Below are 57,671 nucleotides of genomic sequence, written 5' to 3' on the forward strand. Positions count from 1 at the left end.
AGCTGTATCGAGATATTGATAACAAATACATAGGTGGTGTTTGCTCAGGAATAGGTCATTATATTGGATTAGAAGCCATTTGGGTACGACTCATTTTTATTCTAGTGGCATTTTCTACCGGATTTGGATTCCTAGCTTACATCCTTTTTTGGATTCTAGTGCCAGAAGCAAATAGTACTGCTAAAAAATTAGCAATGACTGGTGAAGCGGTGAATATTAGCTCTATTGAGAAAAAAATCAAAGAAGGTTTTGACGGTGTCGCAGAAAAAGTAAAAAATGTAGATTACGAAGGGGTTGGAAATAAAGTTAAATCAAGTTCAAAAAGTTTTTTTGATAGCCTTGGCGACTTAATTTTATTTTTCTTTAAGGTGATTGGAAAATTAATTGGAATTATACTCCTTATAACTGGTGCCTCTACACTGATTGGTCTTTTTGTAGGATTATTTTCTGTTGGTATAGCAGATATTATAAGTATTCCAGGAGTAGATTTTGTAGATGTATTTAATACTTCAGGCTTACCAATATGGCTGATCTCATTGATTACATTTTTCGCCGTAGGAATTCCATTTTTCTTTCTCTTTTACCTAGGATTAAAAATATTGGTAAGCAACCTTAAATCCATTGGTAATATTGCTAAATTTTCATTATTAGGATTGTGGATTATCTCTGTAATATCACTAGTAACCGCAGGGGTAAAACAAGCGTCTGAATATGCCTTTGAAGATGCCGTAATTGTAAAGGAGCAACTATTTGTTTCACCACAGGATACAGTAACCATTAAAATGAATATTGAAGACTATTATGACGAGAGGTATTTTAGAAACTCAGACTTTGATGTGGTTAAAGACGAAAATGGTTTGGAGAAAATAATATCGGATCAGGTTAGTTTTACCCTTAGAAAATCTAAAGATTCACTTCCACTAATTCGCATTCGCAAAGAAGCCAATGGTAGTAGTTTTCAAAAAGCCAGAGAAAGAGCCGGGGCTATTACATATTCTTATGTTACCGATGCCAATACCCTTTTCTTGAACAGCGCTTTTGTAACAGATAAAGATCAGAAGTTTAGAGATCAAGAAGTTAATGTACAAGTATACCTGCCAACGGGAACCATTATTAAAATAGACAATTCAGCATACAATTATATAAGGCGAACTATTAAGAATGATCAGAACTATTCCAGAGATAATGTGGTAGGGCACACTTGGAAAATGGGAGAAACTGGAGAACTGGAATGTTTAGACTGTTTAAAATCAATTAAAGAAGATGATGCACCTGTTGATGAAGATACCCAAGAAGATTCATCACAAGACTCCACAGTTGCAAAAGACAGTTTAGTAACAATTAATAAAAATATATAAGTATCAAAACAAATCAATCAAAACCAAAGATCATGACAACACTATCAAAAATTATTATTACCATTTTAGTCTCCATATTTCTAACATCCTGTCAATGGGATATCAATTTTGGAGAAGGCAAGAAAGGAAACGGAAATGTAGTTTCAGAAACTAGAGATATTACGGAAGATTTTAATGTAATAAATGCTGCTGAAGGCTTAGATGTTTACATTACCCAAGGGAAAGATTTTTCCATTGAAGTAGAAGCAGATAATAATATCATAGAGTATATTAACACAGATATTAGCGGCGGAACGCTTCATATTGATACAGAAGAACGTATTGGTAGAGCAAAATCAAAAAAGGTTTATGTTACCCTGCCAGAAATTATTGAAATTAGCGCCAGTAGTGGCTCTGATGTATATGGACAGGGCGTTATTGAGTCTTCCAAACTGGCTTTAAGTAGCAGTAGTGGGGCAGATATCCGGTTGGAAGTAAATACAGAAAATCTTATTTGTGACGCAAGTAGTGGTGCAGATATTGATATTAGTGGAAGAACTATCAACCTACGTGCAAATGCAAGTAGCGGTGCCGATATAGATGGTAGAGAATTAACCGCAGAGAATTGTAATGCAGATGCAAGCAGCGGAGCAGACATTTCCATAAATGCTACCAAAGAACTAACTGCCTCTGCAAGTAGTGGTGGTGATGTGCGCTACTCAGGAAATCCAGAAATTGTAAATAAAAGCAAATCTTCTGCGGGAAGTGTCTCGAAAAATTAAGTAAACCAATGTTTTAAGAATCAATCCAACCAAATAAACCAACCTTAAAAGCTATTGCAGATGCAGTAGCTTTTTTTCTTATTAAATCGTAATATATGAAGATATATTCCGGCTTATAGCAATATAAGAAAGAATCAATTCAGTAATTATTTTTGAAAAGGCACTATTAAAATCTAATTGAATATAGGAACCAACACTTTTATTCCGATGAAAATTCTTATAAATTTGTAAGTGTAACGGAAAGCTTTATGTGTTATCTAATATCGCTAACTGTATCATTCCATTTTCTAATGCAATAATTTTAACCATGAGAAAATTAACAATGCTGTTTTTAGTATTCATAATTTCAAATCTTATAAATAGTCAAATTACTTTAGAGAATCACTTTAAAGCGGTAAATTTATATAATCAAGGAGGTGTTGAATTTCAAAATGAAAATTACAAAGAAGCAATAGTTAAATTAAAAAAAGTAATTCTACTAGATCCTACGTATAGAAGTTCCTATATTTTATTAAATCATGTTTTATATAGGTTAGGAGAGGTAGAAGCTCAAAAAACTAATCTTACTAACGCAAAAGCTATCTTTTTAGAAGATGACGAATTGCATTATTAGTTGGGAAAAGTATATCAAAAAGAGAAAAAACTTGATTTAGCAATTGAAGAATTATCAGAAGCAATTAGATTTGGTAAAATTAATGGAGAAGATTACCCTATAGTTTATGACTATCACTCAAATCGTGGCGCATGTTATTTAAAAAAGAATATGTATAGTCAAGCATTAGAAGATTTTAATTATGCTCTAAAATTAAATGACTCTAATGCAAATATTTACGCAAACAAAGGGGTTGCATTATATAAATTAAAAAAGGTTAAAGCTGCCTGTGAAAGTTGGCAAAGAGCCTTGGAACTTGGACAAAAAAGCGTTCAGAATTATATAGATAATAAGTGTAGACCGAAATGACAATTTATATGCCAGAAACTACTTAAAACCTCTTTTGTACAATGGTAATAGCATTAAAAGAATTCAATCTAAAACTTGCACATACTTTCAGTATTTCGCGGGAATCTCATGACAGCCAATCTTCTTTAGTAGTTAGTCTGCATCATCAAGGTGAGGTTGGTTATGGAGAGGCCACTTCCAATCCATATTACCAGATTACCACGAAAACTATGATTGATGAAATCACGAAAGTTCGTGAAAAAGTTGAACAGCTCACACTTACTGCTCCAGAAGATTTTTATACCCAACTAGAAAAACTACAGCTTTCTAATTTTTCCCTTTGCGCATTAGATCTGGCTGCTAATGATCTATACGGAAAATTAAAGCAAAAACCATTGTATAGGCTTTGGGGAACAACAACAGAACGTTACCCAATCACTAATTACACCATTGGAATTGCTGCTATTGAAAAAATGGTGGAAAAGATGAAAGAGAAACCATGGCCCATTTATAAAATAAAATTAGGAACTGATCATGATGTAGAAATTGTTAGTGAACTTAGAAAACATACGGACGCCATTTTTAGAATTGATGCAAATTGTGCTTGGTCTGCAACAGAAACTATTGAGAACGCGCTAAAGCTTAAAGAATTGGGCGTAGAATTTTTAGAACAACCCTTAAAAGCAGAAGATTGGGAAGGAATGCGAGTAGTTAAAGAGCATTGTGTATTACCTGTAATAGCAGATGAAAGTTGTATACTGGAAGCGGATGTTGATCAATGTGCAGTATATTTTGACGGTGTAAATATAAAGCTAGTGAAATGCGGCGGATTAACACCTGCTAGACGAATGATAGCAAACGCAAAAAAACACGGATTGAAGGTAATGGTTGGATGCATGACAGAATCTACTGTGGGCATTTCTGCGATTGCACAATTGCTACCTCAGCTTGATTATGTAGATATGGATGGCGCTATGCTATTAAAAGAAGATATTGCTTCTGGAGTTGTGATTGAGAAAGATGGTAAGATCTTATTTCCGGAAGAAGGAGGAAGCGGAATCCATTTATTAAAATGAAGTATTCAGTAGATGCATTTCCCGGAAGAACCTTTTTTTCAAATGGAAAAGAGTATTTATATTTTGGAGGGACCGGGTATTTAGGTCTCCAAACGGATTTGGCATTTCAAGACTTATACCTCCAAAATATTCGTAAATACGGCACTGGATACTCCGCTTCACGAGCCTCCAATGTTAGATTTAGTGTATATGAAGAAGCAGAAAGCCATATGGCAAAGTTATTTGGCTGTCAAGCATGTTTTACGGTCTCTTCAGGATTTCTGGCGAGTCAATTGGTAGCAGACTATTTTGTAAAACAAAAATATGCTCTTTTTTATGCACCTGAGACACATGTTGCCTTACAAACAGCAGGATTTCAAAACGAGTCCAACTACGCCGCTTTACAAAAAAAAATACACCAGTTTCTTAATAAAAACCCCGAAGCAATTATTGTTGTTTTATTAGATACAGTACAGTTTTTTGGACAAAACTATCCGTATTTTGAATGGCTTAAAAAACTTCCTTTGGAGCGCATTATTCTCGTAGCGGATGATTCTCATGGTTTTGGCATTTTAGGAACTTCAGGAAAGGGCTCTTACGGAATTTTAGAGACTTTACAGTCAAAAGAACTCATTGTTTGTGGTTCTCTAGGTAAAGGCTACGGTATTCAGGCAGGAGCCATAATAGGGAATAGTCATCGTATAAAGTCTTTAAAGAATACTGCTATGTTTGCTGCTTCCAGTCCGGCGGTACCTGCTGCCATGGCTACCTATTTAGAAGCAACATCAATTTATCAATTAAAGCTACAGAAATTAAGACAAAACTGCGAACTTTTCAGGAAGCTTTTGCAGCAGCCGCATCGATTTTTTTCTATGCCTGACCATCCTGCTTTTACTTTTAAAGATGACGGACTCACCGCTTATTTAGAAGATCAATTTATTATCATCACTAATTTTCCCTACCCTAATGATTCTGGTGATAAGATAAATCGCATCGTATTATCTGCACATCATACCGCAGATGATATAAAAAAGCTTTGTGAGCTTATCAATTCTTTTAACTATACAAATAACTAAAGTATTCAGAAATATTCTTTGGTAAGTGAACATGTAAAAATCAACCACTGTTTACGAGCAAATCAAACGTGTTTAACAAAAATCGTATTTTTGTGAGAGTCAAAAAACAACCAATGAAAAAAGTAGTGGTTTTATCCGGAGCAGGAATAAGTGCAGAAAGCGGGATTAGTACATTTCGCGATGCAGACGGACTTTGGGAGGGGCATGATGTTATGGAAGTAGCCTCACCACAAGGATGGAATAACAATCCATTATTGGTGTTAAATTTCTATAACGAACGGAGAAAACAACTGAAAGAAGTGAGTCCTAATAAAGCGCATTTAGCGATTGCAGAATTAGAAAACCATTTTCAGGTGAGTATTGTTACCCAGAATGTAGATGATTTACATGAAAGGGCAGGAAGTAGTATGGTAGTCCATTTGCATGGAGAACTTTTAAAGGCCCGCAGTACTTTTGATGAAAATCTGGTATATGATTGGCATCGCGATATCAAAATAGGTGATTTTTGTGAACTACAGCATCAGTTAAGACCCCATATAGTATGGTTTGGAGAAATGGTTCCCTTAATTGAGCATGCGGCGTCTTTAGTAGAGCAAGCAGATTATATTATGGTAGTAGGCACTTCCATGCAAGTGTATCCTGCTGCAAGTTTGGTTCATTACAGAAAAGCTAGTGTTCCTGTTTACTTTGTAGACCCAAAGCCATCCATCACCGAAAATGAAATGAGTAATCTTACCATTATTCCTGAAAAAGCTACTACAGGTATTACAAAGGCTATTTCTCTCCTAACTGATAAATAAAACGAAGATCTTTTGCCCAACTATTGAGTTCTGCAACCTGTTCTTTAGACAAATTTGCTTCTGCATGCATCCATGTGTAAGCAGACTCAGGCATATGCCCTTCTTCTACTTCCTCTATTAACTCTTCTAGTTTATGTGCCTTCTTTTTTACAGAGTAATTTCCCCATTCTGAAAAGTTAAGATGCTTCTTGCCATCTTTAACATGTTCGGCTATTAAAAAAGAAATAGGTGCTACTTCACTATACCAAGGGTATTTTGTATTGTTAGAATGACAATCATAACATGCAGATCGCAAAGTAGTCTCTATTTTGGGAGAAGGACTTGTCATAGCTATAAAATCTGTAGCAGGAATAGTCTCTGATAGATTCTTTTCAGGTCGCAAAAACTGAATTACAATTAAAGCGATTAATAATAAAATCAATATTTTTTTAATTATTTTCATGGTCTAGGATTTGAAAGCTCTAAAATAATAAAAAAGCATGACAGCAAATCTTTTTTTTGAAGAACTAAAAACATTAAAAGCATATCGAGAAACCCGTAAAAGACTTTCCAATCAGGTTTTAAAAGACCCTTCCCTACTTCCAGAACTTTTACGCATCTGTTTTCTTTTTGATGATCCGGTATCTTCTAGAGCCTGCTGGGTTTTAGAATTTGTATGCCAAGAGAAACTAGAACTTCTCATTCCGTATTTAAACAATTTCACAGCGCAACTTAGAAATTTCCGTTTGGATTCTTCCAAGAGACCGATAGCCAAGGTATGTCAACTTCTTATTTTGGCATATTTTGGTAAAAAACCTTCCGTTTTCAAACAAGAACTCACAGAATTGTATTTAGAACGTATTACAGAAGCTACTTTTGACTGGTTAATTAATGATGAAAAAGTAGCCGCTAAAGCATATTCCATTTATACTTTATTTGAACTGGGTAAAAAATATTCCTGGATCTATCCAGAATTGCAATTAGTACTTAGAAAAGATATTCCTGAACAATCTGCTGGCTATAAAGCGGCTGCAAAGAAAATACTTTCAAGACTCCCAAAAGAATAGGAACTACTATATTATATAAAGTTAAAAAAGTATCTTTGAGGCTTTCAAAAAATCAGAAAATATGCAACTTTCGGCACTTAACGCCATTTCTCCTATTGATGGTAGATATCGTACTAAAACTGAAGCTCTAGCAAACTTTTTTTCAGAAGAAGCTTTAATAAAATACAGAGTAAAAGTAGAGATTGAATACTTTATTATGCTTTGTCAACTTCCATTACCTCAACTTGAATCTTTTGATCTTTCTATAATTGATAGTCTTAGAGGTATCTATAAAAACTTTACTTCTCAAGACGCTCAGGCTATAAAAGATATAGAAAAAGTTACCAATCATGATGTAAAGGCGGTTGAATACTTTATCAAAGAAAAATTTGATCTGCTGGAAATTCAAAAGTTTAAAGAGTTTATTCATTTTGGTTTAACGTCTCAAGACATCAATAATACTTCCATACCGCTCTCTATAAAAGAGGCTTTACAAGAAGTGTATACACCTGCTTTGGCAGCCTTGCTAGATAAACTTAAGGGACTAGCAGAAGAATGGGAAGAAATCCCTATGCTTGCAAGAACGCATGGGCAACCCGCCTCTCCTACCCGATTAGGAAAAGAGATACGTGTTTTTGTCAAACGTTTGGAAGAGCAAATAAAAGGATTACAACAAATTCCTTTTGCTGCTAAATTTGGCGGTGCAACCGGAAACTTTAATGCACATAAAGTAGCCTACCCTAATATAGACTGGGGGAAATTCGGGAAAGAATTTGTAGAAGATAAATTAGGTCTTTACCATTCATTTCCCACCACACAAATAGAACACTATGATCATGCTGCCGCACTGTTTGATGGCATGAAACGTATCAATACAATTCTTATTGATCTTAACAGAGATATTTGGACCTATATTTCTATGGATTATTTTAAGCAACAAATAAAAGCAGGTGAGGTGGGCTCATCGGCCATGCCACATAAGGTAAATCCTATTGATTTTGAGAACTCAGAAGGTAATCTAGGCATTGCGAATGCTATTTTCGAGCATCTTTCCGCTAAATTACCCATCTCTAGGTTGCAACGTGATTTAACAGATAGCACAGTTCTTAGAAACGTTGGGGTTCCTTTTGGTCATACCATTATAGCGTTTGCATCAACCCTTAAGGGACTCTCTAAGTTATTGCTTAATAAAGATCGTTTTGAAAAAGACCTTGAAGATAACTGGGCGGTGGTAGCAGAAGCCATTCAGACTATTTTGCGAAGAGAAGGATATCCAAATCCGTATGAAGCGTTAAAAGGCTTAACTAGAACCAATGAGAAGATCACACAAAATTCAATAGCTGTGTTTATTGATACTTTAGAAGTGAACACAGCTATTAAAGAAGAATTAAAAGCAATCTCTCCTTCAAATTATACAGGTATTTAAATTAGAGTAACGCTATTTAAAACAAAAAAATCCTGCAAGAAGCAGGATTTTTTTATTATCAATTTTTTAGGATTAAATATCTTTAAGGAAACCTTCAAGTCCTCCCAAAGCTTTAGATTCAAAATCAGATTTTTTAACAACCTCCATCAACTTTACTATTTTCTCTGGTTTCATATCATCACCAAGAAGTCTTACCAATCCAAACCCAAATTCTTTTTTAGTTCCGAAAAGAATTACCTCATCTATTGAAGTGTCATCGCCAATATATTTAACGGTTACTTTAATATCTCGCGAGTTAAATTTCATTAACTCCTTATAGGTATCATCTTTAAGAATTTCTAAAACCCGCTTTTTTTCTACAGCATACTCCGGATCATTTTCACCTTTCATTTTGTAGGCTAGAATATTCATCTTACGAATAGATTTATAAGCCTCTTTCTCCTCTTGATCTAACTCTATCTCTTCAACGTTAAGCAAACTAACCGGAATATCAACAGCAATAAAGTTGTTGTTTTCTTTGTTCTCCACATAATATTGTTGAAGGCTTTCGGAGTTTTTACAGGCACCTAAACAAAGCGTTATTATTGTAATGAGTACTAGTAGTTTTGATTTTTTCATGACGGTATTGATTTATTTGATTGATGAATTTATAAAACCACCTGATTCTAAATAGATCCAGGTGGAATATTATGATAATTATAAGTTAGATTTTATTTTTCTTATCTACTTTTTCCAGTTCAGAAGGAAGATTCATTTTTTTAGTAAGCGTACTAATCTTATTTAAATCAATATCTCCTGTTAAAGAGAGTAAAACGGTTTCAAATTTTCTCCCATTAGCTTCCACATCTTTAAGTCCGGTTACAAACATTAACAACTCGCTCACATGGTCTTCATCACGCCCTTGCTTGATATAAAATTTAACATTTACATCTTTATCTTTTACCCTCATTAATTCTTGTAATGAAGCCTTTTTAAGATACTTTTCTACGGCTGATTTCATATCTTCTCCTACTCCTTTATCTTCTGTAATAAATACTTTAAGATCATTCAAAGATTTTACCATTTCCATAAACTCTTGTGCTTCTGGATCATCTGATTCAATTCTAGAGAATAATTTAAACATATTCTGATTTACCACAACCGTGCTCACTTCATCCATATCTTCAAAACGATCAAATGTAGACTGGCTAAAACCAATTAGGGGAAGGGCTATTAATGCAATTAATAAAACTATTTTTTTCATGACTTCTTTTTTTACTTATTAATTAAAATTTTGTTTTTTGTGTTATTAAATTCGGTGAGGTATTCCATTTTCTCGGTACCTCTGTCGAGATTTTGAGCAATGAGTTCAAATGCTTTTTGAGTTTCTTCATAAGCCAACTCTATTTCACGTTGTTCTTGAATTTCATTACCAAAATAAATACCAAAACTAATCACTGCAACTGCTGCCACCGAAATCCACTTATATAAGTTGCTTTTTCGCATAGGGTTTAATGGAACGGGTCTGGTATACTGTTCTTCTTTGGCATTTGAAAAATAGGTGAACATACTTCTATACTCTTCTAGGTGAGGTGCTACCTCTTTTCCTGAAAAATACGTCTGTAGCATCTTCTCTTCAGCAACCGTTGTGGTAGCCTCAAAGTATTTTTCTAATAATTTTTCTATGTTAACTGATTCCATAGTTGTGTTTTTTTACTAATTCTTCTCTAACCATTTTTCGTGCTCTTGATAAAGCTACTCGTACCGCAGTATTATTCATATCCAACATTTTGGCAATCTCATCATATTCATACTGCTCTACATCTCTCAATTGTAACACCATTTTCTGTTGCTGCGGTAGTTTTTCCATAATTCTATGCATCCATGAAACACTATCTCTAGCTTCCAATTCCTTTTGCAAAGAAGTTCTTTCGTCTTGATAATTACTGTGAACTAGCTTAAGGTTAGAAGCCTGTTTTGATTTCAATCTGTCAAGACAATAATTCTTGGTCATGGTCATGGTAAATGCTTCTACATTTCTGTATTTCTCCATTCCTCCTTTGTTAGACCATAATTTTAACAAGACTTCTTGTGTGGCATCTTCCGCTTCTTCAACAGAAACCAGCAACCGCTTTGCTAGACGAAAAACTTTGTCTTTAAAAGGCATTACTAATTGTAAAAATTCTGTCTGTCTCATTTTGGTTTGGTTGGTTACAACACTTTTTTACGGTGTTATACTAGGAAGACGAGCTATCTTTCATTTTGTTACAAAAAATTTTAATTTCACAATATAGTCCCTATTTTAGTGTTTTAATAGCAATGATGAAATATAATACAGTTATGAAAAAGTTTATTTATTTACTTGCCGGACTTACATTTATATTGAGTGGATGCAGTAGCAATGATGACGATGCTCCGAATCCTATAAGTTTTAATGTTGAAACCGAACTCGCAGCAGAAAATTTTATCTGGAGTGCCATGAACTACTGGTATTTCTGGCAGGAAGAGGTACCGGACTTAGCAAATAATCGGTTTAACAATGCACAACAATATGCGGAGTTTATTTCGGGTTTCTCTTCTCCAAATGACTTATTTTACAACTTATGCAATAGACATTCCAATATCGTAGGTAACAATAATCCTATAGATCGATTTAGTTTTGTATCAGATGATTATAATAGGCTATTAAATTCTCAACAAGGAAATTTTAAATCTAATGGAGTTGAATTTGGATTGGTACGGTTCTCCAATAATAATAATATTTACGGCTATGTACGTTATATCATTCCTGGTTCGGACGCTGTTACTAAAAATATTCAACGAGGCGATATTTTTACCGGGGTAGATGGACAAACTTTGAATCTTAATAATTACGTTGATCTATTGTTTGGAGACAATGACTCCTACACTTTAAATATGGCCGACATTGAAAATAATGTAATAACCCCTAACGGACAAGAAGTAACTTTAACAAAAACAGAACTTACTGAAAATCCGGTTTTAATTTCCAAAACTCTCGATGTAGGCGGAACCAAAGTAGGCTATGTGATGTATAATGCATTTACCGGAAACTTTGACGATCAATTGAATGAAGCCTTTGGACAATTAAAAAGCGAAGGAGTTACGGAGTTGGTTTTGGACCTTCGTTATAACGGAGGAGGCTCAGTTGCTTCTGCGGTGGCATTATCCAGTATGATCACTGGACAATTTACTGGAGATCTATTCTCAAAACAAACCTGGAATCCACGTATCACTGCAACATTCACTGATAGTCAGTTAGAAGATCGATTTGTAAGTTCCACTAGAAACGGACAATCCATAAACAGTCTTAATTTGACTAAGGTTTATATTATTGGTCTTGGGAGCACGGCCTCAGCTAGTGAATTGGTTATTAATGGCTTAGATCCTTACATAAATGTGGTTCATGTGGGTGCGACCACAAGAGGAAAAAATGAATTTTCATTGACTTTGTTAGATAAACCAAATGCGGACTTCCCTTTCTTTAGTGAAGAACCTGTAGGATTAAATCCTAACCATACGTATGCAATTCAACCACTGGTTGGTCGGAACGAAAATTCGATAGGAAATTCTGATTATACGTCAGGCTTGGTTCCTGATATCAACTTAGATGAAGATTTAGCGAATTTAGGAACACTGGGCGATGAAAATGAACCTTTATTGGCCAGAGCGTTGCAAGAAATTGGCGCCGTGGGAAGAGGTATGGTCACAGAACCTCAAATACCAATTAAAGAAGTCACTAATTCCAAGATGTTTTTACCAACTCGTGACAATATGTATGTAGAATTGGATTAAGCTAAAAGAAACCGTTATCTAAGCCACATTTTAAAGAATGTGGCTTTTTTAATTCTTACATTTAAACTATAAGAATTAACTTTCTTTTGTAATTTTACCCCCAACCTAAACATATAAATATGAAAGCACTTTTTACTCTATTATTATGCCTGTTACTTTGCTCTCCTCTTTTTTCACAGATTTCCTGCGATGACTACGATTTACTTCTCGAAGAAAAAGTTCCATCAGGTAATTGTTATCAGCGCTTAACGTTTACTGTAAAAACTTCGAGTCAATTAAATGGAATTGAACCAGAACCGAGCGATTGGGATTCAATTTGCTCCCCTACAAACACAACAGATTACACATATTATAAATATAAATTACAGATCATATCCACTACTAACGGCTCGATTGTGTCAGAAAAGTATGTAGTACCTCAAGACTATAATTTCTATAGAAACAACCATTATTTTTACATTGTAAATTATGATGATTATCAAAACTCGTTTGGACAGCTTTATGGGAAATTGACGATTGAAAGGTACTATTTTTTACCTCAGATTCACAACGGATTCTGGCAATGCCCTAATGGGGCTCATATGCTGCAAACCGAATGCGAAACCTCCAGAGTCAACGGCTGCCCACCACCCCAACCTAACTTACGCTTAAAGGCGCTAACTGTAAATAATAACGGACAAAACTATAATCTAACTTCCGGGCAGGTACCTAATATTTATTTTGGAGAAAACGCTACTTTTGAGGCTATCTTAGAAAACAATGGTAACGCAGATGCCTCTTCTTCTCCTTTTGCTTTATATGCTTCTGCTTACAGATATGCATTTAATCAAAATCTGGATGTATATCAGTTTGCCTCAGGTGATGGGGGTTCCATTCCTGCCGGAAGTACCAAAAAAGTCACTTTATATCATACCTTTTATGAATATGTAGGAGCTTTACAACTGTCTAATAGTTCTGTATATCGTATTTACTCATATATGGATCACGTGAACCGCATACCAGAATCTAATGAAAGTTTAAGTGATAATGTTCGTGAATTTGCATGGAGATATATTAAAACCGGAAGTACTACCGATCCTGAAGATGAAGAACCTTGTATTCTCTGCCCTACAGATGATACTGGAAGGGTTTCAAATGCTATTACCGCTCCTTATAAAATTGAAACCTATAATTTTTCAGGAATCTTTATAAATTCAGCACTTGTCAAAACAGAAGCCGAAGCAAGAAATCTAATTAAGAGTCTTCCAAAAGGACTATACATTATTAAAACCCCTTTTGGAGATCGGAAAATTTCAAAAGATTAATAAAAAAGCCGCATTTAGCGGCTTTTTTTAGTTTATAGATTAAGTGAAAAACCTAGTCTTATATTTCTTCCTCGGGTAGAGAAACCTATTACCTCAAGATAATCTTCATTGAAAATATTAGCTACATTGGCAAATACTTTCATTTTATCATTCAGTATTTGATGACTGAAATATAAATCTAATAATGAAAAGGAATCTAACTCCAGATTTTCAAAGGTGCTAAAATCTGTATCTGTTCTGCTTCCGGTGTGTTGAAAGTTTAAAGAAGCAAATGATCTTTTTGATAATTCATATCCTACCAATAAATTAGCCTTGTGTTTTGGTATTCTAAGTGCTACTCGGTTTTCTCTTTCTGTAAAAGTATAGTTGGCACTAATTCTTAAATTCTCCAAAGGTTTGGTTGCTACTTCAACTTCTACTCCTTTTACTTTAAACTCATCGGTTACGTTTCGGTATTCGCCCTCAAACGTATCAAAATTGGTTACCACATAATCTATAAAATTCTCTTCTTTTCTATTGAAATAAATAGCATTTATTCTAAAATTAGACGCTCTATATTCAAGTCCGCCCTCTAAAGTGGTGTTTTCTTCCGGTTCCAAATCGGGATTAGGACCAAAAGTTCCAAATAGTTGAAACAAAGAAGGCGCTATATAAGAAGTGCTGTAAGAACCTAATACCTTAAGATAATCTTCATTGAATTTTATCACATAAGACGGATTGAAGTTATAGGTTACATTGGTTCCATATTCACTATGATTATTTAACCTTGCCCCTGCATTCATATTGAGTCCAAATTTAGAAACCCATACTAAATTAGCATAAGGATCTACAATAGAAAAATTGGTGTTGCCATCAAATTCGGTCTCATTCTTAATATAATTAACCCCAATAATTGTATATAAAGAAGAATGGAAGGTATACTTGTTAAAAGCATCTACAATATAACTTTTTGCTTCAAATGTGGAAGGAAAATCAGAAATGATGTCACGATCCACTGTATTAATGGCCGAATTCACAGTAATGCTGCCTTTACCATATTCATAATTTAGTGTACTCCCTACTCTAAACTGTTCTGTTTCAGACTCATTTGCTGCATCTTCAATTGGAAAAGAATTATCAAAATCTGCATTAAATTTATCGTGATTTCCATATAGACTTACTTTTAGCTTAGGATTGAATTGATACCCCAAACGTACTGCAGAACCTATTCTTGAAAATGGATCACGTTCATTATTCTCTGTCACTACCGCAGATAAGCCATCGGTATAACTTTGTGCAAAAGATGCATTATAAGTAAACTTGTTTAAAGTTCCGTTTACACTTACTGAATTTGAAAAGTCTGCTGCATTGTAATCTTTCTCATCTTGAGATTGATTGGTACCAATAGACGAATTAATCGTAGCCTGAATTGATTTCTTCCCCGCACTTTTGGTTTTAATGTTAATAACAGCGGCTGCAGCCCCATTTCCATACAATGTACTGGCAGCTCCTTTAATTACTTCTACCGATTCAATTTGATCTAGGGAAACTAATCTAAGATCATAATCATTGGCAATCTGAGAGGGGTCCCAAAGTTGTACTCCATCTATAAGAATAAGAACTTGTCTATTATTCCCGCCTCTTACAAAATAACTTAAGGGTTGACCCGCATTACTGCGACTACCGTTGATCTCAAATCCACTTTTTGAATTAATTAATTCTGCCAGACTTTTTCCTTGATTTTGCTGGAGTTCTTCTTGCGTAATTTTAATGACCGTTTTACCTGAGTTTTCACGTTTTAATTTAAATCTTGAATCTGAGACTACTACCTCATCAAGTTCTTCAGGTTTTTGATCTTCTTCTTGCACTTTTTGTGCAAAAATTGAGGTGCATACCAAAGTTAATGCACACAAAGAAATACTTCTTTTGTTCATTTTTTTAATTCCGTTAAAGGGAAAAAAAGTATGTAGCGTACCCATACCTAAACTTTTATCCCGAAAGTTTGACATTCGTTATAGAAAAAGGCAGGTCTCCTGGCTCACGTCTTGCTATATACCTTCCCATTTTTACACAAACGCAAAAACAGTGGTAATAAGAATTTATAACAAGCATCCATAAAAAATGGACTCAGTTTACAGTTGCGGGAACAGCTCAGGATTTACTATTAGAAAATATCTTACAATTCACCTGATTCCCTTTTAATCTGTTTCTTAAAAAGAAACAAAACCAAATTCTACGGGTAAAATTAAACATTTCAATGTTACAACCATCAAAAACTTTAAATAATCTTATTTTTGAAAATGAATTGCCATTATGAAAAAATATAGTCTACTTTTATTAGCGTTGTTTAGTCTTACTTTAAGTTGTATTGAAAAACCTAAAAAGACTAAAAAACAGCAGGCTGAATCTAATATTCAATCATCAGAAATAAACACTATTACCCATGCAAAAGGGTTTCAAATAAGGAAAGAAGGAGATCTTACAGTACTTACGGTATCTTCCCCATGGCCAGAAAGTAATCAAACGTTTACATATGCCCTCATTGACAAAAGTAAATTAGCTTTTATAACACTGGATGCAAATGCTTATGATGCCATAATAGGGGTGCCTATAGAAAAAATCGTGGTCACATCTACTACCCACATTCCTATTTTGGAGGCGTTAGGTGTTGAAAACACCTTAGTAGGTTTTCCAGACAGTCATTATATTTCTTCTAAAAAAACAAGAGCTTTAATTGATAATGGTCTAGTAAAAGAGTTGGGTAAAAATGAAGCTCTGAATACAGAAGTATTGATTGATTTAGAACCCGAATTGGTGGTTGGCTTTTCCATTAACAACAATAACAAAGCGTATGAAACCATTCAAAAATCAAGAATACCAGTGGTTTATAATGGAGATTGGATTGAACATTCGCCGCTTGGAAAAGCAGAATGGATGAAGTTTTTTGCAGCTTTCTTTCAAAAGGAACATTTGGCAGATTCTTTATTCTCAGTAATAGAAAAAGAATATCTAAAAGCAAAAGACATAGCGAGTGCTTTTAAAAACAAACCTACCGTACTTTCGGGGGCTATGTATAAGGATATTTGGTATCTTCCTTCTGGCGATAGCTGGGCTGCAAAATTCATTGAAGATGCAAATGCCCAATATTTATGGAACGATTCTAAGGGAACTGGAAGTCTTTCTTTAAACTTTGAAAGTGTTCTTGATAAAGGTCAGACGGCAAATTTCTGGATTGGACCCGGACAATTTATATCGTACGATCAAATGAGATCAACAAATGATCATTATACCAGATTTGATGCTTTTAAAACAAAAAAGGTGTATACTTACAGCAGTGTAAAAGGAGAAACTGGTGGCTTACTTTATTATGAACTTGCACCCAATAGACCCGATCTGGTGCTAAAAGACTTAATTTCTATCTTCCATCCAGAGGCCTTACCTGATTACAAACCCTCTTTTTTTAAACCATTGCAATAATTGAAACCCATAGCTACATACAAAATCACTTTTCTAGTGTTAGTACTACTTTTAGTATGTTGCTTCTTTGTCAATATTAGTTTGGGTTCTGTAAAAATCCCAATAGACGAGATTATATCAATGTTGGTAGGGAATATACCAGAAAAATCTTCCTGGAGTTATATTCTGTTTCAATATAGATTGCCTAAATCAATAACCGCTATACTAACTGGTGCAGCACTGTCTCTTAGCGGATTGTTAATGCAAACACTTTTTAGAAACCCTCTTGCCGGTCCTTTTGTTTTAGGTATCAGTTCAGGAGCAAGTTTGGGTGTCGCACTATTAATCTTTGGAACTGCATTTATGGGAAGTGCTTTTGGAATCATGGCTACCGGAACCGTTTCTATTGCTATTGCAGCAAGTCTTGGGGCATTTTTAGTGCTACTGGCAGTAATGATGGTCGCTACCCGCATAAGAGACACTATGGCAATTCTAATTATAGGTTTAATGTTTGGCAGTATTACATCTGCAGTGGTGAGCGTTCTTTCATTTTTTGGTGATATGGAACGTTTACAACAATACATATTCTGGTCTTTTGGGAGCTTAGGAAATTTGTCTTGGTATCAAATTTCACTCTTCACTCTTTTAGTGGTTTTAGGTTCAAGTATTAGTATTTTAGCACTTAAGTCTTTAAACTCATTACTGCTGGGTGAAAACTATGCCCGTAGCTTAGGGGTCAATATAAAACGTTCTAGATATACTATTATAATTGCTACCAGTTTGCTTGCAGGAAGCGTTACTGCTTTTGCAGGTCCTATAGCGTTTATTGGTTTAGCAGTACCGCATTTAACCAGACAGCTTATCAATACACCAGATCATAGAATACTAATGCCTGGAGTCATTCTTTTAGGAGCCGTAATTATGTTGGTATGTGATACCATAGCACAACTTCCTGCAAGTGAATATACGCTTCCTATCAATGCAATTACCTCACTGATTGGTGCTCCGGTTGTAATTTGGCTATTAGTGAAAAGAAAACGACTCATTTTTTAAATCCTAATTATTAAAACAGAAAATACATATAAGGTTCTAGAGGTTCAAAACTTACAAATTGGATATCAAAAAAAAAGCAATCAGATTGTTGTTGCTAACAACATCACGTTTAATGTGGAAAAAGCAAAATTGGTAGCCATAGTTGGTGCAAATGGAGTAGGAAAATCTACTTTGTTGAGATCTATTGCAGGAGTACAAAATACGCTAGGTGGTGAGGTGAAGTTGAATCATAAAAATTTAAAAAATTATAATGCTCTTGAACTTGCTGCAGAATTGAGTATTGTTCTTACAGAGCAACTACCTTCTATAAATTTAATGGTTAGTGAGGTTGTAGCGCTTGGCAGGCAGCCTTATACCAATTGGATTGGGACTCTTAGTCCTGAAGATTATCAACGCGTAGAAGATGCTATGAAACGAGTACATATTTTTTCACTGAGAAACAAAAAGTGTTATGAACTTAGTGATGGGCAGTTACAAAAAGTTATGATAGCAAGGGCTCTGGCTCAAGAAACCTCTCTGATTATTTTAGATGAACCTACTACTCACCTCGATATTTATCACAAAGCCTATATTCTTAAGTTGCTTAAGAATATTACCCGAGAAACGGGAAAGACTATCTTGTTTTCTACTCATGAAATTGAATTGGCTATTCAGCTATGCGATGAAATGCTGGTAATGTCTAATGATAAAATTTCTTTTGGTGAACCATGTGAGCTTATTCAACAAGGAGTCTTTGATTCGCTTTTCCCAAAAGACCTCATCTGGTTTGAACCTGAAACAGGAACATTTAGAATAAAAAAGTAAAAGCTATCAGGTAATCTGGTTGGAAACATTCTAACCAAATTAGTTTCTAATATCAATTGCCGCTGTGATTCCAAAAACACTCAAGCTTTTAGTAACATCATTAATTCCTATTTTGCTATTGTGAAATACGTTTGATACCCATTCCGTAAATTCAATTTCGGAACTCTCAGTTTCAATCTGACGAAAGCTTATATTTTGATAATTTTGAGTTTTCATAATTACATATTTTAAAAAGTTTACATGATTTGTAGTAGTGTTAATTTCTTACTGCAGCTGCAGCTGCAGCTCCATAAACACCTAAATTTTTATTGAATTTTATCATTTCAATTTTGATACTATTGAAAGTCCTTTTCATATACGTTTGCCATTGGCTATTTTCTGTTTTTGCAACTTTTGAGTTTTGCGTTTTCATAATTAAAAGATTTTGGATTCATTGTTTTACTAATAGTAGACTTACTTGTTAAATACCCCTAAAAAGAATTCAATCTTTATTTTTACTATACTGTTAATTTCTAATGGCAGATGCAGCAGCAGCTCCATACACACTTAAATTTTTATTGAAATTTACTATTGCCCTTTTTACATTGCTATAAGTCTTTGTTCCAAAAAACAAGAAGCTTCTATGAGCAGTATTATTCTCGGTTTGTGTCGCAGTCATCGTTTGATTGTTTTGAGTTTTCATAATAATTAAGATTTGGATTCATTGTTTTTATAATAGTAAGCTGTCGTAGGAAATACCCCCAAAAGAAATTAATTTTTGTTGGTATTTATATTAATTTCTAATCGCAGATGCGGCAGCAGCACCATAAATGCTCAAATTTTTATTGAATCTTACCATTGTACATTTTACGTTTCTAAACGTCTCTGTAATTAGTAATTTGAAGCTTCTATGAGTAGCATCATTCTCTTCTTTTCTAGCGATTGAGTTTGTAGTGTTCTGAGTTTTCATAATTTTAAGATTTAGTTTATTCGTTTTATAATAGTAGATTTCCATAGGAAATACCCCCAAAAGAAATTTCTTAAAAACATAAAAACAGGATAGTCTTGCTATATATTAAGTGCGTACTTTTTATTAGTAGCTGATAAGTATTCCAACAGGATTTGTTCAAAAAATAGAAGGCATTAAGTATCTTTGTCTAAGTCAGATAAAATTATATAAACTCAATACTGATAATGGCTATATTATTTTGAAGACCTATATTTCATCAGTGAATTTATACGATTCATCAAGTAGTACTTAATTTAAGTTATAAATCTAAAAAGGAATGCGCTTATTCTTATCTAATAATTAGCTGAAATAGAATGCAAGAATCATTAATATTTATTATCATTTCCCTCTGTATACTTGTTGTTGGCACTTTTCTAGGTATCTATATCCAAAAACTTAAAACCAAATCTATTAAGGCTGGTTTGGAAGAACGTGAAAGGCAACTCAAAAATTCTTTAGAGGATCTAAGAGGGCAAATGGATATACTCACCGATGAAAAAGAGGAAATTCGCAAAGAAAAAGATACTCTTGCGCTTCAAATGACTCGAAAAGCAGCCGAGTTTGATCATTTATTAGTTCGTAATAAAGAACAAAAAGAAGAGGTAAATCAATTACAAGAAAAGTTTACCAAAGAGTTTGAAAATCTTGCAAATAAAATTCTGGAAGAGAAATCAAGCAAATTTACAGAGCAGAATAAAGAGAACATTAAAAATATCCTGAATCCATTACAAGAAAAAATACAACTTTTTGAAAAAAAAGTAGAAGCTACGCATAAAGAAAGTATTGATTATCACGCTGCACTTAGGCAACAAATTTTGGGACTCAAAGATCTTAATGAACAGATGAGTAAAGAAACCCTAAATCTCACAAAAGCGCTAAAGGGTGATAGTAAAATGCAAGGAAACTGGGGAGAATTGGTTTTAGAAAGAGTACTGGAAAAATCTGGATTAGAAAAAGATCGAGAATATGAAGTGCAACAAAGTTTTAAGCGAGAAGATGGTTCTAGGGTACTACCCGATGTAATTATTAATCTTCCAGATGGCAAAAAAATGATTATTGATGCTAAGGTCTCACTCACCTCTTATGAGCGTTTTGTTAATACAGAAGAGGAAGAACAACAAATGCATTTAAAAGCGCACATAAATTCTATTAAAAAACATGTAGATCAACTCTCAGCAAAAAAATATGAAGATTTATATGAAATGGAGAGTCCAGATTTTGTATTGATGTTTATTCCAATTGAACCTGCGTTTGCCATTGCAATAAACCATGATAACTCTTTATACAACAAAGCCTTTGAACAAAATATTGTTATTGTAACACCTTCCACCCTTTTGGCTACCTTGCGTACCATAGATAGTATGTGGAATAATGAGAAACAACAGCGTAATGCTATTGAAATTGCCAGACAGGCAGGTGCACTTTATGATAAATTTACTGGATTTATTGATGATCTCACCAAAGTGGGGCAAAAAATGGATTCAGCAAAAATGGAATATAAAGGTGCTATGAATAAATTATTTGAAGGCAGAGGTAATATCATAGGATCTATAGAAAAATTAAAAAAAATGGGGGCAAAAGCTAAAAAAACATTACCTGAACCCATTTTAAAACGTGCTATTGAAGAAGATGAAGACATCTAAACCAAAAATATATAAAAAAGTAGAAGATTCACAAGTTACCATCTCTGTGTTGATGCTTCCGTCTCATTCCAATTTTAGTGGAAAAATTCACGGGGGTTATATTCTTTCACTAATGGATCAAATAGCCTTTGCCTGTGCCTCAAAATATTCTGGGGTTTATTGTGTAACCGCATCGGTAGATACCGTTGATTTTTTGAATCCGATAGAAATTGGAGAACTTGTAACCATGAAAGCTTCCATTAATTTTATAGGAAATAGTTCTATGGTAGTAGGAATCAGAGTAGAGTCTGAAAACATTCAAAATGGTACCGTAAAACATTGCAATTCTTCCTATTTTACCATGGTGGCCAAAAATGATCTTGGTGAAAATGTAAAAGTACCTGGTCTTATCATAGAAACAGAAGAACAGATAAAACGATTTCTTAAGTCTATTAAACGTGCTGATGAAAAAAGAAATCGGAAAAAAGCATTTGGTTATCCTAAAACAATATCAGAAGCATCCCTAAAAACACTAGAACAATACAACATAAAATTAGCACTTAAAAGTTAGTTTACTGTTTTACAAATTGCCCAAAAACAATTTCATCAGGTGAGTGTATTTTAATAAGGTAAGTTCCTGCTTTAAAATCAGAAACATTGATCACTCTAGTGCCTTCCAGTTGCTGATCAAATAAGACAATTCCCGTAGCATCTTCTATACGAACCATGATTTTTTCCTGATTCACATTGCGTTTAATATGTATAAAATCATCTACAAGAGTTGGGTAAATATCTGAGCTATCCAGTTCTCTAATTGGAAGATTATTTAAGAGCTCTTTCTTTTTTTCATTTTTCGCATAAGCCGCTATTTCTTGGGCACTTATCGGTAGAAAACTTAAGATCAGTAAAGTAAATAGTATTTTTCTTATCATTTTTATTTTAAAGTTACCGTGTTCTTTCCAAAAACCACGTTAATAAAAAACTAAAAAAGCGACCCTAGAGCCGCTTTTATGATTTTATTAATAAATGTATTTATTTGCTCAAATACATTTTACGTCTTGAATACAAGTTATAGAAGTCGTCATCCTTAAGATTTTCTATAAATAGGATACTTTCTCCGGTACTCTTCATTTCAGGTCCTAATTTTTTATCTACATTAGGAAACTTATTAAATGAAAATACAGGTTGTTTTATGGCAAAACCATCTAATTCCGGTTTAAAATCAAAGTCTGATACTTTCTTCTCACCTAACATCACCTTGGTTGCATAATTCACATAAGGTTCTTTATAAGCCTTAGCTATAAAAGGAACCGTTCTTGAAGCTCTTGGATTTGCTTCAATAACATATACCATATTATCTTTTACGGCATATTGAATATTAATAAGCCCAACCGTATTTAATGCCAAAGCTATTTTACGAGTATGGTCTTTAATCTGTTGCATCACTAACTCTCCTAAGGTAAATGGAGGGAGTAATGCATTAGAATCACCAGAATGAATACCACAGGGCTCAATATGTTCCATAATTCCTATGATATAGACATCTTTACCATCACAAATAGCATCTGCTTCTGCTTCTATTGCTCCATCTAAATAATGATCTAGTAATAATTTATTATTTGGTATTTGTCTTAACAGCCCAACTACATGATCTTCCAGTTCTTTTTTGTTAATTACAATTTTCATCCCTTGTCCACCCAATACATAAGAAGGTCTCACTAACAATGGAAAATCTAAGGTATCTGAAAGTGCCAAAGCCTCCTCTGCTGTTTCTGCTACACCAAATTCTGGATATGGAATATTATTTTCTTTCAGCAGTGTAGAAAAACTTCCTCTATCTTCTGCTAGATCTAGCGATTCAAAACTAGTTCCTATAATCTTTATTCCATATTTATCCAGCTTCTCTGCTAGTTTAAGAGCCGTTTGCCCTCCTAATTGTACTATGACACCTTCTGGCTTCTCATGTTGAATAATATCGTAGATATGTTCCCAAAAAATAGGCTCAAAGTATAATTTATCTGCGGTATCAAAATCCGTTGAAACTGTTTCCGGGTTGCAATTAATCATGATAGTCTCGTATCCACACTCCGCAGCTGCCAGCACTCCGTGAACACAGCAGTAATCAAACTCTATACCCTGCCCTATTCGATTTGGACCTGAGCCCAAAACAATAATTTTCTTGCGGTCAGACCGGGTACTTTCATTGTGTACATAAGTAATGCCATCAGGAGTTTCTATTTCGCTCTCAAAGGTAGAATAATAGTAAGGTGTAACCGCCTTAAATTCAGCAGCACATGTATCTACTAATTTGTAGACTCTTTTAACTCCTAAATCTTCTCTTCTTTTGTAAACCTGACTTTCCCAACAGCCTAACATATGAGCAATTTGACGATCTGCAAAGCCTTTTTGTTTAGCTTCTAACAAAATGTCTTTAGGAAGACTTTCTATGGTAAAACTGGAAATTTCCTTTTCTAGCAGGTATAATTCTTCGTATTGCTTTAAAAACCACATGTCAATCTTGGTAATCTCATGAATTCGACTCAGGGTAATTCCCATTTGAATAGCATCATAAATTACAAAGACCCTATCCCAGCTTGCATGTGTGAGTTTATCAATAATTACATCATAACTTTTAATGCCTTTACCATCCGCTCCTAGTCCGTTTCTTTTAATTTCTAACGACTGTGTTGCTTTATGCAAAGCTTCCTGAAAGGAACGTCCTATTCCCATAACTTCTCCCACCGATTTCATTTGAAGTCCGAGAATACGATCTGATCCTTCAAATTTGTCAAAGTTCCATCTAGGTATTTTAACAATTACATAGTCTAAGGTTGGTTCAAATAATGCAGAGGTTGATTTCGTAATTTGATTATCCAACTCATCAAGTGAATATCCAATAGCTAATTTAGCTGCTATCTTGGCAATTGGATACCCAGAAGCTTTAGATGCTAATGCTGAAGATCTAGAAACCCTTGGGTTGATTTCAATGGCAATTATATCTTCATTTTCATCTGGACTTACTGCAAACTGAACATTACATCCACCTGCAAAATCGCCTATGCTTCGCATCATTTTAATAGCCATATCTCTCATGCGCTGATATGCAGTGTCAGACAAAGTCATAGCTGGTGCAACAGTAATTGAATCTCCTGTATGGATTCCCATAGGATCCATATTCTCAATAGTACAAATAATGACCACATTATCATTTTTGTCTCTCAACAACTCAAGCTCATATTCTTTCCAACCTACTAAGGCCTTATCAATTAATACTTCATGAATTGGTGATGCCTCCAGACCTCTTGTTAGAAGCGTTCCAAATTGATCTTCTGTATGTACAAAGGAAGCTCCGGTTCCACCTAGGGTGAAAGAAGGTCTTATTACGAGTGGGAAACCAAATTCTTGAGCAATTTCTTTCCCCTTTAGAAAAGAAGTAGCAATTTTAGCAGGCGCTACAGGAATATCTATTGTTTTAAGCAATTTTTTAAACTGCTCCCTATCTTCTGTAATTTGAATCGCAGCAATATCAACTCCAATAATTTCAATATCAAAATCACTCCAAATACCCTTTTCATCTGCTTCAATACAAAGGTTTAGTGCAGTTTGTCCTCCCATAGTAGGTAGAACGGCATCAATCTCAGGATGCTTCTTAAGGATTTCTATAATAGACTTGGTATTCAAAGGCTTCAAATAAATATGATCTGCCATTGAAGGGTCTGTCATAATAGTTGCAGGATTGCTATTTATTAAAACCGTTTTAATTCCGTCTTCTCGTAAAGAGCGCAGTGCCTGCGAACCAGCATAATCAAATTCACAAGCTTGTCCAATAATAATGGGTCCAGAACCTATAATTAAAATAGTATTGAGATCTTTTCTTTTTGGCATTGTTAAAATAAAATTTACGAAATAGGTTATTACAGATTAAAAAAAAGGTGTTACTTTAAAAAGTAACACCTTGATATTTTTGATCACTAAAAATAGTCATTATTTTTTATGTCTAAGCTCAGAAGATACAGATAACTTCTTTCTTCCTTTTGATCTTCTTCTTGCAAGCACTTTTCTACCATTGGCAGAAGCCATACGTTCTCTAAAACCGTGCTTATTTTTTCTCTTTCTCTTTGATGGTTGAAATGTTCTTTTCATTATTCAGTAACTTAAACGCTGTTATCGATATTTATTTGCACGAGTTTCCTTCACAAAAGTGCGGCGCAAATATACGAAGAGTTTTTACTCTTACAAATGCAAAAGTAAAAATATTTTCATTTGTTTTTCCTACCTTTGCACTCCGAAATAGATATTCCATTTATGAAACCGTTTAGAGCAGCACTATTTGTCCTTGCATGTTTATCATGTTTAATGGTTACAGGTCAAGTTACGCTGAGGTATACGCTACAATCTGGGAATACATTTAAGATTAAACAAGAATCAAACCAAACTGTTGTTCAAAAGATAGATGATGTTGACAATATTGTTTCCAATAGCATACAAGCTATCATGAAATTTGAAGTGGTAAAAGAGCTTGCAAATGCCTATGAATTGCAAATTACTTTTACTGATATTAAAATGCAAATAACTTCTAATATTACAGGTGAGATTTTGGATATGGATGTGACAAAAACAGAAAATAATTCTCAAAATAGAATTTTTAAAAGTCTGCTTAATTATCCTATTACCGCAATTTTAGAAACAAATGGAGATATTTCAGAGATTAAGGGATGTGAAAATCTTATTAATGAAATGATTCATCAATCCAATATTAGTGATGCCTTTACTCGCGACTTAATGAGAACTTCTCTTGAAAATGATTTTGGACCTAATGCTATGTCTCAGAGTTATAAACAAATGACTTACTTCTATCCTAATAAAAAGGTGCTTATTAACGACAGTTGGCATACTAAAAATAAAGGTTCATTAGAGACAGATAATACTTGGAAATTAATAGAATTAAGCGATAAAAAAGCTATCCTGGCTGCTAATGGCATTGTTAATATGAATGTAAACAAATCCGGAATGATCATGCAGTTAATAGGGAAACAAAAATCTCGATTAATTGCAAATATGTATACTGGATTTCTTCAGGAACTCACTATTGAAGGAGTTGCCAAAGGCAATTCAGAAATCGAAATGGAAGAAGGTGTTATGGCTATTCCAACAGTAGTAACTTCAACAATTAAATATAATATTATCAATTAATATGTTTCATAAGAATTTTAAACTTGTAATCGCAGCAATTATTATAGGCTTAGCCATATGGCAATTTATTGAGGGATATATTGGAAACGGTATTTCTCTAGTACTCCTTGCTGGTATTTTTGTATTTTTATACTTCCGGAATGAAATGATTTTAATGGCATTTTTGAGAATGAGAAAACAAGATTTTGACGGCACTCAAAAATGGTTAAACCGAATAAAAAATCCAGAACAGGCACTTATTACCAAACAACAAGGGTATTATAATTATTTGCATGGCATCATGGCGTCCCAAACCAATCTCACGAAAGCAGAGAAATACTTCAAAAAAGCATTAAAACTTGGACTTTCTATGGATTATGACTTAGCTATGGCCAAATTGAGCCTTGCTGGTATCGCCATGCAGAAAAGAAGAAAAAGAGAGGCTACTACCCTACTTCAAGAAGCCAAAAAACTAGACAAACAAAATATGTTGACTGATCAGATCAAGATGATGCAGCAACAAATGAAGAAAATCTAGTATCAAAGTAAGGGTGCCCAAAGGCGGCAAAAGGATTCTTTTAATCGCTGTGATATTTTACGATTTAGCCAGACTTCTTTATTTAAAAGTACGCAATCTTTAAGATCGTTTTCAAAAATTTCAATGGCTTGTTTAGTGATATCTATATCATAAATAAGTGCATTGATTTCAAAATTAATATTAAAACTTCTGTTATCCATATTAGAAGTTCCTATGGTAGTAAAGACATCGTCTACCGTTATCATTTTAGCATGAATAAAGCCTTTGGTATAAAGGTAAATTTTTGCATCTGCTTCCAAAAGTCTTTCTAGATAAGAATGAGTAGCATATTTAGCGGCCCAAGAGTCTGATTTTTTTGGAATTATTAGCCTAACCTCTACTCCACTTTTAGAAGCCGCAACCAATGCCGTTATGATTTGTTCATTAGGAATAAAATATGGCGTACATACATTAATGGTCTTGTCTGCCGAGTTTATAGCCGAAAACATAGCTTCCATTATACTAGCCCAGTCTGTATCCGGTCCGCTCGCTGCTATTTGTACAGCCGTTTTTTCTTTTATGTTGGTTTTTGGAAAGTAAGAATCCTTAATTTTAAAATCTTCTTCTGTCACAAAATCCCAATTGAGCATGAAATACAATTGAAGCGATCCTACAGCTTCTCCTTCTATTCTAAGATGCGTATCTCTCCAAAATATATCTGAATTTCTATTTACATAGCGGTCTGAAACATTAATTCCTCCAACATAACCAATACTACCATCTATAATAACCATCTTACGATGATTTCGATAATTCATTTTACTAGTAAACCTTGGGAAATAAACAGGCATAAAGGGATAGAAGAAAACACCATTTTCTTTTAACTTCTTTTTGGTTTTAGCGGAAATACTACTCCCTACAGAATCATAATTAATTCGAACTTCTAATCCTTCTGATGACTTTTTACAAAGCAATGCTATCAACTCATTACCAAGATTATCATCCTTAAGAATGTAATATTCTAAATGTATAGTTTCTCTAGCAGATTCTATATCTTCAAAAAGTCTTTTAAACTTTGCTTCACCATTAATTAAGATTTCTACTTTATTCTTAATGGTTACAGGAGCTTCTTCATTGGTTTTTAATAACTGAACCAGCTTAATCTTGTCGCCCATTTGCAAATCGTCAAAATGAGTTAATCTTTTTTCACTCAATTCAAGACTCCGCTTCCATTCTCTTATATTTTGCTGATTTAAAACATTCTTACGCTTAAATATTTTACTCTTACGATATTCCTGACCAAATAGATAATAAAAAATAAGTCCTACATAAGGCAATACTATTAATGCAAGTAAGTATGAAAGTGTTTTAGTTGGGCTCAAATTACCTAATAACAAAGTAATTACCGCAATAATTACAATGATGTAATTAAGCAATATTGAAAGCTCCCATAAATGGTTGCTTACGAATTCCATAATTACTTACCTATTCCGGTTTGATAGTAGCCAGCTTTTGGCAATTCTATAGTATACTTTTTTCGGGAAGAATTATTTAAAAAAGCCTCTCTTAACCACGGATTGTGGATCTTTAAAATTTTATAATTAATGTTATGTTTTTTGGAAAACTCCGCAAAATCGGAAACCGCAGTATCAACTTCTATTTCATATGTTGGAATTCTTTTATAATAATCATTCGCCGTCAATTTAAATCCATATTGCTCAGGATCCGACAAAATTTCTTTGATAGCTAGGATTCTAAAAACATATCTTCCAGTCTCCTCTCCTAGAAGTAAATCATAGTAGTCATTTACTTTTTGCCTTTCTTGTTGATTCATCACTCCTCCCCGTCCTGCATTATAGGCAGCCGCAGCTAAAGTCCAAGTACCAAATCGTTTTTTTGCTTTTAATAAATATATACAAGCTGCTACTGTAGCTTTTTTAAGATGATACCTTTCATCTACATTAGAATTCACTTCCAACCCATATTCTTTTGCAGTGGCTTTCATAATTTGCCAAAAGCCAGTGGCTCCCGCTGGAGAAACCACGTTTTGCAGACCACTTTCTGCTACTGCCAAATATTTAAAATCATCTGGCACTCCATATTCTTTTAAAATAGGTTCTATAACCGGAAAGAACTTTTCCGATCTTTTGATAAGCAATAAAGCATTAGATTGCCAGTAGGTGTTTACTAATAACTCTTTGTCTAAGCGTTCTCTTATGTCTGGCTCATTTATAGGCACTTTTTCATTTGCAAAACTTATTTCAGTAGGTATTTCTAAAGCCCTCACTCCATAAGTCTCTTTTGGGTCATTTTCTTTAGGGGCAATAACAGACTTAGCTGATTTATCATCATTTGACTGTACTGCATTAATTAAGATAGAAGCAATAAAAACAGCTCCCAATATCATAAGGACATTCTTAATATAGCGCATAGTGATTTAATTTTCGTTAAAGATACTAAAATAACTACAAGGCTCCCTTTAATATTAACTTAGGTAAATGTTGGTTAAACCAGCGATACCGATTAATAATCATTATATGTGTGCCTCCTTCTACTTCTATGTGATTTGAAATATTTACAATAGGGAAAACAGCATCTTTATTGCCATGAATATGAATAACATCTGGATTAGGATAATCTTGTTTCCAATTAATTATTTGATCCAGAGACCAATCAATATACGACTTATCTCTTATGGATAAAAATTTTTCATAAAGCTCAAGACGTTTGGTTACTACTTCTCCAAACGCATATTTAGATAATAATTCCACATTATTAACCAAGCCGGTAGGTAATAGTTTATGTACCTTAGTGTATCTGGCAAAAATAATTCGTTTAGGGAGTTCATTTCTACTCTTTACACTAGAAATTATAATAAGTCTTTTAACTTTTATATGCTGGCTCATTTCCTGAACCAACATCCCTCCAAAAGAAACTCCTATAAGCACAGGGTTTTCATGCTTGATCTCCTGAGTCATTCGAGATGCATACTCCGCAATGGTTTCTCCCTTAAAAGGCACTTTCCAATGTAAGAGGTGGGTAACAAATCTAGACTCTGGTAATTGAATATTTTCAAAAATGGAAGGATTCGCCGCCATTCCTGGCATCAAGTAAACATGAATTATATCTTGTGGCATATGTGAGTTTAACAATTGTAAAAGAGATAGTTACCTTTTTTTTTGTATATTTGCACCATTAAAATTATGAAAATCTTCTACAATCTTTTTACTTATCTATTAAATTATTATAAAAAAACCATTTCTACAGGGTTTGAATAAGGCTTGTATCATTGGTTTTCAACAACATACGATTTTAACTTTTAATTTTTCAATTTATCAAAGCTTATGACGACAAAGGAATTAGAGATTCAGGATAACGCTTTCTTAAGGCAATTTGAAACCCAAATAGAGGGCAAGCTCGCCAAAATTGAATATTCTTCTCAAGAGAGAAAGATATTTTTAACAAAATTAATTATTCCTGAAGATATTAAAGATCAGGATTTCAAAGAAGACTTCATAAGAGCCGTATTACATCGTATTGAAGAATCCAACTTGAGAGTTGTTCCTACGAGTCCGCAAATTGCAGGTTTTCTTAGAAAAAACAAAGAATTTAAAGATTTATTACCGGTGGGTATAAGAATCTGATTTAAAAACCTCTCCTTTGAGAGGTTTTTTTATGAACTCATAACAACTCCCTGAGATACAAAATCAAACCTCAATATCCCGTCTTCATCAATTTTAATAAGCTTTACTTTTGTTAACGTATTTACCAACGCTGGATTCCATGGAGTTTTTACTTTTACATAGTTTTCAGTAAAGCCATACATATAACCCTGTTTATTTTCAGATTCAAAAAGAACAGTCCGCTCTGTATTTAATTGACTTTCATAAAAAGCTCTTCGTTTCTTTACAGAAAGTCCTCTAAGCATTTTACTCCTTTTTGCTCTTACATTTTTAGAAACAACCCCTTCCATTTCTGCTGCCAGTGTATGATCTCGCTCTGAATAAGTAAAAACATGTAAATAAGAAATATCTAATTCATTTAAGAAATGATACGTTTCAAGAAAATGCGCATCTGTTTCACCTGGAAAACCAACAATTACATCCACACCAATACACGCATGTGGCATCACTTTTTTTATTCTTGATACTCTATCAACATATAATTCACGTTGATACCTTCTTCGCATGGCTTTAAGCATTTCATTACTACCACTCTGTAAAGGAATGTGAAAATGAGGAACAAAACATTTGCTTTTTGCTACAAAATCTATAGTCTCATTTTTTAAAAGATTAGGTTCAATACTTGAAATACGAAGGCGTTCAATACCGTTCACCGCATCTAATGCAGTTACCAACTGGTAAAACGTGTGTTCGTGTTTTTTATTACCATATTCACCTTTTCCATAATCTCCTATATTAACACCAGTAAGTACAATTTCTTTAATACCCTTAGCAGAAATTTCCTGTGCATTTTTCAATACATTTTGCAACGTATCACTTCTAGAGATACCCCGGGCTAGTGGAATCGTGCAGTAAGAACATTTATAATCACAGCCATCCTGTACTTTTAAAAATGCACGTGTTCTATCTCCAATTGAATAACTGCCTACATAAAAATCGGCTTCAATGATTTCACAGGAATGTACCTCCCCAAAATTGTTTTTAGAAAGATCATTTATATAATCTATAATCTTAAACTTTTCAGTAGCACCTAACACAAGATCTACTCCATCTACCGCTGCCAGCTCTTCGGGTTTTAACTGGGCATAACAACCTACTGCGGCTACAAAAGCTTCTTGATTATTCTTTAGTGCTTTCTTAACTATTTGTTTAAACTGCTTATCTGCATTCTCAGTAACCGAACATGTATTAATAACATACATATCTGCTTTTTCGGTAAATGGCACTTTTTCAAAACCTTTATCTTCGAAACTTCTTGCTATAGTTGAAGTCTCAGAGAAGTTAAGCTTACATCCTAAAGTGTAAAATGCTACTTTTTTTCTAATATCCATAGTCTTTTGCCTTGCGTATCTGGTATTAAACAATTACCAGATTCTCAAATAAATAGCCTTTTAAAAAGGCTTGCAAATATACCAACTTAATCTTTCATGATAAAATGGTCATAATTGAAATAACTAAGAAAAAAACACCGTTCTGGTAATATTACCAATAACTCTTTTTATTCTGAAGAAATACTTTAACTTAGAAAATGTGTTCAAATTCAAAAAACAAGAAGAAGCCCAATCTAGGTATTCATTTTAACTAATGTTAGCATTGTTGTAGCGAACAATTTTTGCACGGTACTTTAGTCTTTGCGCCATTTTTTAGTTATTTCAAAAACATGTTCCATAATTTGAATATCTTCTTCTGAAACTTCCAAGTCTTTCCGCCCCACTACCGCGCTCATGACTTCAAATGCTTTTTTTGTTTGATAGGTTGTAAACCCAGAAGCGCCACCCCAACTAAAACTAGGTACAAAATTTCTGGGAAAACCACTTCCAAAAATATTTACATTAACACCAATAACTGTGCCTGTATTAAACATTGTGTTAATACCACATTTGCTATGATCTCCCATCATGAGTCCACAAAATTGAAGGCCAGTTGGTGTAAATCGTTCTGCTTCATAATTCCACAACCGCACTTCTGCATAATTATTTTTAAGATTTGAAGTATTGGTGTCTGCTCCCAGATTACACCACTCTCCTATCACAGAATTCCCCAAATATCCGTCATGTGATTTATTTGAATTCGCAAATAACACCGCATTATTTATTTCCCCACCTACCTTAGAATTAGGCCCTATGGTGGTAGCTCCATAAATCTTCGCTCCCATTTTAACTAATGCCCCATTGCAAATCGCAAGAGGACCTCTGAGCATACTACCGTCAAGTATTTTAGTATTCTTACCAATGTATACAGGACCGGCAGAAGCATTTATAATAACATATTCTAATTCTGCTCCATCCTCTATAAAAATATTTTCAGGAGACTTTATCTGAACCGTTTCTGGAATAGGTTGACTTTTTCTACCTTTCGTTAATAGCTCAAAATCTGAAACAATTGCCTCTTCATTTTTTGCAAAAATATCCCATGTATGTGAAATTTTTGTTATCGGATTGTTGTAACTTATTTTTTCAAACTCCCCAATTTCAAGTATTGAATTCCCGCTTTTAGAACGATAAGCAATTACACCATCTTGACAAATTAGCGCTTGTTTATCATTCAATTTTTGAATAGCACTTACTAATTGAGGATTTGGTAGAATAGAGGCATCAATACATATGGAATCTCCATTTCCGGCAAAAGGATACTTTTTAACAAGGTAATCTTCGGTTAAAGTGGACGTTATGGTAGATAAATAATACTCCCATTTTTCTCGAATGGTTAGCATCCCAATGCGAATATCGGCAACGGGCCTTGTATACGTAAAAGGTAATAAAGCATTTCTTGAAGGTCCGTCAAAGAGTATGAAATTGATCACCACTTAGTTTTTGCGCAAAGATAATTTTTTTGATCTTGAAACTAATCATCCATTCGATTAATAGAAAAGAATAGCGATAAAAAACCTGTTATTTGCTGTTTAGGATCATTTTCATTAGAAAAGCATAAAAAAACCTCTGAAATTTCAGAGGTTTTTTATTTACGTATATAAACTTAGACTCAAGATTCTTTCTTGAACTTCGCATATTTAGTTTTAAACTTATCAATACGTCCAGCGGTATCAACTAATTTAGATTTACCAGTATAATACGGGTGCGATGATCTTGATATTTCTAATTTTACCAATGGATATTCAACGCCATCAACTTCTATTGTTTCCTTAGTATCCGCAGTAGACTTCGTAAGAAAAATATCGTCATTAGACATATCTTTAAAAGCTACTATTCTATAATTTTCAGGATGTATTTCTTTTCTCATCGCTAAATGTATTTATAACTATCACAAATTTTGAGTGTGCAAAGTTAAGTATATTTCAGAATAAAACAAGCTAATCTTCTAAAAAATCAATTAATATAAAATACTTTTGCATCCATTGTAACAAATTTACTTTGTGGAACACTAAAATAGTATAAATAAACATATTTATAATATCATTATATGGAAACAAAAAAACTCTCAACCGGAAAAGCAGCTTTAATCTATGGCCTTATATTGGGTGCTATTAGTGTAGCCTTTAGTATAATGCTATACGTAATGGATCTTGCTTACCAGACTAGCTGGGCCAATACACTTATTAGCCTTTTAATGATTGTTACCTTGATTATAGTTGGGATTATTCAATTTAGAAAAGCAAACGGAGGCTATCTTTCTGTAATGCAATCCTTAAAAGTAGGGATTGGTGTAGCATTGGTTGGAAGCCTATTAAGCATTGCTTATTTGCTATTGCTAACTAACGTAATTGAGCCTGATTTTTGGGATAAATCTTTTGAAATGGCTAAACCCGCTATGCAAGAGCAATATCCAAAAATGACATCCTCACAAATAGAAGATATTGTCAATACCCAGAAGGAATATGTATGGCTCACCTACCCTACAATTATTATTTTTAATCTGTTTATTGGATTTGTAGTTTCTCTAATTATGGGCTTTGTATTGAAAAAAGAAGAAGATACTGATTACTAATTTGTATTTTTGACAATATTTTTCAGTCAATCAATATGGACATATCAGTAGTAATACCGCTACTAAACGAAAAGGATTCTATAAAAGAGTTATACGATTGGATTGCACAAGTCATGCAATCCAATCATTTTTCTTATGAGCTTATTTTTATTGACGATGGTAGTAACGATGGTTCATGGGAAGAATTGTTAAAAATAAGCAATCAAGATAAAAAGGTTAAAGCCATTCGGTTTCTAAAAAACTTTGGTAAATCTCAAGCACTTCATGCAGGATTCCACCTCGCTTCAGGCAATGTGGTTATTACCATGGATGCAGATTTGCAGGATAATCCTGAAGAGATTCCGGCATTGTATGAACTTATTGCAGAAAAAGAATATGATCTGGTCTCAGGATGGAAGAAAAAAAGATATGACGCATTAATTACCAAGAACATCCCTTCTAAGCTCTTCAACTGGGCCGCAAGAAAAACCTCGGGATTGCGTTTAAACGATTTTAATTGCGGATTAAAAGCCTACAAAAACGAAGTAGTTAAAGATATAGAGGTATATGGTGAAATGCATAGATATATTCCCGTCTTGGCAAAGAATGCAGGATATCAAAAAATTACCGAAAAGGTAGTGACGCATCAGGCGCGAAAATACGGAAAGACAAAATTTGGGATCGATAGATTTATCAATGGATTTTTGGATCTTATTACGATTTGGTTTCTATCTAGATTCGGAAAAAGACCCATGCATCTTTTTGGTGCTCTTGGTGTACTCATGTTTTTTATAGGATTTTGCTTTGCTGCCTATCTTGGAATTGATAAATTATTTATCCATCCAACCGGAAGATTACTTACGCAACGCCCACAATTTTACATTGCTTTGGTTACCATGATTATAGGAACCCAGTTCTTTCTAGCCGGATTTTTAGGAGAAATCACACTTCGTAGTAGTAGAGACACCGTTCGTTATAAAATTGCAGAAAAAATAAATACAAATTAACTCCTTATGAGATGATTGGATAGTAGTATGCCAATGATCTTTGTAAATTTGTTAGAACCTTAAATTAATACAAAATGACCCTCGAAAAGATCCTTGAAAATGCTAGTTCATGGCTATCAGACACCTTCGATAGCGATACTCAAAAAGAAGTTCAGCACCTTATTGATACAGATCAAGAAGAATTAAAAGAACGGTTTTACAAAAATCTTGAGTTTGGAACGGGCGGCATGCGTGGTATTATGGGAATAGGCACCAATCGCATCAATAAATATACTTTAGGAAAAAACACACAAGGACTTAGTAATTATTTAAAAAAGAGCTACCCGGGAAAAAGTTTAAAGGTTGCTATTGCTTACGATTGTAGACATAATAGTAAATCATTAGCAAAACTGGTAGCCGATGTTTTTTCTGCGAATAATATAGAAGTATATCTCTTTTCCGATTTACGTCCAACACCAGAGCTTTCTTTTGCTGTTAAGCATTTAAATTGTCATTGTGGCATTGTGCTCACTGCATCTCATAATCCGCCAGAATACAACGGTTATAAGGTGTATTGGACAGATGGTGGTCAATTAGTACCCCCACAGGATGCAGAAATTATTCAGGAAATTGAATCTCTTGATTTTAGTCAGGTTAATTTTAAAGCAAATGAAGCTTTAATTCATCAAATTGATAAAGAAGTTGATGAAGCATTTATTAATGCATCGGTTAAAAATGGAAGTTTTAATGCTCCCGATAAAGACAATTTTCAAATTGTTTTTACACCGCTGCACGGTACTTCTATTACCATTCTGCCAGAGACACTTAAGCAAGCTGGTTATAACCATGTGCATATTGTAAAAGAACAAGCAGAACCTGATGGTGATTTTCCAACGGTTAAGTCGCCCAACCCAGAAGAACCAGAAGCGCTTAAATTGGCACTAGAAAAAGCCGAAGAACTTCATGCAGATATGGTTATTGGAACCGATCCTGATAGTGATAGACTTGGAATTGCCATTAGAGACTTAAATGATAAAATGGTCCTCCTAAACGGGAATCAAACTATGATTCTTATGACCAAATTTCTTTTAGATCAATGGAATAAAAAAGGATTAAAAGGAAATGAATTTATAGGTTCTACTATTGTTTCTACTCCAATGATGAATGAACTGGCAAATGCCTATGGTATTGAATGCAAGGTTGGGCTAACTGGTTTTAAATGGATTGCCAAGATGATTGTAGATAACCCTAATCAGCCTTTTATAGGAGGAGGAGAAGAAAGTTTTGGCTTTATGGTAGGTGACTTTGTGAGAGATAAAGATGCAATTACCTCTTCTCTGCTGGCTTGCGAAATAGCGGCAACAGCAAAAGCCAAAGGAAGTTCCTTGTACAAAGAACTCATAGAAGCCTATGTACAATTTGGCTTCTTCAAAGAACGCCTCATTTCACTTACCAAAAAAGGGATTAGTGGACAAGAAGAAATTAGCAAAATAATGGTGAACCTAAGAGAAAACCCCTTAAAGGAGATTAATGGATCTAAAGTGGTAATGATAGAAGATTATAAAACCTCTGTTGCCCGTAATCTTTTAACTGGCAAGGAAGAAACCATTGAAATACCAAAATCTAATGTGCTTATCTACTATACAGAAGATGGAAGCAAGATAGCAGCACGTCCTAGTGGTACGGAGCCAAAAATTAAATTCTATTTTAGTGTAAATACAGATTTAAAAAATAGCGCAGATTTTGAAAAAACCAATACATTTTTAGAAAATAGAATTGATGCTATTATTAATGAAATGAACCTTAAATAAACCGGTTTCCGGTAGTGTGAATGAATTATTTTAAAAAAATCTTTCGCTTTGCGAAACCTTATAGCAAATTCGGCTATTTGAACATTTTTTTCAACATTCTTTATGCGCTATTCAGCGCCCTTTCTTTTGTAGCTCTAATTCCCATGCTGGATGTATTGTTTAAAGAAAGTGAAAGAGTCTATATTAAGCCAGAATATACTGGAATTACTAATGTGGGTGATTACATTAAAGAATACCTCAACTTTAGCGTAACAGCATATGCGGGAGAAGATGAGATGAAAGCATTAGTATTGGTTATTTCCCTCGTTATAGTCTTATTCCTTCTCAAAAATTTTTTCAATTACCTGGCAATGTATTTTATTACATTCCTTAGAAATGGTGTTTTGAAAGATATCCGAAATCAACTATACGAAAAAATAGTACAGCTTCCCGTTTCATATTATACAGAAAAGCGTAAAGGAGATGTAATTGCCCGAATTACTTCCGATGTATTAGAAATTCAACATTCTTTTCTATCTATTCTTGAATTAATTGTTAGAGAACCTCTTACCATTGCTTTTACCATTATCGTAATGTTCAGCATTAGTATGAAGCTTACTATTTTTGTATTTGTTTTTATCCCTATCGCTGGAATGCTTATTTCCAGAATAGGAAAATCATTAAAGAAAAAATCTGATCAAGTTCAAAAAGAACAAGGCGAATTTCTTTCTATAGTAGAAGAAACCCTTGGTGGTTTAAGAGTTATAAAAGCCTTTAATGCAGAAAACAGGTTTTCTGCTAAGTTTCAAGAATCAACAAATCGTTTCTTCCGGTTTTCCAATAAACTATTAAATCGCCAGAATCTTGCCTCCCCTACCAGCGAATTCTTAGGCATATTGGTAATTGGAATTTTGCTTTGGTTTGGCGGTAGAATGGTTTTAATTGATAAAACACTAGATGCTTCCTCTTTTATCGCATATATGGGGCTTGCCTATAATATCTTAACGCCTGCAAAGGCCATTAGCAAAGCTTCTTATAGGGTAAAAAAGGGAAATGCGGCTGCAGAACGTGTTTTAGAAGTATTGGAAACCAAAAACACTATTCAAGATCCGGAAAAACCTATTGAAAAAAGAAGTTTTGAAAACAGTATACACCTAAAAAATGTCTCCTTCGCATATGAACAAGATTTAGTACTCAAAAATTTCTCTTTAGAAGTACCAAAAGGTAAGACGGTAGCATTGGTAGGGCAATCAGGAAGCGGAAAAAGCACAATTGCAAACTTACTTACACGATTTTACGATGTGAACGAAGGATGCATTGAAATAGATGGCATTGATATTAGAAAAATGCCCGTCACCCACTTAAGGCAGTTAATTGGAGTAGTAACGCAAGATTCTATTCTTTTTAACGATACCGTAAAGGAAAATCTTAAATTGGGAAAATATGATGCCTCGGATACTGCTATTCGGGAAGCCGCTGAAATTGCCAATGCTTATGAGTTCATTAAAAATCTTCCGGATAAATTTGATACAAATATTGGAGATTCTGGTGGTAAATTAAGCGGTGGTCAAAAACAAAGATTATCCATAGCAAGGGCGGTTTTAAAAAACCCACCTATTATGATATTAGACGAGGCTACCTCTGCCCTTGATACCGAAAGTGAGAAATTAGTACAGTTGGCATTAGAGAACATGATGAAGAATAGAACTTCTATTGTAATTGCACACAGGCTCTCCACAATCCAGAATGCAGATGTAATTGTAGTCATGCATCAAGGAGAAATAGCAGAACAAGGAAGCCATAACGAATTGCTCAAGAAAAAAGGTATTTATCATAAATTGGTAGAAATGCAATCTTTTGAATAGCCATAAAAAAAGACATCCGGGAGGATGTCTCTGTTTAAATAAGATTGGGAAAAACGTTAAGTTCATTCGATTTAGGGCAAAAAAAGAACAACGCTTCAATTATTTTGATATATCAAATGTAGGAGAATATTTTCATTTATCGACAAAGTGTATTAAAAAATCGATGAAATGCCCTTTTTTTTAACATATAGTACATTATTTAAACCATTTAATACATCTACAGTCTAAAATAAAAACGATTAGCTTGACCTCAGAAGCATCTTTAGTAGAAGAATTAAAAGCTCCGGAAACCCGTAACGCTGCATTTAGAACGTTGGTTGCAGCGTACCAGGAGCGTTTGTATTGGCATATAAGAAGAATTGTTCTTAATCATGATGATGCCGATGATGTAATTCAGAATACTTTTATAAAAATTTTCAAAAATATTGAGCGGTTCAAGGGCGATAGTAGCTTATTTAGCTGGATGTATCGCATTGCTACCAATGAATCTATTACTTTTTTAAATCAGAAAGCAAGAAAATCTGGTATTAGTAATGAAGCTTTACAAGAACAAATGATAGGTCAGTTAGTAGCTGATGTTTATTTTGATGGAGACGAAATTCAACTTAAATTGCAAAAAGCAATAGCAAAGCTACCAGAAAAACAACGTTTAGTTTTTAATATGAAGTATTTTGAAGAAATGAAGTATGAAGAAATCTCTCAAGTATTAGAAACTTCAGTTGGAGCGTTAAAAGCATCTTATCATCATGCCGTAAAAAAAATTGAACTAGAATTAAAAGCAAATTAAACCATTTGATGATCTAGCAGTCTAAATAGAAAATGAAACATAGAAAACTACATAAAAACAATGGAGGGTTTAAACTACCTGATAGTTATTTTGAGACTTTTGAAGATAGGCTTTCCCATAAACTTACTTCCTCAATTCCTGAGAAAGATGGCTTAAAACTACCAGAAGGTTATTTTGATTCACTTGCTGATAACGTTTTTGAAAAACTAGATAGTTCTGTTCATGATTCTGTGCCTGTTCGTAAACTATTTCCCAAAAAACCTATTATGTATGTGGGCTATGCAGTGGCAGCGGGTTTTGCACTTTTATTGTTTCTAAACATTTTTAACCAATCTCAAGATAACGTCAACTGGAATACTATTGCAAGTACAGAATTGGAAAGCTATATAGAAGAAGGCTATTTGTCTTTTAGTGCATACGAATATGCTACCCTCTATGAAGATGTAGATCTTTCAAAAATTGAAATGGGAGAAGAATTTATTGAAAGCGAAGAACTTATGGACTATTTATATGAAAATGTTAGTTCCTATGATAATTTAATAATTGAAAATTAAGCCTGTAATCTATGAAACAAATATGTATTATAGCTGTTCTATTTTTTATTTGTGGCAATGTTTCTGCTCAACAGGAAAGACGAGAACGTATAAAATCTCTTAAAATAGCTTTTATAACAGAAAAATTAGCACTCTCTAGTAGTGAAGCACAAAAATTCTGGCCAATTTATAACACCTACGATGATAATACATATAGGCTAAAAAATGTGGACTTAAAAAAGATTAAAAATGAATTACGCATCAAAGGAATTGATGCTATTTCTGAACAAGAAGCTAAATCTATTCTGGAAAGAATAGAAAATATTGAAGCGAGTATTTATGGAGAACGAAGAAAATTAGTGATAAACTTATCTAACGCAATATCTGCAAAAAAAATAATACTGCTCAAAAAAGTAGAAGACGATTTTAATCGGGAACTTCTGAAACGATTGCGAGAGCGAAGAATGAATCGATTTCAAAACAGAAATTAAATAAAAAAGGGGCTTTGCCTCTTTTTTATTTTAAACCTTTTAAACATTCCTGAGTCTTACTAGTATAACAAAATAAAACCTCAACATTATGAAAACTATTAAAAGCCTTCTTATTGTTATCCTTATTGTGGGAATAACTTCCTGCGCAACCAGTCAAAGAACTACGGTTATAGTACCTAAAAAAAGGGCTATAGTTACTAAAGTGGTTAAACCAAGGGTAGTGATCCATCGCAATACTAATTATTACCTTTCAAAAGGAATTTGGTATACAAAAAATAGACAAGGTTATGTAGTGGTAAACCCACCAGCTGGAATAGTTATAAAATCATTACCAAGAGGATTTAGAATTAAAAAAATCAGAGGTGTTAAGTACTATCATTACAACGGTGTATACTATAAGAGAACAGGTAGAAAATATACGGTTGTAAACGTATAATTTAGTTTTAGGAATCTATTAATTTAATTTAAAACAAACAGTAAGTTGGCCGCTGGGCTTATTTAAAGTCTAAGCGTGCCAACCTGTTTTTTCCAGCAGCATAAGCTGTTGAATCATTTACAAATCGTAAGGTATAAAAACCTTCCTTAGAAAGCTCTTCCCAGCTTGTTCCTCCATCATTACTTGCAGCTATTCCAGTAAACCCAATCGCTATTAACGATTTTCCTTGGCTCCCTGGGACATACTGAACGCAACTTTTATAACCAGGATATTTTCCATCAGCCACCAATTGCCAACTTCTACCTCCATCTTTAGTAACTGCCTTATTCCCTTTATTATTAGCCGGATCTGTATAATCTCCTCCAATAGCAAAACCATTTTTATCATCATAAAAAGCTATAGAGTATATACCTTGGGTGTTTGTACCCTGAGTAAACGGAGTGGTAAAAACCTCCCAATCTATCCCTTTATTTGGTGAATAGAAAACACGACTTTCTTTCCCTCCCGTAGCAATCCATGTATGATCTCCAAAAACTGCTATATTAGAATTACTGGCTGCAAAAGCAGCTTCCCCTTCCTTAGCTGGAAGTAATTGATCACAAGAAAGTTTCTCCCAAGAAAATCCACCGTCTCTAGTAATAATGATGGAAAGACATCCCTCAACAGGATCTCCTATAGCAATACCTTCTAGATGATTCCAAAAATGCATTGCATCATAAAACACGCCTTCTCCTTCCTCTTTATATACCAGATCCATTTTACCAGATAAGCCTGTTTTAAATAACAGGGCGGGAGATGCTATACTCAGCATAAAAAAATCGGTTTCAGTAAAGGCAACTGCTCTAAAACTTGGGGTTAGCGTATCATAAAGTTGTTGGTTAACTTTTGTAACTCCCGTAACGGAATCATATAATCCATAATATCCATTACTGCCAGCAAAAGCAAAATTATGTTGCCCTACTGCTATTGCTCTCACACTCAAAGAGTCTACGTAGAGCTCTGTAACCTCCACTTCTGATATTTGCAATGGTGGTACTGATTTCTTTGAATTGCACGAAACCAAGGTTAAAATTACAAGTAAAAGAAAAATAAATTGTTTTATGAATATGTGGTGCAAAAAGCTTGGATTCTTTGTTAGAGATTTCATTCTTAAGAAGTCCTATTAAAATTTTCCTTAAAAATAAATGCTTTCTTCTTAAAAGCATACCTTTGCAGGCAATTATTTAAAGAAATGAGATTACATAGAAACTTGGTATTTGCTGTCATTGATGGGCTTACACTTATTTTTAATGAGAAGGAATATGCAGACAAGGTTGTTCAAAAACTACTAAAAAGAGATAAGAGGTGGGGTGCAAGAGATAGAGCGTTTGTAGCAGAAACCATCTATGAAATGGTGAGGTGGAAGCGTTTATATACCGAGATCGCAGAAGCAAAAGAACCCTATACCAGACAAAACTTATGGCGATTATTTGCTGTTTGGGCTACGCTTAGAGGCATCAAATTACCAGATTGGAATCAAATAGAAGAAACCCCGTTAAGAAAAATAAAAGGTAGGTTTGACGAACTTTCCAAAATAAGAAAATTCAGAGAATCTGTACCAGACTGGATGGATAATTTGGGAGTAGAAGAATTAGGAGAAGAAGTATGGACAAAAGAACTTGCAGCGCTAAATCAAACCGCAGAAGTTATTTTAAGGGTAAATACGCTCAAATCAGATAAAAAATCAGTTCAAGAAGCTTTACTAGAAGAAAATATTGAGACCGAGGCTATAAAAGGTTATCCAGATGCGCTAAAACTAAAAGAAAGAGCAAATGTTTTTGGGACAGAAATCTTTAAGAAAGGATGGTTTGAAGTGCAGGATGCATCTTCACAGCTAGTGGCTAGTTTTCTTGAGGTTAAACCGGGAATGAGAGTTGTAGATGCGTGCGCTGGTGCCGGTGGTAAGGCACTACATCTTGCTGCATTAATGGAAAATAAAGGTTCTGTAATAGCTCTTGACATCTATCAAAACAAATTAGCTGAACTAAAACGCAGAGCGCGTAGAAATGGCGCTCATAATATAGACACAAGACTCATAGAGTCTACCAAGGTAATCAAAAAGTTACATGGTAAAGCAGATAGGGTTCTAATAGATGCCCCCTGCAGTGGCATTGGTGTTTTAAGAAGAAATCCAGATGCAAAATGGAAGCTTGAACCAGCATTCTTAACTCAAATTAGGGAAACACAAAAACAAATAATCTCAGCTTACTCACAAATGGTAAAACCGGGAGGCAAAATGGTATATGCAACTTGTTCTATACTTCCTTCAGAAAATGAAAAACAAGTAGCGCAATTTTTAGCATCAGACCAGGGAAAAAAATTTAAGCTAGAAAAGCAGCAGCGTCTTATGCCTTCCAAAGCAGGATTTGATGGATTTTATATGGCTCTTCTTACAAATATAGAGACTCCTTAAACCTTCTTTTTTAAATAACAAAAATGTTAACTAAATTGAATATCTTGTATCCTAAGATAGTCTTAGTTTTTCGCTGAATTGATTAAATTTGCACTTTCGGAAAAAGAACCAACTAATATTCCCTGTTTATGATTATTTTCTTTGGTAATCCAGAAAGTAAAGTTTATGCCGTTGAATCAGCATCTAAGCTTTCCCCAAAAGATATTAGCAAACTTATCTGGCTATTTGGAAACACCCAACAAATTGATGAATCCGCTGTTGCGGATTTTTTTATTGGTCCCAGAGCAGCAATGGTAACTCCTTGGAGTACTAATGCAGTTGAAATATCCCAAAACATGGGGATTCAAGGCATTATCAGAATTGAAGAATTTATCCCTTCAAGTAAAGAGGCCTCTGATTACGACACCATGTTATCTCAAAAATATGCTGGATTGAATCAGGAGATTTTCACCGTGAATATCGCACCAGAGGAAATTAAAGATATAGACCATATTGCAACCTACAATGAACAAGAAGGATTAGCATTAAGTACTGAAGAAGTTGACTATTTAGAAAACTTAGCCATTAAACTAAATAGAAAACTTACCGACTCTGAAGTTTTTGGTTTTTCTCAGGTAAATTCTGAACATTGCAGACATAAGATTTTTAATGGAACTTTTATTATTGACGGAAAAGAACAATCACAATCTCTTTTTAAACTTATTAAAAAAACGGCAAAGCAACATCCCAATGGTATTGTTTCTGCCTATAAAGATAATGTTGCCTTTGTAAAAGGACCTATAGTCACACAATTTGCACCTAAAAGACCCGATATTCCTGAATTTTATCAGGAGCAAGACTTTGAATCGGTGATTTCTCTTAAAGCTGAAACACATAATTTCCCCACAACCGTAGAGCCTTTCAATGGTGCTGCTACCGGAAGTGGTGGTGAAATAAGAGACCGCCTCGCTGGCGGGAAGGGTTCTTTACCTCTGGCAGGAAGTGCAGTTTATATGACCTCATATTCACGGCTGGAAGAAAATCGTTCTTGGGAACATGCAATGGAAGCGCGTCCTTGGTTGTATCAAACCCCTATGGATATTCTTGTGAAAGCTTCTAATGGAGCCTCAGACTTTGGCAATAAATTTGGCCAACCATTGATTACTGGATCAGTATTAACCTTTGAGCATCCGGAAGAAAAACGAAAACTTGGGTATGATAAAGTTATTATGCTGGCTGGTGGAATTGGTTATGGCAAAAAAGAACAATCCATTAAAGATACTCCTCAAAAAGAGGATAAAATTGTCATTCTTGGAGGAGACAATTATAGAATTGGAATGGGTGGTGCTGCAGTATCTTCTGCAGATACAGGTAAGTTTAGCAGTGGCATAGAGCTCAATGCGGTACAACGTTCTAACCCCGAAATGCAAAAAAGGGCTGCCAATACCGTTCGCGGTATGGTAGAAAGTGAAGAAAATCATATTGTTTCCATTCATGATCACGGAGCTGGCGGCCATCTTAACTGTCTCTCTGAATTAGTGGAAGAAACTGGAGGGAAAATAGATTTGGATAAATTACCAGTAGGTGACCCTACCCTATCTGCCCGTGAGATTATCGGTAATGAATCACAGGAGCGAATGGGATTGGTAATCTCAGGTAAGTATGAAAAAGAACTCCGTACCATCGCAGATAGAGAAAGATCGCCTATGTATACCGTAGGAGAAGTGACTAATGATCATCAATTCACATTTGAATCAGGTACAACTGGCAAGAAACCAATGAATCTCAAATTAGAAGATATGTTTGGGAGTTCGCCTAAGACTATTCTTGAAGACACCCGAATCAAACGTAATTATCTAGCAGTTACCTATAATTCATCAAATCTCCAGTCTTATTTAGAACAAGTGCTTCAATTGGAAGCGGTAGCCTGTAAAGACTGGCTTACCAATAAAGTAGATAGATGTGTAGGTGGTAAAGTTGCCAAACAACAGTGTACGGGTCCCTTACAATTACCATTAAACAATGTGGGCGTAATGGCGCTAGATTACAAAGGCAAAGAAGGAATAGCGACCTCTATAGGTCATGCCCCTGTTAGCGCTTTGATTGATGCAAAAGCCGGAAGTCAAAACAGTATTGCAGAGGCATTAACAAATATTGTTTGGGCGCCTTTAGCAGAAGGACTTAAAAGTATTTCCTTATCTGCTAACTGGATGTGGCCTTGTAAAAATGAAGGTGAAGATGCTCGTCTTTACGATGCGGTAAAAGCATGTTCTGATTTTGCTATTGATTTAGGAATTAATATTCCTACTGGAAAAGACTCTTTGTCTATGAAGCAAAAATACAAAGATGAAGATGTAATCGCCCCAGGCACCGTAATCATCTCCGCTGCTGCAAATTGCAATGATATCACCAAAGTTGTAGAGCCTGTTTTTAAGCGCAACCAAGCACCTATTTATTATATCAATTTATCATCAGACTCCTATAAATTGGGTGGTTCTTCTTTTGCTCAAATAGGTAATACTATTGGCAATGAAACTCCCTCTATTCAAGATATTCCTCACTTTAAAAATGCTTTTGAAAGCCTGCAAGAGCTCATTAAAAGTGATTTGATATATGCTGGGCACGATGTTTCAAGTGGTGGATTAATAACCACCTTATTAGAAATGTGTTTTGCAGAACACCAATTGGGTGCCGTTATTGATTTATCTTCTCTGAATGAAGCTGACACGATTAAAGTTTTATTTAGTGAAAATGCTGGTATTGTTTTTCAAGCAGATGAAAAAGCGGAAGCAATACTCACCGAGAATCAAATAAACTTTCATAAAATTGGCTATACACTATCTGGAGACCATCTTCAATTAAAGAATCATACCGAGAATTACTCCTTTGTTATTAGCTTCTTAAGGGATATGTGGTATAAAACCTCTTTTCTACTAGACCAAAAGCAATCTGGAGTTGCCAAAGCAGAGGAACGATTTATTAATTATAAAAACCAACCTCTCGCATTTGAATTTCCTAGTGATTTTAACGGTAAAAAGCCTGCTATTACAACTCCGCGAAAGCTAAGAGCAGCGGTTTTAAGAGAAAAAGGCAGTAATTCTGAAAGAGAAATGGCGAATGCCATGTATTTAGCTGGATTTGATGTGAAGGATGTACATATGACAGATCTTATCTCGGGAAGGGAAAACCTAGAAGATATTCATTTCATTGGAGCTGTAGGTGGTTTTAGTAATAGTGATGTACTTGGTTCTGCCAAGGGATGGGCAGGTGCCTTTTTATATAATGAAAAAGCTAAAAACGCCCTTAATAACTTTTTTAAACGTCAAGACACGCTCTCTGTAGGAATTTGCAATGGCTGCCAACTTTTTATTGAATTAGGATTGATTAATCCGGAGCATGAACAAAAGCCAGCTATGTTACATAATGATTCAGGGAAATTTGAATGCGTATTTACATCGGTAGAAATTCAGCCCAATAATTCTGTAATGCTAGGGAATATGGCGGGTGCTACTCTAGGCATCTGGTCTGCACATGGTGAAGGCAAATTTAATTTCCCTTACGACTCTTCGGAATATGATATTGTGGCGAAATATGGATATCAAGGCTATCCTGCAAACCCTAACGGTTCAGATTATAATGCAGCTATGATGGCATCTGTAGATGGAAGACATTTGGTTACTATGCCGCATTTTGAAAGGTCTACCTTCCCTTGGAATTGGGCTAATTATCCAGAGAATCGAAAAAATGATGAAGTATCCCCTTGGCTGCAAGCTTTTGTGAATGCTAGAGAATGGTTAGAAAATAAAATTGCTGAATAATTAAATTATTCAGCAATTAATTCTGTTTCAAATAATCTTATTTATTGCCAATCTGGCATTGATGCATTGTTAAATAGTGTAAAACGGTTTCCGCCCCCGGAAGCTGCTCTTCTTACAATCTGAATAGGTGAAATTCCATCATTAGAAGTGTTTTCAAAGATAATATCTGCATTATTAGGAGAAAATTTAGCATTTAAATCATTCGTGCCTGTTGGTTTATCTATAGAAAGATCGGCAACAGCATCAGAAGCTAGTGTATACACAAATACTCTTGAATCTAATCTACGATAGCTATTATTTTCAAAACCTGAAACATCATAGGTATAGAGCACCTGAGACCCATCTATTGAAATATCTAAACCGCCCATAGCTCCATTAAGGCCACTTAAAAGGGTCTTGGTAATATTTCCATTTAAATCAATCGTGAAAATTCTACCATTATACCCATCACTATTATTACTTGTTAACGCAATAAATGAACCATCTTCACTCCATGCACATTTAGTGATAAAACTACCATCGGAAGTTTGAAATACCAATTCAAGTCCGCTTCCATCTTTATTAATTTTATAAAGCTTATCAAAACTAGGATAAATGAGTTGTGATCCGTTAGAAGACCAATCAAATTCAATCTCATTTAAATTAAATCCAGCAACTGGAACAGCTTGTGTGACTTGTCTAATATCATCACCACTTAAATCTGAAGTAAACAAATGTGTTTGTGCCCCTATATTTCTCAGAAATGCAATTCTGCCTGCCTGAAGATTCTTTTTGGGCCTATAGCTGTTTTGATTCTCATCCGTTAAGCGAAATTGTGTACTTCCATCTTCGTTTGAAGAAATAATTACGTTATTCCCACCTATTTGCTGCACATAATGAAACCTGTTTTCTGGATTATCTAAAGTAGTAAAACTAGAGATCTTACTCAATACAGGTTCATTAATACTATCAGAAACCGTTATTTGCCAAAAATATTTTGTTCCAAAATCAAGATCAGAAACCGTGTAAACAGTATCGGTCAAAGATTCTATCTTTAAAATTTCATCATCCTGAGCATTCTTTATTTCCAAAGTAAAAGTAAGCTCATCAGTAGCATCAGGATCTGAAGCATTCCATACAAATTGTTGTTCTACAGGAACATCTATCGCCAAATCTGTTGGCGTAATAAGCACTGGAGTTGCTGGTGGTCTATTAGTTGCTGTCTCTAATTCTAGTTCAAAAATTACGGTTACAGTGGCACTTTCGGTTAAAGAAACCGCTTCAAAATTGGTAACCCAACCGTCTTTTTCTGCTTTCAAAGAATAATCCCCTGTTGGCACTTCTTCCAATGTAAATTCTCCATTAGCATTGGTAAAAACAGTTTTACTATTAGGAGAAGTAGAAATTTTCACATTTTCAATAGGCTCATTATCGCCATCACTTACTACAGTTCCAGAGATTTCTCCGGTAACGAATGTATCCACTTTATCTTCACTACAGGAAATTAGTATTGAGAAAGTGAACAGTACATAAATTATTTTTTTCATCATTCTTGTTTCTTTATGCGTACTAGCGATTATTTAGAAATAATAATTAATACCTAAACCAAAGCGCCAGAAAAAATCATTTCGTTTTCCACGATCTAAACCATCTAAGGTATCGTCAAGTGAAATATTTTGTTCTCCATACAATTTTACTCCTAGGTTTTTAGCAGCCATGTATTCCAGTCCTAACCCATATTGTACTTTAAAAGTAATATCATCAAAATTAGTAGTCCCAAAAACTCCTGTACCGGCGGTTATATAGGGTGAAAAACGATCATAAGGTAAAACTATATATACTGCATCAAGGCCTAATGAAAGGAAACTATTAGAAAATACATTTTCATTTTTTAAGGAAAATAACCCGGTTTCACCAGAAAGATAGAAGCCTTTTAAGATTTTTCGTTTATAATTTAAGGAAACTCCAGATTGTAATTGTGCATCTCCAAAATCACCGTCAATTAAACTCCCCACTGCAGCTATCCCAACCGCATTTTTTGATCTTCTATCTTTAAATAATCTCTCATGCAAACCTGTATCTTCAGAAAGATCTTTTTCTAAATTATAATTTTTCACAGCCAAACTTCCCGCTTCCTCATCTGCTGGTGGCCATATTTTGTCTTCAATTCCTTCAATCACTAAAGAGGAAACCGCTTTTTCAATAGCTTCTGTTACTGCTAGCTGCACAGGTTCATTCTTAGTGAATCCAGTTTCTGCTTCCAGTAGACGTTTGAATTTAATGTATCTAAAAACACTCGCATCCACTGCCTGAGAAAGTATGGTTTTAGAAACATATACCGTTTTAAGAATTTTACCATTTTGTGTGGAGATAGCTCTTAAGTAAACCGTAATTCTATCTTGTCTATATTGTGTAGAGGCACCAATACCAAAGTAACGAGCGCCTATTCCACCTGTTACAATATTTGAATCATATGAAATAACTCCGCCTTCTAATAAAACTCCCGCATACAATAAAGGTGGAAGTTGTGGCTGTTCTTTAGCCTTGCTATTATTACTATACTGCTGACGAGTTGTTCTAATTATTTGCCGCTCATTGAGAAGATTTCCAACATTTTCTCTTTCAATGGGCGTAAACCATTTAGAATCTTCCAATGCTTTTATCAGAATTGAGGTCGTACCTTGCGTAATCGCTGTACTCCAGCTAGTTCCATTTTCTACAGGTTTGTATTGACCAGTCTGATCTCTAAATTTATAAACACCAACTACTACTTTTTCTTTGGCGGCTGGAAGATTAGCAAGTTCAGTATTAGCAACTGTAACTTCACCTAATCTTGCTTTTTGTGTTTCAAATGGTTGATTAAAATAAGTACCACAAGATGTCATTAAAAAAGTGGTAAACAGGCATAAAATACCTCTGTAATTCTTTATCATCTAAAACGGTTATTAATTAGGAATAATAACTTGGGTTTTCTCTCCTGTATTGGTATCCAGAATATCTATGGTAAGCCCTTCGTTGGTTGGGAAAATTTCCAGAAAAAGACTTCCAAAGGTAAAAGTTCCTTCTTCAAGACCTTGGTCACCAAATTGTTCTGAAAATAAATTTCTTGACAACTGATTGAGAAGCTGTCTGTTGAGATTATTTGTAAATTCATCAATTTCAGAGTTACTTTGAGAGCCAACATCTTCGGTAAAAGTATTTTGTGCTTCAGCAGAACTCAATAACCAATTGTAATTAAACGTATCTCCGCCAAAAGCAGGATTTTTAGGTCTGTACACCATCTGCTGACTAAAAGCTTCTAAAGTCACAAAAAATGTGAGTAAAAACAATATGCTATACTTCATTTGTCCTAATATTGGTTAATATATTCTTTCTGTTTCTTTTTTTGTTCAAGGTATTTAAGCACCTTTCCTACAACAGCATTTGCCATTTGTTCAAGATACTCCTCGTTGGGTCGTGCAAAACCTTCAAAAACAATATCTTCATCAACTTTTACAACAATACGAGTGCCTATTCCAATCCCCAGTTGTTCTTCTATGGTTACTAAACTCCCACTCTTTATATTTCTAAGTGAGTACTGGCGGTAAAATAAATCATAAAAGTCTTTCCCCACTTTTGAAACTACATTGTCAATAACTAAACCTTTAATTTCTATCCCATCATCCACCACAGGTTTATTCTGGCTCTTAGTATTCAAAAAAACTTTCCTGTCTGTTGTAATTATCTTTTCTCCTTCGTATAGTAAAAGTAATACAATAATTTTATCTTCTTCTTTTTCAAACTCTACAAAGGTTTGTTCTAAGACTTTAACTTCAGAAGGATTGATAGAAAAATTACCTTGGGTAGCAATTCTTTTAGGTTTTTCCTTGCTTTCAAGTTTACTTTTAATCACAGCTAACTCATACTTTAATGATTTGAATAAAGTAGAATCATTTTTAACCAATGCCTGAATAGCAAAGACACCGTCATTATCATCAACCTTTAAAAAAGCAATAATACCATCGCTATTTTTTTGGGCGTATGTTGATACTGAAATAAAAGTAAAAGATAAAAAACAAAGGAATAATTTCACTTCAATAGCCAGTAAAGTTGTTAGTAGCTTCTTATAATGACTGTTCTGGAATTACCTTCCATATTAACTCTTATACGATCTGTATAGGAATTCACTCCATATTTTTCAAGTGTAAGGTTATTTCCATTTTGAATTACTTCTGAGGTTACTGGTTGATCATACCCAAAATAATAGGATATAACACTATTGTTATTCCCATTTTGAAGAATATTTTCTTGAAGGGATACATTTTCCGTTTTTACGGTAGCTGCATTCCTATCCCCATTCTGTAATATTGAAATTTCAATATCTGAACCTATGGAAGTTACGGTTGCACTATTAAATGCACCTTGCTGTAAAATATAAACCTGAGAGTTATTGGTAATAGGATTTAAAAACGCATTGTTCATCCCCGCATCCAAATATTGAATTTGATCTAATTGGGTAATATTGTCTGTAAGATTCTCAGTCTGTTGCGCAAAGTTTATTTGAAAACTACAGCATAAAAAAAGTATAAATAGAAGTTTATTCATTCCAACATAATTAACAGGTGAATCAAACTGTATTAATTAAAGTTTAAAAATATCGATTTTCAACCTCTAAAAAAAATGTATGTATAAAATTAACAGAATGGAAATACAATAAAGTATTCCCATTCTGTTGGCTATTAATCAATGATTAATTAGACTGATTTACAGTCGCTATATTACTTGTTCCATTTTGTGAAATTGTACTCACATGGAATGCTCCATCCTGAAAAGTAGTAGCTGTATTGCTCAACCCACTTTGTACATCCGTAGAAGAGTTGTTATTTCCAAATTGAAGAATATCGCTGCTATTCAAAGATCCGTTTTGTGTAGCACTAGAGAAGTTAAAATCTCCAAACTGATTTTGAACCGCAAGGTTTTCACCCCCAAAAGTAAGATTGTTTTGTGTGATACTAGCTGTGTTGCCATCTCCTAATTGAAATTGTGTACCAACATTTAAATCTTCTTCTTGTCTTATAGATGCTGTATTCTCGTCTCCTATTTGCTCAATAAGGGCGAAACCAGTTCTTGAGGTAAAGAAAAAGTTACCTTGAGTAGTGGTAGCCGTGTTACCTGTACCATCTTGAAAAGTAAATGCTTCGTTATCATCACCAGTTTGATCTTGTGTAGATTCATTTTCTCCTCCAAAAAAGAATAGGTTCTGCTCTACCTCTGCTATATTATTTGCCCCAGTTTGAAATTGAACTGCTTCGTTAGCAAGTTCCTCTTGAGTAATAATGGCAAAGTTGTTATCACCTTCCTGAATCTGCCCTGCAAAACCTTCATTAGAGGCAAAGAAGAAAGAACCTTGTTGAATAATTGCTTCGTTCTCAGAACCATCTTGATAAGTGATTCCAACATTTGCATCACCTAGTTGAGTCTGAGTAGCTGTATTTCCTCCTCCAAAAAAGAATAAGTTTTGTTCAACAATGGCTTCATTTTCTTCACCATCTTGCAATTGAGTAGCAGTGTTATCAAACTCTTCTTGTGCGATAGATGCCTGGTTATAAGTACCAAATTGCTCTTGAAATGCAACTCCCCCTTCAGAAACAAATAAATCTGAACCTTGTCTAATGCTAGCTTCATTTCCAATACCATTTTGCAAAGTGACGGCATCATTTTCAACACCAACCTGAGCTTGAGAAGCCTCATTACCTTCTCCAAAAGTGATTAAGTTTTGTTCTACAGTAGCAATATTACCTTCTCCATCTTGAGATTGAACTGCAGTATTGTTGAATTCTTCCTGTTCAATCGTAGCAACATTGTCATTACCAATTTGAGATTGCTCTGCTACTGCGTAACCAGCAATAAAAAGATCTGATCCTTGTCTAACGGTAGCTGTATTTGCAAGACCATCTTGCGCAACAGTAGAACGATTATCATTACCAATCTGATCTACAGTGGCAATGTTGTTTTCTCCTGAGGTTGCCACAGCGCTATTATTAGTCTGCGCTGAAACCGCAACTGCCGCCATAACAAATGATGCACTTAATAAAAATTTTTTCATAATTTAATTGGTTTTAATAAAAATTTAAGGTTAACTAAGTTTTAACCACAAGCATGTTATAAGGTGATAAAGCTCTGTAGGAATCAAATAAGTTTAAAATAATCTGTGAAGTAAGTTCTGGGTTGAAACTTATCAAATATAGAGATAAATCCTACTACAATATAAAATTTTGTTATTTTTCTCTTCAATTTTCGTTAAGAAACCTATTCTTTACGATAAAAAGTGAAAAATTTAATTTTGCCATTAGTATGTACTACATTAGTATCATATTTGTAGGAAGAATAAATAATATGATCTCAATTTTTGCATTAACCACTGATTGATGTAAAGTCAACTATTTTAAGAAATATCTAAAACTTAACTAAAAACATCATCTTTTTTTAATAGTATTATTGAATTTAGAAGTTAATTTTCATAATTTGCGAATTCGTTTTAATAGCACATAATAGTATGACAAAAGTCACCCGCCTGTTTGATTTTCCGTATTATCAACTAGAACAATTCAATCTACCCAACGCATTAGTAACTAAAAGTGAGGGCGATTGGATGAAAACATCATCTGCCGAATATGTGGAAAAAGCAAATCAGATGAGCCGGGGACTCCTGAAACTAGGAATTCAAAAAAACGATAAAATTGCTGTCATCTCTGCTGCAAATAGAACAGAGTGGCATATTCTTGATATAGGAGCTTTACAAGTTGGCGCCCAAAATGTACCCATTTATCCTACCATTTCTGAGAAAGACTATGAATACATATTAAATCATTCAGAGTCTGTAATGTGCTTTGTTTCAGATCAAGAAATTCTTACCAAGTTAAATGCTATTAAAAAGAATGTGCCTACACTTAAAGGAGTATATACATTTGACGATGTTAGCGAAGAAAAGAGCTGGAAAGAAGTATTGGAACTAGGAATAGACAAAGACAATCAACAGGAAGTTGAAACACGAAAAAATGAAGTAAATCCATTAGACCTTGCCACTATCATATATACTTCTGGCACAACAGGAAGACCTAAGGGAGTAATGCTCTCTCATAATAATATAGTTTCTAATGTCTTGGCAAGTGCAAAAAGAGTTCCACTAGATCCAGAAACAATTGCATTGAGTTTTCTTCCCATGTGCCATATTTTTGAAAGAATGGTCTCCTACCTATATCAATATTGCGGAATCTCCATCCATTTTGCAGAGTCTATAGAGAAAATGAGTGACAACCTAAAAGAAGTAAGACCTAATGTGATGACAGTGGTTCCCCGTTTACTTGAAAAAGTATACGATAAAATATATGCAAAAGGTGCCGCATTAACTGGCATCAAGAAAAAACTTTTTTTCTGGGCGGTAGACCTTGCTTTAAAATTTGAACCCTATAATAGAAATGGTTCATGGTATGCCTTTCAATTAGCCATTGCAAGAAAGCTAATCTTTAGTAAATGGCAGGAAGCATTAGGAGGCAGATTGGAAATGATGGTTTCCGGAAGCGCAGCCTTGCAGCCTAGACTAGGGCGCGTATTTGGAGCAGCAGGAATTCCTGTAATGGAAGGTTATGGTCTAACAGAGACTTCACCAGTTATTTCAGTAAATGATCAACGCAATGGCGGCTGGGGAATAGGAACTGTAGGTAAGATTATTCCAGGAGTAGAAATTAAAATTGGGGAAGACGGTGAAATTTTATGCAAAGGCCCCAATGTAATGATGGGATATTACAAAGATCCCGAAAAAACAGCTGAGGTAATGACGGACGATTACTTCCACACAGGTGATATAGGAGAAGTAGATAAAGACGGGTTTCTTCGAATAACAGACCGTAAAAAAGAAATGTTCAAAACCTCTGGAGGAAAATATGTTGCACCTCAACTTATTGAAAATGAAATGAAACAATCACGTTTTATAGAACAAATCATGGTTATAGGAGAAGGGGAAAAGATGCCTGCAGCATTTGTACAGCCAAATTTTGACTTTGTACACGAATGGGCCAAAAGACACCAATTAGAATTGAAAGGAGAACCCAAAGACTTTATCTCCAATCCAACCCTTATAGAACGTATTCAGGAAGAGATAGATATTTACAATCAACGCTTTGGAAAATGGGAACAAATCAAAAGGTTTGAACTTACCCCAGAAATATGGAGTGTTGACGAAGGTCACCTCACTCCTACTATGAAACTTAAACGTAGGGTTATCAAAGAAAAGTATAAGCACTTATATGATAAAATATATAACCATAATTAGTAAATCCTCATTAACAAGTCTACTGTCAACTCCTTATTCATTAGGGAGTTTTTTTTTCATATTGTTTATTTGAAACAATTTTTTTAAGAATTTACAATAATTTAAAGTATTTACTATGCATGCATAGTAAATTTTTAATATCTTTGAACTTGATATATTCGTATGAAAGAAAAAACATTAGATTATTTTTTGCGCGCAGCTTGGCAAGCAGTAGCGAGAATGTATAATGAAGAAGCCGGAAAATTTGATAGTACGATGGCTACCGGTTTTACTTTATTAAGCATAGACCCTGAGAAAGGAACTCCTTCTACTGCCTTAGGTCCAAAAATGGGTATGGAAGCTACCAGTCTTTCAAGAATATTGAAAACAATGGAAGAAAGACTTCTCATAGAGCGTAAACCAAATCCGGAAGACGGCCGCAGTGTTCTTATTCATTTAACCGATTTTGGAAAAGAAAAAAGAGATGTCTCTAAAAAAGTGGTTATCCATTTCAATGATGTTATTGAAGAAAATGTTTCAGAACAAGATATTGCTGGTTTTTTAAAGGTTACCCAAACCATCATTGACCTTATCGCAGAGAAGAAAATTTACACAAAAGAAATTACAACTAATTAACAAGTATATTAGAATGATAAGAAGAATCAATAAAGTTGCTGTAATAGGTTCCGGTATTATGGGAAGTGGTATTGCATGTCACTTTGCAAATATTGGAGTAGAAGTTTTATTGTTAGACATCGTACCAAGTGAATTGAATGATGCTGAAAAAGCAAAAGGCAAAACATTAGAAGACCCAGTGGTTAGAAATCGCATGGTTAATGATAACCTTAAAGCTTCACTTAAGTCTAAACCCTCCCCTATTTATCATCAGGATTTTGCCAAAAGAATACAAACTGGCAATCTGGAAGATCACCTTCAAAAAATAAGTGAAGTAGATTGGATTATTGAAGTGGTTGTTGAACGTCTTGATATCAAACAAAAGGTTTTTGAACAAATTGAAAAACACAGAAAACCTGGTACGCTCATTACTTCAAACACCTCTGGTATTCCTATAGGGTTTATGAATAAAGGAAGAAGTGAAGACTTTAGAAAACATTTTGCAGTTACACACTTTTTTAACCCTCCTCGCTACCTTAAATTATTTGAGGTAATTCCTGGACCCGATTGCAACCAGAGTGTAACGGATTTCTTAATGAATTACGGGGAAAAATTTTTAGGTAAAACTTCCGTATTAGCCAAAGACACTCCTGCATTTATAGGAAACCGTATTGGTATTTTCGGAATTCAGAGTCTATTCCATCAGGTAAAAGAATTAGGAATGACAGTGGAAGAGGTAGATAAACTCACCGGTCCTGTTATCGGAAGACCTAAGTCGGCTACTTTTAGAACTGTAGATGTTGTAGGTCTTGATACACTGGTACATGTAGCGAACGGTATTTATGAAAACTGTCCGGAAGATGAAGCCCATGCGCTTTTTAAACTTCCTGATTTCATTAGTACAATGATGGAAAA

The 57,671-nt window shown here is 34.3% G+C and carries 58 protein-coding genes and 1 riboswitch (2 of these 59 only partly in view); of the genes, 32 read left to right on the forward strand and 26 right to left on the reverse strand.

The window, feature by feature from the left end:
- The 7 genes from WBG07_RS02720 to WBG07_RS02750 all read left to right on the forward strand — a co-directional run.
- On the forward strand, positions 1-1,358 hold the 3' portion of the coding sequence (locus tag WBG07_RS02720) for a PspC domain-containing protein (RefSeq protein ID WP_340198944.1). Its footprint begins 322 nt before the window's first position; only the last 1,358 of its 1,680 coding nucleotides appear in the window; the start codon falls outside the window, past its left edge; its stop codon occupies positions 1,356-1,358.
- 32 nt (positions 1,359-1,390) lie between these two features.
- Positions 1,391-2,119, forward strand: a complete 729-nt coding sequence (locus tag WBG07_RS02725) for a head GIN domain-containing protein (RefSeq protein ID WP_340198945.1) — start codon at positions 1,391-1,393, stop codon at positions 2,117-2,119.
- Between the two features lie 307 nt (positions 2,120-2,426).
- The gene (locus WBG07_RS02730) at positions 2,427-2,732 is read left to right on the forward strand and encodes a hypothetical protein (RefSeq protein ID WP_340198946.1); all 306 of its coding nucleotides are present in this window, start codon (positions 2,427-2,429) and stop codon (positions 2,730-2,732) included.
- Entirely contained in the window at positions 2,733-3,080 is a 348-nt protein-coding gene (locus WBG07_RS02735; RefSeq protein WP_340198947.1) for a tetratricopeptide repeat protein, read from the forward strand.
- Positions 3,081-3,121: 41 nt separating this feature from the next.
- The gene (locus WBG07_RS02740; RefSeq protein WP_340198948.1) at positions 3,122-4,135 is read left to right on the forward strand and encodes a dipeptide epimerase; all 1,014 of its coding nucleotides are present in this window, start codon (positions 3,122-3,124) and stop codon (positions 4,133-4,135) included.
- Positions 4,132-5,190, forward strand: a complete 1,059-nt coding sequence (locus WBG07_RS02745; protein WP_340198949.1) for an aminotransferase class I/II-fold pyridoxal phosphate-dependent enzyme — start codon at positions 4,132-4,134, stop codon at positions 5,188-5,190. Before WBG07_RS02740 ends, WBG07_RS02745 begins: the two co-directional genes overlap by 4 nt.
- Before the next feature lie 113 nt (positions 5,191-5,303).
- Positions 5,304-5,990 (forward strand): SIR2 family NAD-dependent protein deacylase, encoded by a 687-nt coding sequence (locus WBG07_RS02750; RefSeq protein WP_340198950.1) that lies wholly within the window; start codon positions 5,304-5,306, stop codon positions 5,988-5,990.
- Here WBG07_RS02750 and WBG07_RS02755 read toward each other — a convergent pair.
- Complete coding sequence (locus tag WBG07_RS02755) at positions 5,965-6,432, reverse strand: heme-binding domain-containing protein (protein ID WP_340198951.1); 468 nt, start codon at positions 6,430-6,432, stop codon at positions 5,965-5,967. The two genes, WBG07_RS02750 and WBG07_RS02755, sit on opposite strands and share 26 nt — an antisense overlap.
- Positions 6,433-6,469: 37 nt before the next feature.
- Here WBG07_RS02755 and WBG07_RS02760 point away from each other — a divergent pair, with 37 nt between their 5' ends.
- Both WBG07_RS02760 and purB read left to right on the forward strand, forming a co-directional pair.
- A complete protein-coding gene (locus WBG07_RS02760; protein WP_340198952.1) occupies positions 6,470-7,036 on the forward strand; it encodes an adenylosuccinate lyase in 567 nt (188 codons plus the stop codon).
- Positions 7,037-7,097: 61 nt separating this feature from the next.
- Entirely contained in the window at positions 7,098-8,441 is a 1,344-nt protein-coding gene (gene purB, locus WBG07_RS02765) for an adenylosuccinate lyase (RefSeq protein WP_340198953.1), read from the forward strand.
- 72 nt (positions 8,442-8,513) lie between these two features.
- Here the strand turns inward: purB and WBG07_RS02770 are convergent, their stop codons facing one another.
- The 4 genes from WBG07_RS02770 to WBG07_RS02785 all read right to left on the reverse strand — a co-directional run bounded on the left by WBG07_RS02770 (position 8,514) and on the right by WBG07_RS02785 (position 10,617).
- Positions 8,514-9,059, reverse strand: a complete 546-nt coding sequence (locus tag WBG07_RS02770; RefSeq protein WP_340198954.1) for a DUF4252 domain-containing protein — start codon at positions 9,057-9,059, stop codon at positions 8,514-8,516.
- 85 nt (positions 9,060-9,144) lie between these two features.
- The gene (locus WBG07_RS02775; RefSeq protein WP_340198955.1) at positions 9,145-9,684 is read right to left on the reverse strand and encodes a DUF4252 domain-containing protein; all 540 of its coding nucleotides are present in this window, start codon (positions 9,682-9,684) and stop codon (positions 9,145-9,147) included.
- A gap of 11 nt (positions 9,685-9,695) precedes the next feature.
- Complete coding sequence (locus tag WBG07_RS02780; protein WP_340198956.1) at positions 9,696-10,121, reverse strand: hypothetical protein; 426 nt, start codon at positions 10,119-10,121, stop codon at positions 9,696-9,698.
- On the reverse strand, positions 10,108-10,617 hold the full coding sequence (locus WBG07_RS02785) for an RNA polymerase sigma factor (protein ID WP_340198957.1): 510 nt from the start codon (positions 10,615-10,617) through the stop codon (positions 10,108-10,110). Before WBG07_RS02785 ends, WBG07_RS02780 begins: the two co-directional genes overlap by 14 nt.
- Before the next feature lie 143 nt (positions 10,618-10,760).
- On the opposite strand from WBG07_RS02785, the gene WBG07_RS02790 reads away from it, so the two are divergent.
- Positions 10,761-12,233: a S41 family peptidase gene (locus tag WBG07_RS02790; protein ID WP_340198958.1), complete on the forward strand. Its 1,473-nt coding sequence runs from the start codon at positions 10,761-10,763 to the stop codon at positions 12,231-12,233.
- Between the two features lie 119 nt (positions 12,234-12,352).
- A complete protein-coding gene (locus tag WBG07_RS02795; RefSeq protein ID WP_340198959.1) occupies positions 12,353-13,537 on the forward strand; it encodes a CARDB domain-containing protein in 1,185 nt (394 codons plus the stop codon).
- 32 nt (positions 13,538-13,569) lie between these two features.
- Here WBG07_RS02795 and WBG07_RS02800 read toward each other — a convergent pair whose 3' ends face one another.
- Positions 13,570-15,450 carry a TonB-dependent receptor plug domain-containing protein gene (locus WBG07_RS02800; protein WP_340198960.1) on the reverse strand — a complete coding sequence of 627 codons (1,881 nt, stop codon included), beginning with the start codon at positions 15,448-15,450 and terminating at the stop codon, positions 13,570-13,572.
- A 72-nt stretch (positions 15,451-15,522) separates the two neighbouring features.
- Positions 15,523-15,762, reverse strand: a riboswitch (cobalamin riboswitch).
- Between the two features lie 67 nt (positions 15,763-15,829).
- Here WBG07_RS02800 and WBG07_RS02805 point away from each other — a divergent pair.
- The 3 genes from WBG07_RS02805 (at position 15,830) to WBG07_RS02815 (ending at position 18,829) form a co-directional block, all read left to right on the forward strand.
- Positions 15,830-16,993, forward strand: a complete 1,164-nt coding sequence (locus WBG07_RS02805) for an ABC transporter substrate-binding protein (protein WP_340198961.1) — start codon at positions 15,830-15,832, stop codon at positions 16,991-16,993.
- Between the two features lie 36 nt (positions 16,994-17,029).
- Complete coding sequence (locus WBG07_RS02810) at positions 17,030-18,025, forward strand: FecCD family ABC transporter permease (RefSeq protein WP_340198962.1); 996 nt, start codon at positions 17,030-17,032, stop codon at positions 18,023-18,025.
- 102 nt (positions 18,026-18,127) lie between these two features.
- The gene (locus tag WBG07_RS02815; RefSeq protein WP_413788812.1) at positions 18,128-18,829 is read left to right on the forward strand and encodes an ABC transporter ATP-binding protein; all 702 of its coding nucleotides are present in this window, start codon (positions 18,128-18,130) and stop codon (positions 18,827-18,829) included.
- Between the two features lie 39 nt (positions 18,830-18,868).
- Here WBG07_RS02815 and WBG07_RS02820 read toward each other — a convergent pair whose 3' ends face one another.
- The 4 genes from WBG07_RS02820 to WBG07_RS02835 all read right to left on the reverse strand — a co-directional run bounded on the left by WBG07_RS02820 (position 18,869) and on the right by WBG07_RS02835 (position 19,778).
- Positions 18,869-19,045, reverse strand: coding sequence for a hypothetical protein (locus WBG07_RS02820; RefSeq protein ID WP_340198963.1), 177 nt, complete (start codon positions 19,043-19,045; stop codon positions 18,869-18,871).
- A gap of 40 nt (positions 19,046-19,085) precedes the next feature.
- Complete coding sequence (locus WBG07_RS02825; protein WP_340198964.1) at positions 19,086-19,241, reverse strand: hypothetical protein; 156 nt, start codon at positions 19,239-19,241, stop codon at positions 19,086-19,088.
- A 93-nt stretch (positions 19,242-19,334) separates the two neighbouring features.
- Positions 19,335-19,511: a hypothetical protein gene (locus tag WBG07_RS02830; RefSeq protein ID WP_340198965.1), complete on the reverse strand. Its 177-nt coding sequence runs from the start codon at positions 19,509-19,511 to the stop codon at positions 19,335-19,337.
- 90 nt (positions 19,512-19,601) lie between these two features.
- Positions 19,602-19,778, reverse strand: a complete 177-nt coding sequence (locus WBG07_RS02835) for a hypothetical protein (protein WP_340198966.1) — start codon at positions 19,776-19,778, stop codon at positions 19,602-19,604.
- Positions 19,779-20,131: 353 nt separating this feature from the next.
- Here WBG07_RS02835 and WBG07_RS02840 point away from each other — a divergent pair, with 353 nt between their 5' ends.
- Both WBG07_RS02840 and WBG07_RS02845 read left to right on the forward strand, forming a co-directional pair.
- Complete coding sequence (locus WBG07_RS02840) at positions 20,132-21,460, forward strand: DNA recombination protein RmuC (RefSeq protein WP_340198967.1); 1,329 nt, start codon at positions 20,132-20,134, stop codon at positions 21,458-21,460.
- Complete coding sequence (locus WBG07_RS02845) at positions 21,447-22,010, forward strand: acyl-CoA thioesterase (RefSeq protein ID WP_340198968.1); 564 nt, start codon at positions 21,447-21,449, stop codon at positions 22,008-22,010. The genes WBG07_RS02840 and WBG07_RS02845 overlap by 14 nt, the downstream gene beginning before the upstream one ends.
- A 1-nt stretch (position 22,011) precedes the next feature.
- Here WBG07_RS02845 and WBG07_RS02850 read toward each other — a convergent pair whose 3' ends face one another.
- The 3 genes from WBG07_RS02850 to rpmH all read right to left on the reverse strand — a co-directional run bounded on the left by WBG07_RS02850 (position 22,012) and on the right by rpmH (position 25,582).
- Positions 22,012-22,371, reverse strand: a complete 360-nt coding sequence (locus tag WBG07_RS02850) for a T9SS type A sorting domain-containing protein (protein ID WP_340198969.1) — start codon at positions 22,369-22,371, stop codon at positions 22,012-22,014.
- Between the two features lie 100 nt (positions 22,372-22,471).
- The gene (carB, locus tag WBG07_RS02855; protein ID WP_340198970.1) at positions 22,472-25,324 is read right to left on the reverse strand and encodes a carbamoyl-phosphate synthase large subunit; all 2,853 of its coding nucleotides are present in this window, start codon (positions 25,322-25,324) and stop codon (positions 22,472-22,474) included.
- Positions 25,325-25,423: 99 nt separating this feature from the next.
- Positions 25,424-25,582: a 50S ribosomal protein L34 gene (gene rpmH, locus WBG07_RS02860; RefSeq protein WP_340198971.1), complete on the reverse strand. Its 159-nt coding sequence runs from the start codon at positions 25,580-25,582 to the stop codon at positions 25,424-25,426.
- 162 nt (positions 25,583-25,744) lie between these two features.
- Between rpmH and WBG07_RS02865 the strand changes: the two genes are divergently transcribed.
- Together WBG07_RS02865 and WBG07_RS02870 are read left to right on the forward strand one after the other, a co-directional pair.
- A complete protein-coding gene (locus WBG07_RS02865) occupies positions 25,745-26,632 on the forward strand; it encodes a DUF6263 family protein (RefSeq protein ID WP_340198972.1) in 888 nt (295 codons plus the stop codon).
- 1 nt (position 26,633) lies between these two features.
- Positions 26,634-27,149, forward strand: coding sequence for a DUF2892 domain-containing protein (locus WBG07_RS02870; protein WP_340198973.1), 516 nt, complete (start codon positions 26,634-26,636; stop codon positions 27,147-27,149).
- Positions 27,150-27,151: 2 nt separating this feature from the next.
- Here the strand turns inward: WBG07_RS02870 and cls are convergent, their stop codons facing one another.
- The 3 genes from cls to WBG07_RS02885 are packed head-to-tail and all read right to left on the reverse strand — an operon-like array spanning position 27,152 to position 30,265.
- Positions 27,152-28,603 (reverse strand): cardiolipin synthase, encoded by a 1,452-nt coding sequence (gene cls, locus WBG07_RS02875; protein ID WP_340198974.1) that lies wholly within the window; start codon positions 28,601-28,603, stop codon positions 27,152-27,154.
- Positions 28,604-28,605: 2 nt separating this feature from the next.
- Entirely contained in the window at positions 28,606-29,559 is a 954-nt protein-coding gene (locus WBG07_RS02880) for a lytic transglycosylase domain-containing protein (protein ID WP_340198975.1), read from the reverse strand.
- A 34-nt stretch (positions 29,560-29,593) separates the two neighbouring features.
- Positions 29,594-30,265: an alpha/beta hydrolase family protein gene (locus tag WBG07_RS02885; protein ID WP_340198976.1), complete on the reverse strand. Its 672-nt coding sequence runs from the start codon at positions 30,263-30,265 to the stop codon at positions 29,594-29,596.
- A gap of 207 nt (positions 30,266-30,472) precedes the next feature.
- Between WBG07_RS02885 and WBG07_RS02890 the strand changes: the two genes are divergently transcribed.
- Complete coding sequence (locus WBG07_RS02890) at positions 30,473-30,772, forward strand: GNAT family N-acetyltransferase (RefSeq protein ID WP_340198977.1); 300 nt, start codon at positions 30,473-30,475, stop codon at positions 30,770-30,772.
- Between the two features lie 29 nt (positions 30,773-30,801).
- Here WBG07_RS02890 and mtaB read toward each other — a convergent pair whose 3' ends face one another.
- The 3 genes from mtaB to WBG07_RS02905 form a co-directional block, all read right to left on the reverse strand.
- Complete coding sequence (gene mtaB / locus WBG07_RS02895) at positions 30,802-32,142, reverse strand: tRNA (N(6)-L-threonylcarbamoyladenosine(37)-C(2))-methylthiotransferase MtaB (protein WP_340198978.1); 1,341 nt, start codon at positions 32,140-32,142, stop codon at positions 30,802-30,804.
- 293 nt (positions 32,143-32,435) lie between these two features.
- The gene (locus WBG07_RS02900) at positions 32,436-33,611 is read right to left on the reverse strand and encodes a GlmU family protein (RefSeq protein ID WP_340199323.1); all 1,176 of its coding nucleotides are present in this window, start codon (positions 33,609-33,611) and stop codon (positions 32,436-32,438) included.
- A 182-nt stretch (positions 33,612-33,793) separates the two neighbouring features.
- Positions 33,794-34,051 carry a type B 50S ribosomal protein L31 gene (locus WBG07_RS02905; protein WP_340198979.1) on the reverse strand — a complete coding sequence of 86 codons (258 nt, stop codon included), beginning with the start codon at positions 34,049-34,051 and terminating at the stop codon, positions 33,794-33,796.
- 180 nt (positions 34,052-34,231) lie between these two features.
- On the opposite strand from WBG07_RS02905, the gene WBG07_RS02910 reads away from it, so the two are divergent.
- The 8 genes from WBG07_RS02910 (at position 34,232) to WBG07_RS02945 (ending at position 41,623) form a co-directional block, all read left to right on the forward strand.
- Positions 34,232-34,756 (forward strand): DUF4199 domain-containing protein, encoded by a 525-nt coding sequence (locus WBG07_RS02910; RefSeq protein ID WP_340198980.1) that lies wholly within the window; start codon positions 34,232-34,234, stop codon positions 34,754-34,756.
- Between the two features lie 35 nt (positions 34,757-34,791).
- Complete coding sequence (locus WBG07_RS02915) at positions 34,792-35,742, forward strand: glycosyltransferase family 2 protein (protein WP_340198981.1); 951 nt, start codon at positions 34,792-34,794, stop codon at positions 35,740-35,742.
- A gap of 74 nt (positions 35,743-35,816) precedes the next feature.
- A complete protein-coding gene (locus WBG07_RS02920) occupies positions 35,817-37,532 on the forward strand; it encodes a phospho-sugar mutase (RefSeq protein ID WP_340198982.1) in 1,716 nt (571 codons plus the stop codon).
- Positions 37,533-37,552: 20 nt separating this feature from the next.
- Positions 37,553-39,376: an ABC transporter ATP-binding protein gene (locus WBG07_RS02925; protein ID WP_340198983.1), complete on the forward strand. Its 1,824-nt coding sequence runs from the start codon at positions 37,553-37,555 to the stop codon at positions 39,374-39,376.
- A gap of 244 nt (positions 39,377-39,620) precedes the next feature.
- Positions 39,621-40,163: an RNA polymerase sigma factor gene (locus tag WBG07_RS02930; RefSeq protein ID WP_340198984.1), complete on the forward strand. Its 543-nt coding sequence runs from the start codon at positions 39,621-39,623 to the stop codon at positions 40,161-40,163.
- A gap of 32 nt (positions 40,164-40,195) precedes the next feature.
- Complete coding sequence (locus WBG07_RS02935; protein WP_340198985.1) at positions 40,196-40,717, forward strand: hypothetical protein; 522 nt, start codon at positions 40,196-40,198, stop codon at positions 40,715-40,717.
- Positions 40,718-40,728: 11 nt separating this feature from the next.
- Positions 40,729-41,187 carry a hypothetical protein gene (locus WBG07_RS02940; RefSeq protein WP_340198986.1) on the forward strand — a complete coding sequence of 153 codons (459 nt, stop codon included), beginning with the start codon at positions 40,729-40,731 and terminating at the stop codon, positions 41,185-41,187.
- Between the two features lie 88 nt (positions 41,188-41,275).
- Positions 41,276-41,623 (forward strand): DUF6515 family protein, encoded by a 348-nt coding sequence (locus WBG07_RS02945; protein ID WP_340198987.1) that lies wholly within the window; start codon positions 41,276-41,278, stop codon positions 41,621-41,623.
- A 58-nt stretch (positions 41,624-41,681) separates the two neighbouring features.
- Here WBG07_RS02945 and WBG07_RS02950 read toward each other — a convergent pair whose 3' ends face one another.
- A complete protein-coding gene (locus tag WBG07_RS02950; protein WP_340198988.1) occupies positions 41,682-42,650 on the reverse strand; it encodes a WD40/YVTN/BNR-like repeat-containing protein in 969 nt (322 codons plus the stop codon).
- A 204-nt stretch (positions 42,651-42,854) separates the two neighbouring features.
- Between WBG07_RS02950 and WBG07_RS02955 the strand changes: the two genes are divergently transcribed.
- Together WBG07_RS02955 and purL are read left to right on the forward strand one after the other, a co-directional pair.
- A complete protein-coding gene (locus WBG07_RS02955) occupies positions 42,855-44,075 on the forward strand; it encodes an RsmB/NOP family class I SAM-dependent RNA methyltransferase (protein WP_340198989.1) in 1,221 nt (406 codons plus the stop codon).
- Between the two features lie 128 nt (positions 44,076-44,203).
- The gene (gene purL, locus WBG07_RS02960) at positions 44,204-47,872 is read left to right on the forward strand and encodes a phosphoribosylformylglycinamidine synthase (protein WP_340198990.1); all 3,669 of its coding nucleotides are present in this window, start codon (positions 44,204-44,206) and stop codon (positions 47,870-47,872) included.
- A gap of 41 nt (positions 47,873-47,913) precedes the next feature.
- Here the strand turns inward: purL and WBG07_RS02965 are convergent, their stop codons facing one another.
- The 6 genes from WBG07_RS02965 to WBG07_RS02990 all read right to left on the reverse strand — a co-directional run bounded on the left by WBG07_RS02965 (position 47,914) and on the right by WBG07_RS02990 (position 53,936).
- On the reverse strand, positions 47,914-49,401 hold the full coding sequence (locus WBG07_RS02965) for a carboxypeptidase regulatory-like domain-containing protein (RefSeq protein ID WP_340198991.1): 1,488 nt from the start codon (positions 49,399-49,401) through the stop codon (positions 47,914-47,916).
- Positions 49,402-49,431: 30 nt separating this feature from the next.
- Positions 49,432-50,784 carry a CsgG/HfaB family protein gene (locus tag WBG07_RS02970; protein ID WP_340198992.1) on the reverse strand — a complete coding sequence of 451 codons (1,353 nt, stop codon included), beginning with the start codon at positions 50,782-50,784 and terminating at the stop codon, positions 49,432-49,434.
- A 12-nt stretch (positions 50,785-50,796) separates the two neighbouring features.
- The gene (locus WBG07_RS02975; RefSeq protein ID WP_340198993.1) at positions 50,797-51,195 is read right to left on the reverse strand and encodes a curli production assembly/transport component CsgF; all 399 of its coding nucleotides are present in this window, start codon (positions 51,193-51,195) and stop codon (positions 50,797-50,799) included.
- A 5-nt stretch (positions 51,196-51,200) separates the two neighbouring features.
- Complete coding sequence (locus WBG07_RS02980) at positions 51,201-51,923, reverse strand: CsgE family curli-type amyloid fiber assembly protein (RefSeq protein ID WP_340198994.1); 723 nt, start codon at positions 51,921-51,923, stop codon at positions 51,201-51,203.
- A 20-nt stretch (positions 51,924-51,943) separates the two neighbouring features.
- The gene (locus WBG07_RS02985; RefSeq protein ID WP_340198995.1) at positions 51,944-52,435 is read right to left on the reverse strand and encodes a hypothetical protein; all 492 of its coding nucleotides are present in this window, start codon (positions 52,433-52,435) and stop codon (positions 51,944-51,946) included.
- A 145-nt stretch (positions 52,436-52,580) separates the two neighbouring features.
- The gene (locus WBG07_RS02990; RefSeq protein WP_340198996.1) at positions 52,581-53,936 is read right to left on the reverse strand and encodes a hypothetical protein; all 1,356 of its coding nucleotides are present in this window, start codon (positions 53,934-53,936) and stop codon (positions 52,581-52,583) included.
- Positions 53,937-54,386: 450 nt separating this feature from the next.
- On the opposite strand from WBG07_RS02990, the gene WBG07_RS02995 reads away from it, so the two are divergent.
- The 3 genes from WBG07_RS02995 to WBG07_RS03005 form a co-directional block, all read left to right on the forward strand.
- The gene (locus tag WBG07_RS02995) at positions 54,387-56,162 is read left to right on the forward strand and encodes an AMP-dependent synthetase/ligase (RefSeq protein WP_340198997.1); all 1,776 of its coding nucleotides are present in this window, start codon (positions 54,387-54,389) and stop codon (positions 56,160-56,162) included.
- 162 nt (positions 56,163-56,324) lie between these two features.
- Positions 56,325-56,777 carry a MarR family winged helix-turn-helix transcriptional regulator gene (locus tag WBG07_RS03000; RefSeq protein WP_340198998.1) on the forward strand — a complete coding sequence of 151 codons (453 nt, stop codon included), beginning with the start codon at positions 56,325-56,327 and terminating at the stop codon, positions 56,775-56,777.
- A gap of 13 nt (positions 56,778-56,790) precedes the next feature.
- A protein-coding gene (locus tag WBG07_RS03005; RefSeq protein ID WP_340198999.1) for a 3-hydroxyacyl-CoA dehydrogenase/enoyl-CoA hydratase family protein crosses the window boundary here: on the forward strand, positions 56,791-57,671 show its 5' portion. It continues 1,525 nt past the right edge of the window; the window shows 881 of its 2,406 coding nt (coding positions 1-881); its start codon is at positions 56,791-56,793; its stop codon lies off the right edge, out of view.

This window comes from Ascidiimonas meishanensis, from assembly GCF_037782385.1.
Classification (GTDB): Bacteria; Bacteroidota; Bacteroidia; order Flavobacteriales; family Flavobacteriaceae; genus Ascidiimonas; species Ascidiimonas meishanensis.

Excerpts from the sequence above, each read along its gene's own strand:
- WBG07_RS02725 (WP_340198945.1), top strand. The coding sequence starts at position 1,391 with ATGACAACACTATCAAAAATTATTATTACCATTTTAGTCTCCATATTT.
- WBG07_RS02730 (WP_340198946.1), top strand. The coding sequence starts at position 2,427 with ATGAGAAAATTAACAATGCTGTTTTTAGTATTCATAATTTCAAATCTT.
- WBG07_RS02740 (WP_340198948.1), top strand. The coding sequence starts at position 3,122 with ATGGTAATAGCATTAAAAGAATTCAATCTAAAACTTGCACATACTTTC.
- WBG07_RS02745 (WP_340198949.1), top strand. The coding sequence starts at position 4,132 with ATGAAGTATTCAGTAGATGCATTTCCCGGAAGAACCTTTTTTTCAAAT.
- WBG07_RS02750 (WP_340198950.1), top strand. The coding sequence starts at position 5,304 with ATGAAAAAAGTAGTGGTTTTATCCGGAGCAGGAATAAGTGCAGAAAGC.
- WBG07_RS02755 (WP_340198951.1), bottom strand. The coding sequence starts at position 6,432 with ATGAAAATAATTAAAAAAATATTGATTTTATTATTAATCGCTTTAATT.
- WBG07_RS02760 (WP_340198952.1), top strand. The coding sequence starts at position 6,470 with ATGACAGCAAATCTTTTTTTTGAAGAACTAAAAACATTAAAAGCATAT.
- purB (WP_340198953.1), top strand. The coding sequence starts at position 7,098 with ATGCAACTTTCGGCACTTAACGCCATTTCTCCTATTGATGGTAGATAT.
- WBG07_RS02770 (WP_340198954.1), bottom strand. The coding sequence starts at position 9,059 with ATGAAAAAATCAAAACTACTAGTACTCATTACAATAATAACGCTTTGT.
- WBG07_RS02775 (WP_340198955.1), bottom strand. The coding sequence starts at position 9,684 with ATGAAAAAAATAGTTTTATTAATTGCATTAATAGCCCTTCCCCTAATT.
- WBG07_RS02780 (WP_340198956.1), bottom strand. The coding sequence starts at position 10,121 with ATGGAATCAGTTAACATAGAAAAATTATTAGAAAAATACTTTGAGGCT.
- WBG07_RS02785 (WP_340198957.1), bottom strand. The coding sequence starts at position 10,617 with ATGAGACAGACAGAATTTTTACAATTAGTAATGCCTTTTAAAGACAAA.
- WBG07_RS02790 (WP_340198958.1), top strand. The coding sequence starts at position 10,761 with ATGAAAAAGTTTATTTATTTACTTGCCGGACTTACATTTATATTGAGT.
- WBG07_RS02795 (WP_340198959.1), top strand. The coding sequence starts at position 12,353 with ATGAAAGCACTTTTTACTCTATTATTATGCCTGTTACTTTGCTCTCCT.
- WBG07_RS02800 (WP_340198960.1), bottom strand. The coding sequence starts at position 15,450 with ATGAACAAAAGAAGTATTTCTTTGTGTGCATTAACTTTGGTATGCACC.
- WBG07_RS02805 (WP_340198961.1), top strand. The coding sequence starts at position 15,830 with ATGAAAAAATATAGTCTACTTTTATTAGCGTTGTTTAGTCTTACTTTA.
- WBG07_RS02820 (WP_340198963.1), bottom strand. The coding sequence starts at position 19,045 with ATGAAAACTCAAAATTATCAAAATATAAGCTTTCGTCAGATTGAAACT.
- WBG07_RS02825 (WP_340198964.1), bottom strand. The coding sequence starts at position 19,241 with ATGAAAACGCAAAACTCAAAAGTTGCAAAAACAGAAAATAGCCAATGG.
- WBG07_RS02830 (WP_340198965.1), bottom strand. The coding sequence starts at position 19,511 with ATGAAAACTCAAAACAATCAAACGATGACTGCGACACAAACCGAGAAT.
- WBG07_RS02835 (WP_340198966.1), bottom strand. The coding sequence starts at position 19,778 with ATGAAAACTCAGAACACTACAAACTCAATCGCTAGAAAAGAAGAGAAT.
- WBG07_RS02840 (WP_340198967.1), top strand. The coding sequence starts at position 20,132 with ATGCAAGAATCATTAATATTTATTATCATTTCCCTCTGTATACTTGTT.
- WBG07_RS02845 (WP_340198968.1), top strand. The coding sequence starts at position 21,447 with ATGAAGACATCTAAACCAAAAATATATAAAAAAGTAGAAGATTCACAA.
- WBG07_RS02850 (WP_340198969.1), bottom strand. The coding sequence starts at position 22,371 with ATGATAAGAAAAATACTATTTACTTTACTGATCTTAAGTTTTCTACCG.
- carB (WP_340198970.1), bottom strand. The coding sequence starts at position 25,324 with ATGCCAAAAAGAAAAGATCTCAATACTATTTTAATTATAGGTTCTGGA.
- rpmH (WP_340198971.1), bottom strand. The coding sequence starts at position 25,582 with ATGAAAAGAACATTTCAACCATCAAAGAGAAAGAGAAAAAATAAGCAC.
- WBG07_RS02865 (WP_340198972.1), top strand. The coding sequence starts at position 25,745 with ATGAAACCGTTTAGAGCAGCACTATTTGTCCTTGCATGTTTATCATGT.
- WBG07_RS02870 (WP_340198973.1), top strand. The coding sequence starts at position 26,634 with ATGTTTCATAAGAATTTTAAACTTGTAATCGCAGCAATTATTATAGGC.
- cls (WP_340198974.1), bottom strand. The coding sequence starts at position 28,603 with ATGGAATTCGTAAGCAACCATTTATGGGAGCTTTCAATATTGCTTAAT.
- WBG07_RS02880 (WP_340198975.1), bottom strand. The coding sequence starts at position 29,559 with ATGCGCTATATTAAGAATGTCCTTATGATATTGGGAGCTGTTTTTATT.
- WBG07_RS02885 (WP_340198976.1), bottom strand. The coding sequence starts at position 30,265 with ATGCCACAAGATATAATTCATGTTTACTTGATGCCAGGAATGGCGGCG.
- WBG07_RS02890 (WP_340198977.1), top strand. The coding sequence starts at position 30,473 with ATGACGACAAAGGAATTAGAGATTCAGGATAACGCTTTCTTAAGGCAA.
- mtaB (WP_340198978.1), bottom strand. The coding sequence starts at position 32,142 with ATGGATATTAGAAAAAAAGTAGCATTTTACACTTTAGGATGTAAGCTT.
- WBG07_RS02905 (WP_340198979.1), bottom strand. The coding sequence starts at position 34,051 with ATGAGAAAAGAAATACATCCTGAAAATTATAGAATAGTAGCTTTTAAA.
- WBG07_RS02910 (WP_340198980.1), top strand. The coding sequence starts at position 34,232 with ATGGAAACAAAAAAACTCTCAACCGGAAAAGCAGCTTTAATCTATGGC.
- WBG07_RS02915 (WP_340198981.1), top strand. The coding sequence starts at position 34,792 with ATGGACATATCAGTAGTAATACCGCTACTAAACGAAAAGGATTCTATA.
- WBG07_RS02920 (WP_340198982.1), top strand. The coding sequence starts at position 35,817 with ATGACCCTCGAAAAGATCCTTGAAAATGCTAGTTCATGGCTATCAGAC.
- WBG07_RS02925 (WP_340198983.1), top strand. The coding sequence starts at position 37,553 with ATGAATTATTTTAAAAAAATCTTTCGCTTTGCGAAACCTTATAGCAAA.
- WBG07_RS02935 (WP_340198985.1), top strand. The coding sequence starts at position 40,196 with ATGAAACATAGAAAACTACATAAAAACAATGGAGGGTTTAAACTACCT.
- WBG07_RS02940 (WP_340198986.1), top strand. The coding sequence starts at position 40,729 with ATGAAACAAATATGTATTATAGCTGTTCTATTTTTTATTTGTGGCAAT.
- WBG07_RS02945 (WP_340198987.1), top strand. The coding sequence starts at position 41,276 with ATGAAAACTATTAAAAGCCTTCTTATTGTTATCCTTATTGTGGGAATA.
- WBG07_RS02955 (WP_340198989.1), top strand. The coding sequence starts at position 42,855 with ATGAGATTACATAGAAACTTGGTATTTGCTGTCATTGATGGGCTTACA.
- purL (WP_340198990.1), top strand. The coding sequence starts at position 44,204 with ATGATTATTTTCTTTGGTAATCCAGAAAGTAAAGTTTATGCCGTTGAA.
- WBG07_RS02965 (WP_340198991.1), bottom strand. The coding sequence starts at position 49,401 with ATGATGAAAAAAATAATTTATGTACTGTTCACTTTCTCAATACTAATT.
- WBG07_RS02970 (WP_340198992.1), bottom strand. The coding sequence starts at position 50,784 with ATGATAAAGAATTACAGAGGTATTTTATGCCTGTTTACCACTTTTTTA.
- WBG07_RS02975 (WP_340198993.1), bottom strand. The coding sequence starts at position 51,195 with ATGAAGTATAGCATATTGTTTTTACTCACATTTTTTGTGACTTTAGAA.
- WBG07_RS02985 (WP_340198995.1), bottom strand. The coding sequence starts at position 52,435 with ATGAATAAACTTCTATTTATACTTTTTTTATGCTGTAGTTTTCAAATA.
- WBG07_RS02990 (WP_340198996.1), bottom strand. The coding sequence starts at position 53,936 with ATGAAAAAATTTTTATTAAGTGCATCATTTGTTATGGCGGCAGTTGCG.
- WBG07_RS02995 (WP_340198997.1), top strand. The coding sequence starts at position 54,387 with ATGACAAAAGTCACCCGCCTGTTTGATTTTCCGTATTATCAACTAGAA.
- WBG07_RS03000 (WP_340198998.1), top strand. The coding sequence starts at position 56,325 with ATGAAAGAAAAAACATTAGATTATTTTTTGCGCGCAGCTTGGCAAGCA.